Origin of the sequence: Pseudomonas graminis (assembly GCF_004364335.1) — a bacterium.
Taxonomy (GTDB): domain Bacteria; phylum Pseudomonadota; class Gammaproteobacteria; order Pseudomonadales; family Pseudomonadaceae; genus Aquipseudomonas; species Aquipseudomonas graminis_D.
This window is the reverse complement of sequence record NZ_SOCR01000009.1, coordinates 124,282-181,952: the sequence shown is the minus strand read 5'-3', so window position 1 is coordinate 181,952 and position 57,671 is coordinate 124,282. Positions and strand designations below refer to the sequence as shown.

The following is a 57,671-nucleotide window of genomic DNA, read 5'->3' as shown; positions in this document are numbered from 1 at the left end:
GGTTTCCGCCAGGCGCTCACACTCTTGGTCGCACAGGTGCACGCCATGGGCGAACACCGAGCGCTCGCCGAGCAGGTTGAAATGGTCGTACACGTCCAGGTAATTCTTGCGCTCCGGGAACAGCGCCTTGACCCATTCGACTTCCTTCAGGTTTTCACTGATGTGGGTCTGCATGTACAGGTCGGGGTATTCGGTCAGCAACTGGCCGGCGAGGGTCAATTGTTCAGGCGTGCTGGTCGGCGCGAAACGTGGGGTCACGGCGTAATGCAAACGGCCCTTGCCGTGCCAGCGCTCGATCAGCGCCTTGCTGTCGACGTAGCTGGATTCGGCGGTGTCCACCAGATAATCCGGCGCATTGCGGTCCATCATCACCTTGCCGGCGATCAGGCGCAGATTGAGCTTCTCGGCGGCACTGAACAGCGCTTCCACCGACTCCTTGTGCCGACTGCCGAACACCAGCGCGGAGGTGGTGCCGTTGCGCAGCAATTCCTTGAGAAAGATGTCAGCCACCTGCGCCGAATGCTCGGGGTCTTCAAACTGCTTCTCGCAGGGGAACACGTAAGTATTCAGCCAGTCGAGCAACTGCTCGCCGTAGGACCCGACCATCCCGGTCTGCGGCAAATGGATGTGGGTGTCGATGAAACCGGCGGTGATCAGCGCGTCTTGATAGCTGACGATTTCGACGTCGTCAGCAAGTGTGCCGAGCAGGTCTTCAGCGTTGCCGAGGGCGAGGATCTTGCCGTTTTCGACCAGCATCAGGCCGTCTTCGAAATACTCGTACGACGCTTCCACGGCCACTTGGGCAGGGTCGGCGATGCTGTGGATGATGGCGGCGCGGTAGGCTTTTCGGGTGGCGCTGATATCAGGGTTCATGTCAGTTGATCGTTCTTCCGGGATTCATTGGGCCTGGCTGCGGCGGGACACCGGCAGCAGCTTGGCGACAGGTTCGGCGGTGGTGCTTTGTTCGCCGAAATGAGCGTTGTAGGTGGCGATCACTTCGCCGGCGATGGACACGGCGATTTCCATGGGCAGTTTGCCTTTGACCTCGGTCAGGCCCATCGGGCAACGCATGCGCTGCAACAGTGCGGCGTCGAAGCCGCGGTCTCGCAGGCGATGCTCGAACTTCACGCGCTTGGTTTTCGAGCCGATCAGGCCGAAATAGCTGAAGTCGCCGCGTTTGAGAATGGCGGCGGCGAGTTCCAGGTCCAGCTGATGATTGTGGGTCATGACGATGCAATAGCTGCCGGCGGGGAGGTTGTCGACTTCCTCGATGACGTCCTCGCTGAGGATCTGCGTCACGCCTTCCGGCAAGTGCGCGGGAAATTCCGCTTCGCGGGAATCGATCCAGCGTACGCGGCAGGGCAGGCTGGCGAGCAACGGCACCAGCGCCCGACCGACGTGGCCGGCGCCGAAAACGGCAATGTGCGCCTGGGGCTGGCCCATGGGTTCGAACAGCAGCACGTTCACGCCGCCGCAGCACTGGCCCAGGCTGGCGCCGAGGCTGAAGCGCTCCAGACGGGTTTGCTGGCTGCCACTGGCGAGCATCTCCCGGGCAATTTCCATGGCTTTGTATTCCAAGTGACCGCCGCCGATGGTGTCGAAGATCCGCCCGGCGCTGACGACCATTTTCGAGCCGGCATTGCGCGGCGTCGAGCCACGCTCCTCGATGATGGTCACCAGCACGCAGGCCTCGCCCTGGTGCTGCAAATCGGCGAGTGCGCTGATCCAGTTATTCATGTGTGTCTCCTGATCGTTGTTGCGACGATCAAAATCTGTGGTGTCTGTGCTGGCCTCATCGCGGGCAAGCGCGCTCCTACAGAGAACCGCATTCCGACTGTAGGAGCGACCGGGGTGGCGCTCCACCTTGCCCGCGAAGGCGTCATCTGCGCCGACGAAAATCAAACCGAGGAAACCGTCAACTCATGGGCGACACCTTCCGCTTCCGGCCTCGCAGCCCGCAAAGCCCGCATCTGCTCACACCCCCACAACACCCGCTCCGGGGTGGCCGGCGCGTCGATCTTCGGTTGATGCTTGTAATCGCCCAGACTCGCCACGGCGTCCTTGATCGCGCACCACGCGGCGATGCCCAGCATGAACGGCGGCTCGCCCACGGCTTTGGAATGGAACACCGTGTCTTCCGGGTTCTTGCGGTTCTCCACCAGCTTCACTCGCAGGTCCGCCGGCATGTCGGCCACGGCGGGAATCTTGTAGCCGGCCGGGCCGTTGGTCATCAGCTTGCCCTTGTCGTTCCAGACCAGTTCCTCGGTCGTCAGCCAGCCCATCCCTTGAATGTAGCCGCCCTCGACCTGGCCGATGTCGATGGCCGGGTTCAGCGAGGCGCCGACGTCATGAAGGATGTCCGTGCGCAGCATTTTGTATTCACCGGTCAGGGTGTCGACCAGCACCTCGGTGCACGCCGCGCCGAAGGCAAAGTAATAGAACGGCCGGCCACGCGCCTGGCTGCGGTCGTAGAAAATCTTCGGCGTCTTGTAATAGCCGGTACTCGACAGCGACACCTGACCCATCCACGCCTGCTGCGCGAGGGTATCGAAGCTGATGACCTGTTCGCCGACGCGCACATGGCCGTTGCGAAACTCGACCCGCGACTCGTCGCACTGGTAATGCTTCGCCGCGAACTCCACCAGCCGCTGCTTGAGGATTTCCGCTGCATTCTGCGCAGCCTTACCGTTAAGGTCCGCGCCGCTGGAGGCCGCCGTCGGTGACGTGTTTGGCACCTTGTCAGTGTTGGTCGCGGTGATCTGCACGCGATCAATGTCGACCTGAAACACCTCGGCCACCACCTGCGCCACCTTGACGTTCAAACCCTGGCCCATCTCGGTGCCGCCGTGATTGAGATGAATGCTGCCGTCGGTGTAAATGTGGATCAGCGCGCCAGCCTGATTGAGGAAGCTGGCGGTGAAGGAAATGCCGAATTTCACCGGGGTCAGCGCCAGGCCTTTCTTCAGAATCGGGCTGTGGGCGTTGTAGGCCGTGATCGCCTTGCGCCGCTCGGCGTAATCACTGCTTGCTTCCAGTTCGGCAGTCATTTCTTCGAGCATGTTGTGCTCGACGGTCTGGTAGTAGTGCGTGACGTTGCGCTCGGTCTTGCCGTAGTAGTTGGCCTTGCGCACCGCCAGCGGGTCCTTGCCCAGATGCCGGGCGATGGCGTCCATCACTTCCTCGATGGCGACCATCCCTTGGGGGCCACCAAAGCCGCGATACGCCGTGTTCGACGCAGTGTTGGTCTTGCAGCGATGGCCATTGATCGTGGCGTCGCCCAGGTAATAGGAATTGTCGGCGTGAAACATCGCCCGGTCGACGATGGACGCCGACAGGTCAGGCGAATAACCACAGTTGCCCGCCAGCTCCAGCTGAATGCCGTGCAAGCGCCCGTCGTTGTCGAAGCCCAGGTCGTACTCGACGTAAAACGGGTGGCGCTTGCCGGTCATCATCATGTCTTCCATGCGCGGCAGGCGCATCTTGGTCGGCTGGCCGGTCAGGCGCGCCACCACCGCACACAGGCACGCGGGGCTCGCCGCCTGGGTTTCCTTGCCGCCGAAGCCGCCGCCCATGCGGCGCATGTCGACGACGATCTTGTTCATCGACACGTCCAGCACTTCGGCGACGAGCTTCTGCACCTCGGTCGGGTTCTGCGTCGAGCAATAGACGATCATGCCGCCGTCTTCGGTGGGCATCACCGACGAAATCTGCGTCTCCAGATAGAAGTGTTCCTGACCGCCAATGTGCAGCGTGCCTTGAATACGGTGGGTGGCGGACGCCAGCGCCGTCGCCGAATCACCGCGCTGGTGGGTGTGGCTGTCGAGCACGAAGTGTTTGTTGCGGTAGGCCTGGACGACGTCGAGCACGGGCTCAAGGTCTTCGTATTCGATGATCGCGGCCATCGCTGCCTTGCGCGCGGTTTCCAGATCCCGGGCGGCCACGGCAATCACCGGCTGACCGACGAACTCGACCTTGTTGATGGCCAGCAACGGGTCGCCGGGCAGCAGCGGGCCGATGTCCTTGAGGCCCGGAATGTCTTCGTGGGTGATGGCAATGCGCACGCCGTCGAAGGCGTAGCAGGGCGACACATCGACGCGGACGATGCGCGCGTGGGCACGGTCGGACAATCGTGCATACACGTGCAACTGATTGGGGAATTCAAGACGGTCGTCGATGTAGATCGCTTCGCCGGAGACGTGCTTGTCGGCGCTGTCGTGCTTGACGCTGCGGCCGACACCGGTGGTCAGGTCCTGTTGAAACAGGGCGACCATCTCTTCCTGGGACCTGGCTGAATGATGATTAGACATAAGCTGTCACCCGCGTCTGGATGTGAGGCGTTTGCACTTCAATGAAGTATTTGCGCAGCAGGTTCTGCGCGCTGAGCAGGCGGTATTCCTTGCTCGCGCGAAAGTCCGTCAGCGGCGTGAAATCTTCGGCCAGTGCGGCGCAGGCGCGCTCGATAGTGGCGGATGTCCACGGCTGGCCGATCAGCGCCTGCTCGCAATGGGCCGCACGTTTGGGGATCGCCGCCATGCCGCCGAAGGCTGCGCGGGCGTCGACGATGGCGCCGTTTTCGATGTGTACGCGGAACGCGGCGCACACCGCCGAGATGTCGTCGTCCAGCCGCTTTGAAACCTTGTAGGCGCGAAACGTCTGCCGGGCGTTGGCGCGGGGCACGATGATGCGCTCGATGAACTCGCTTTCCTGACGCACCGTCACCCGGTAATCAATGAAGTAATCCTCCAGCGCCAGGGTGCGGGTCTGCTCGCCCTTGCGCAGCACGATCTCCGCGCCCAGGGCGATCAGCAGGGGCGGGGAGTCGCCAATCGGCGAGGCGTTGCCGATGTTGCCGCCAAGGGTGCCCTGATTGCGGATCTGCAGCGATGCAAAACGGTGCAACAATTCACCGAAATCCGGGTACTCGCGGCTCAGTGCTTCGTAGCAATCGGTGAGGGCCGTGGCCGCGCCGATCTCGATGCGGTCTTCGAAATGCTCGATCTTCTTCATCGCCGCGACGTTGCCGACGTAGATCATCACCGGCAACGGGCGATGGAATTGCGTCACTTCAAGGGCCAGGTCAGTGCCGCCGGCCAGGAGTCGGGCTTGCGGATAGGCGTCGTAGAGATCAGCCAGATCGGCGACGGTCAGCGGCACCAGGCAGCGTTTGTCGCCGCTGTTCAGCTCGCCGGTCTGCGTCGGTGCGATGGCCTTGAGGCGGGCGATGGTCTGTGCTTTCAGGGCATCGAACTGGTCCGGTTGCGGCTGGGCGCAGCTTTGCTCGGCTGCCGCAAGAATCGGTCGATAACCGGTGCAGCGGCACAGATTGCCGGCCAGTGCTTCATGGGCCTGGGCATGTTTTGTTTCAGAGGAGGCGGATTCGGCGCTGTTCTTTTGCAGCGCGAACAACGACATCACAAAGCCCGGCGTGCAGAAACCGCACTGGGAACCATGGCAGTCGACCATTGCCTGCTGCACGCTGTGCAGGCGGCCCTGATGCTTGAGGTCTTCAACGCTGATCAATTGCTTGCCGTGCAGCGAGGCCACGAAGGTCAGGCAGGAATTGAGGCTGCGATAACTCAGCTGCTCCCGGCCCGCCGCGTCGGTGGTCAGCTCGCCAACGACCACGGTGCACGCGCCGCAATCGCCGCTGGCGCAGCCTTCTTTAGTGCCGGATTTGTGCAGGTGCTCGCGCAGGTAGTTGAGCACCGTCACATTGGGGTCCAGAGCCTGCTCGGTTTTCAGCTCTTGGTTCAGGAGAAACTGGATCACGGGTCGCGCCTCGTTCTTGTCGTTGAAAAGCACTGGTCACTGCTGCCGGCGGATGGGTCATCGAACATGTCGATGAATCTATCAGCTCTGACTATTGGGTCAATTAATATCTGACTCAAAGGTCAAGAAATTCATTATTTCCTGAAATTGCCGATAACCCGCCTGACCATGATGTTTAAAGACTGTGTGCGCGTGATCAGAACATGTCCGTATTTCTGCTTAATTCGTGCCAGTTTCCACAGTATGGCCCTGCGCCACAGACGTGCAGTGCGATACACTCCGCCGCTTGTATGCGACCCAAGAAGTTGAAGGTAAGAAATGACGTTCAAGGCACCTGACAGCCTCGCCGAGCAGATCGCTCACCACCTTGCCGAGCGCATCATCCGCGGCGAACTCAAGCCAGGGGAGCGGATTCAGGAGCAGAAAGTCACGGCCGCGCTGAACGTAAGCCGGGGCTCGGTGCGCGAGGCGTTGCTGATCCTCGAACGCCGCCACCTGATCGTGATCCTGCCCCGTCGCGGCGCGCAGGTGTCGGTCCTCACCCCGCACAACATCACCAGCCTCTGCGCTCTGATGAGCGAGATGTACATCTTGCTCGGCCTGGCCGTGGCGCGAAGCTGGAAGGAGCCGGTCGACCTGGCGGCATTCCAGCAGATTCAGCAGCGGCTCATCGCCAGTTGCGAACGCCAGGACGTCAAGGGCTTCGTCGAAGAGAGCTTCAACGTGATGCGCGCGGCCTATCCGTTCGCCAACAATCCGTACCTGGAAGAGACCGTCGAGAACCTGCAGCCCTCCATGAGCCGCTTCTACTTCCTCGCCCTGGATCAACGCCAAGCGGAAATGAGCGAATACCTGACCCTCTTCGGCCAATTGCTTGAAGCGGTGGTGGCGCGCGATCTGGCGCGCATCCGCGATGTGCTCACCCGCTACGCCGAGCGCAGTTGCCAATCGGTGCTGTCTGCCCTGGCGGCCAGCTGATTCATGCGCCTCAAATGCATCAGGCTGGCCGGGTTCAAATCGTTCGTCGACCCGACGACGGTGAACTTCCCCAGCAACATGGCGGCCGTGGTCGGCCCCAATGGATGCGGCAAGTCCAACATCATCGACGCGGTGCGCTGGGTCATGGGCGAAAGCTCGGCCAAGAACCTGCGCGGCGAGTCGATGACCGACGTCATCTTCAACGGCTCCACCAGCCGCAAGCCGGTGAGCCAGGCGAGCATCGAGCTGGTCTTCGATAATTCTGACGGCACCCTCGTCGGCGAATACGCCAGCTACGCAGAAATTTCCATTCGCCGTAAAGTCACCCGCGACAGCCAGAACAGCTATTACCTCAACGGCACCAAATGCCGTCGCCGCGACATCACCGACATCTTCCTCGGCACCGGCCTGGGCCCGCGCAGCTACTCGATCATCGAGCAGGGCATGATCTCCAAGCTGATCGAAGCCAAGCCCGAAGACCTGCGCAATTTCATCGAAGAAGCCGCCGGCATCTCCAAGTACAAGGAGCGTCGGCGCGACACCGAAAACCGCATTCGCCGTACCCACGAGAACCTCGCGCGCCTGACCGATTTGCGCGACGAACTGGGTCGTCAGCTGGAGCGTCTGCAGCGTCAGGCCCAGGCGGCCGAGAAATATCAGGAATACAAAGCCGAAGAGCGTCAGCTCAAGGCGCAACTGTCGGCGTTGCGCTGGCAGGCGCTGAACGAGCAAGTGGCTCAGCGCGAATCGGTGATCGGCAATCAGGAAGTCGGCTTCGAGTCGTTGGTCGCCGATCAGCGCAGCGCCGACGCCGCCATCGAGCGCCTGCGCGACGGTCATCACGACCTGTCCGAGCGATTCAATCTGGTGCAGGGGCGTTTCTATTCCGTGGGCGGCGACATCGCCCGGGTCGAGCAGAGCATCCAGCACGGCCAGCAGCGCTTGCGTCAGTTGCAGGATGACCTGCGCGAAGCCGAGCGTGCGCGCCTGGAAACCGAATCCCATTTGGGCCACGACCGCACGCTGCTGGCGACCCTTGGCGAAGAGCTGGAAATGCTTGAGCCGGAGCAGGAAATCACCCTCGCGGCCGCCGAAGAATCCGCCGCCGCGCTGGAAGACGCCGAAACCGCCATGCACGGCTGGCAGGAGCAGTGGGACGCCTTCAACCTCACGTCCGCCGAACCCCGGCGCCAGGCGGAAGTGCAGCAGTCGCGCATTCAGCAGCTGGAAACCAGCCTGGAGCGCCTGGCCGAGCGTCAGCGGCGTTTGGGCGAAGAGCGTCAATTGCTCGCGGCCGATCCTGAGGACGCCGCGATTCTTGAGCTGAGCGAAGACCTCGCCGCGCGGGAAATGGCCTTCGAAGAACTGACCGCTGAAGAAGAACAACTGATCGAGCGCCTTGAGCAACTGCGCGTCGATCTGCAACAGGCGACCCAGTCGCAGCAGCAGGCCCAGGGCGATCTGCAGCGGTTGAATGGCCGGCTCGCTTCCCTGGAAGCCCTGCAACAGGCGGCACTCGATCCCGGCACGGGCACCGCCGAATGGCTGCGCGATCATCAACTCAGTGAGCGTCCGCGTCTGGCAGAAGGGCTGCGGGTCGAGGCGGGCTGGGAAATGGCCGTGGAAACTGTGCTGGGCGCCGACCTGAATGCGGTGCTGGTGGATGATTTCGCCGGCCTTGATCTGGCCGGCTTCAGTCAGGGCGACCTGCGCCTGGTGAGTCCCGGCGCTGACCTCACGCGGATCCCCGGCAGCCTGCTGGACAAGGTCGATACCCAGGTCGATCTGAGCCACTGGCTCGGCCAAGTCAAACCCGTTGAAACCCTCGACGATGCGCTGGCGTTGCGCGGGCAACTGGGCGCCGGTGAGAGCCTGATCAGCCGCGACGGCTACTGGGTCGGGCGGGATTTTTTGCGGGTGCGCCGCGCCAGCGAGGCTGAAAGCGGCGTGCTGGCGCGGGGTCAAGAATTGCAGCGTCTGGAAGCCGAGCGCGAAGAGCGCGAAGCGACGTTGGCGGCGCTTGATGAGCAACTGTTAACTCAGCGCGAACAGCAACGCACCCAGGAAGACAACCGCGAGCAATTGCGCCGCCGCTTGCAGGACGAAGCCCGTCAGCAGAGCGAGCTCAAGGCGCAGTTGTCCGCTACCAAAGCCAAAGTCGAGCAGTTGACCCTGCGCCGCACCCGGCTCGATGAAGAATTGACCGAATTGGCCGAACAGCGGGCCATGGAGCAGGAAACCCTCGGCGAATCCCGCCTGCAATTGCAGGACGCCCTCGACAGCATGGCGCTGGACACCGAACAGCGCGAGCTGCTGCTGGCCCGGCGCGACAGCCTGCGCGAGCGTCTGGACCGGGTGCGCCAGGAAGCCCGCCAGCATAAGGATCACGCCAACCAGTTGGCGGTGCGCCTGGGTTCGTTGCGCGCGCAGCATGATTCCACGCGCCAGGCCCTGGAGCGTCTGGAGATGCAGTCCGAGCGCCTGACCGAGAAGCGCGAGCAACTGAGCCTGAACCTGGAGGAGGGCGCCGCGCCGCTGGAAGAACTGCGCATGAAGCTCGAAGAGCTGCTGGAAAAGCGCATGGTCGTCGACGAAGAGATGCGTACCGCCAAGAACGCCCTGGAAGACGCCGACCGCGAACTGCGCGAAGCCGAGAAACGTCGCAACCAGGCCGAGCAGCAATCGGCGCTGTTGCGTGGACAACTGGAGCAGCAGCGCCTGGAATGGCAATCGCTGACCGTGCGACGCAAGACGCTTCAGGAGCAACTGCACGAAGACGGCTACGACCTGGACGGCGTGTTGGCCACCCTGACCGCCGACGCCAACGAGAAGGCCGCCGAAGAAGAACTGGAACGTATCGCCGCGCGGATTCAGCGTCTGGGCGCCATCAACCTGGCCGCCATCGACGAGTATCAGCAGCAGTCCGAACGCAAACGCTATCTGGACGCCCAGGACGCCGATCTGGTCGAAGCGCTGGACACGCTGGAAAACGTGATCCGCAAGATCGACAAAGAAACCCGCAACCGTTTCAAAGAGACCTTTGATCAGATAAACAGCGGAATTCAGGCACTTTTTCCAAAAGTTTTCGGTGGTGGCAGCGCTTACTTGGAACTGACGGGCGAAGATTTACTCGATACAGGGGTGACGATCATGGCGCGTCCTCCCGGCAAGAAAAACAGCACGATCCATTTGCTGTCCGGGGGCGAGAAAGCCCTGACCGCGCTGGCGCTGGTTTTTGCCATCTTCAAACTCAACCCGGCGCCGTTCTGCATGCTCGACGAGGTCGATGCACCGCTGGACGACGCCAACGTGGGGCGCTATGCCCGGTTGGTCAAAGAGATGTCGCAGACGGTGCAGTTCATCTACATCACCCACAACAAGATCGCCATGGAAATGGCTGACCAGTTGATGGGCGTCACCATGCACGAACCGGGTTGTTCAAGGCTGGTGGCGGTGGACGTAGAGGAGGCGATGGCGCTGGTGGAGTCGTAGCAGGATGCGCAGTTGATCGCGTAGCGATCAGGCAGATTTGCAGGGAAAAGTGGCGCACGGACGTCCAGTACAGGAACCGCCGTTGCAGCGTGACAGATGCTTGTGACCTGCCAGATGTAACAGACGGTGTAAAGTTGCCTTTGGTCGTGCTAGCTTAATGTCCACTTTTCCATTTCGCGTGGGTAAAAGGCCATTCAGAACATAGAGTTGGCTCCACGTTTTAAAGGGGTTTGCGCCCTTAATTTTCAGAATTTCATTAGAGGCACGGGACTACATGGAAATCGGTCTGCGAGAGTGGCTGATCGTCATCGGCATTATTGTCATTGCCGGTATTCTGTTTGACGGCTGGCGCCGTATGCGCGGCGGCAAGGGCAAATTGAAATTCAGACTGGACCGCAGCTTATCCAACCTGCCGGACGACGACGAACCGACGTCCGCCGAAGTGTTGGGCCCTGCGCGCGTCCTGGACACCCATAAAGAACCGAAACTCGACGAGCACGACCTGCCGACGATGAGTGCAGCGCCCCGCGAGCGCGCCGAACGTGAACCGCGACGCGGCAAGCGCAAGGACGAGCCGCACCAGGGCGACCTGAACCTGAGCGCCAGTCCTGACCTGTTCAGCGCACGCGACGACGATTTCCCGGATGACAAGCCGAACCAGCGCATCACCGAAGACAAGGACCTGCCACCGGTTGAAGAAGTGCTGGTGATCAGCGTGATTTCCCGGGACGAAAGCGGCTTCAAGGGCCCGGCGCTGTTGCAGAACATTCTGGAAAGCGGTCTGCGCTTCGGCGAAATGGACATCTTTCACCGTCACGAAAGCATGGCCGGCAACGGCGAAGTGCTGTTCTCGATGGCCAATGCGGTCAAGCCGGGCGTGTTCGATCTGGACGACATCGACCACTTCAGCACACGCGCCGTGAGCTTCTTCCTGGGTCTGCCAGGGCCGCGTCATCCGAAGCAGGCCTTCGATGTGATGGTCGCCGCCGCTCGCAAGCTGGCCCACGAGCTGAATGGTGAATTGAAAGACGACCAGCGCAGCGTCATGACTGCGCAGACCATTGAGCATTACCGTCAGCGCATCGTCGAGTTCGAACGCCGCGCCCTGACCCAGCGTCGCTGAATTGTTGATTAGCGCGCCCCTGTAGGCGCGCGCTTGCCCGCGATTGCGGTGGGTCAGTCACCACCGCGTCGATTGTTCTGACACTTTCGCGTCCAACCGCGCTCCTACAGTGACAAGCATTACAAATTGAGCAGCTTCGGCTGCTCTTTTGCATTTCGAGACCACACTTATGAAAGCCGCCGAAACCCGCATCCTTGAACTGCGCGCTGAGCTGGATCAGCACAACTACCGCTATCACGTCCTCGACGAGCCGAGCATCCCGGACGTTGAGTACGACCGGCTGTTCCACGAGCTGAAAGCGCTGGAGGCGGAGAACCCGCATCTGGTGACCCCGGACTCGCCGACCCAGCGGGTGGGCAGTGCGGCGCTGTCGGCGTTCACTCAGGTGCGCCACGAAATTCCCATGCTGAGCCTGGGCAACGCCTTCGAAGAAACCGACATGCTCGAGTTCGATCGCAGGGTCAACGAAGGGCTGGACCTGCCCGCTGCTTCGAAGAAGGTGGAATACAGCTGCGAGCCGAAACTCGACGGCCTGGCGGTGAGCCTGCTGTACCAGAACGGCGCGCTGGTGCGTGGCGCCACCCGCGGCGACGGTACCACCGGCGAAGACATCAGCGTCAACGTGCGCACCGTGCGCAACATCCCGCTGAAGCTGCACGGCAAGGGCTGGCCGGACACCCTTGAAGTGCGCGGTGAAGTGTTTATGTCCAAGGCCGGTTTCGAGCGTCTGAATGCCAGTCAGCTGGAAGTGGGCGGCAAGACCTTCGCCAATCCGCGCAACGCGGCGGCCGGCAGCCTGCGCCAGCTGGATTCGAAAATCACCGCCAACCGTCCGCTGGAATTCTGCTGCTATGGCATCGGCCAGGTGTCCCACGACATCGCCGACACCCACACCGGCAACCTGCAGCAGCTGAAAGAGTGGGGCATGCCGATCAGCCGCGAGATGAAAATCGCCCACGGCATCGAGGACTGCCTGAAGTACTACCACGACATCGGCGAGAAACGTCTGTCGCTGCCGTACGAAATCGACGGTGTGGTGTTCAAGGTGAACAGCATTGCCGCCCAGCGCGAGCTGGGTTTCCGCGCCCGCGAACCGCGTTGGGCGATCGCCCATAAATTCCCTGCCATGGAAGAACTCACCGAGCTGCTCGACGTCGAGTTCCAGGTCGGCCGCACCGGCGCCGTCACGCCGGTCGCCCGTTTGAAGCCGGTGAAAGTCGCCGGTGTGACCGTCGCCAACGCGACGCTGCACAACATGGACGAAGTGGCGCGTCTGGGCCTGATGATCGGCGACACGGTGATCATCCGCCGCGCCGGCGACGTGATTCCCCAGGTGGTGCAGGTTGTTCAGGAGCGCCGCCCGAAAGACGCGCGTGCTGTTGAGATACCGCAGACCTGCCCGGTGTGTGGTTCGCAGGTCGAGCGTACGCAACTGATCAAACGCAGCAAGGGCAAGGAAACCATCAGCGAGGGCGCGGTGTATCGCTGCGTCGGCCGTCTGGCCTGCGGTGCACAGCTGAAACAGGCGATCATCCATTACGTCTCGCGCCGGGCGATGGACATCGAAGGGCTGGGCGACAAAACCATCGAGCAACTGGTGGACGAGAAGCTCATTGGTTCGCCCGCCGATCTGTACAAGCTGACGTACGAGCAGATCATCGACCTGGAGGGTTTTGCCGAGATCTCCAGCAAGAAGCTGCTCAAGGCCATCGATGACAGCAAACAGCCGACGCTGGCGCGCTTCATCTATGCGCTGGGCATTCCAGACGTGGGCGAGGAGACGGCGAAGGTGCTGGCGCGCTCGCTGGGTTCGCTGGATCGGGTGATTGTGGCGCTGCCGGAGGTGCTGACGTATTTGCCGGACGTGGGCCTGGAAGTCGCCCATGAGATCCACAGTTTCTTCGAGGACGAGCACAACCAGAAGGTGATCGGCGCCTTGCTCGGCGAATGCCAGATGCAGCTGCAGGACACGGGCGACCTGGGCGCGGAGTTCGCGGCGAGCGCGACCCTGGGCGGCATGCTGGACAAGCTGAATATTCCATCGGTGGGGCCGGGTGCGGCGCAGAAGCTGGCGGACAAGTTCGGCACCCTTGAGGCGGTCGTCAAGGCGGACTGGCTGGATATGCGCCAGACCCTGCCGGAGAAGCAGGCGCAGGCGGTGAGGGCGTTTTTCGATGTGCCGGAGCATGCGCAGCGGGCGTTGGCGATCGAGCAGCAGCTGAAGGATTTCGGCATGCACTGGCAGAGCGAGAAGAAGGTGGTCGAGGGCTTGCCGCTGGCAGGGCAGACGTGGGTCCTGACTGGTTCACTGGAGTTGATGAGCCGGGATGTGGCGAAGGAGAAGCTGGAGGGACTGGGGGCGAAGGTGTCCGGTTCGGTCTCGGCGAAGACCCACACGGTGGTGGCCGGGCCGGGGGCGGGCTCGAAGTTGACCAAGGCAAATGAGCTGGGCTTGAAGGTGCTCGACGAAGAAGCGTTTATGGGGTTTCTGAAGCAGCATGGCGTTGATTTAAGCTAGATCAAGATCAAGGGCGTCGGCCTAACGGCCTCGGTTTCGCCTTCGGCGAGTTACTTGGAAAAGCACCCCAAGTAACCAAGGGTGCCTGCTCCTGGTTTGGCTCCTCCTGCGTCGGAGTACCTTCACTCCGGTCTCGCTCCGTGGGCCCGCGCCGAACGGACATCCATGTCCTGACGGCGCTCTCGCCGCATCCATGCGGCTCGACCCACTGCGCAAGACCTGCGTTCAGCCTGCACCCAAGTCGCGATTGGCGGTGACTGAGCTTTTTGTGTACGAAGATCAAAAGCAGATCAAAAGCAGATCAAAAGCTTCCCGGCTGAAGCCGGGGGGTCCCACGGTCGAGGTCTGCCGCTAGTCTCGCGGAATGCACGCGTTGCCGTTACTGGGACCGGCTTCAGCCGGGAAGGTGGCAGTTCAGTCACCATCAGTTTCGCAGTTCGGCAACCGATCGTACCCACGCTCCGCGTGGGCACGCATCCCCAAGACGCTCCGCGTCATCCAGGGACGCGGAGCGTGGAAACGATTAGCAGAAACAACCCGCACCCCGTAGGACCGGCTTCAGCCGGGAAGCACTTGATCTGCTTTTGATCTTGATCTTCATACACAGCCAGCCCGGACACCGCCAATCGCGACTTGGGTGCAGGCCGAACGCAGACGACGCGGAGTGGGCCGAGCGGCATGGATGCCGCGAGAGCGCCGCTAGGACATGGATGTCCGTTCGGCGCGTGCCCTCGGAGCGTCGTCGAAGTGAGGGAACCCTGACGAAGTCGGGCCCAACCGAGAGCAAGCACCCTTGGTTACTTGGGGTGCTTTTCCAAGTAACTCGCCGAAGGCGAAACAGTCCCGCCGTTAGGCGGGACCAAGAGTAAGCACAGATCCCACGGAACCCCCGCCACCCTTGGCGATCTAGTGCTTGCAGCCCCATCAGGATATCGCCATGTTCCAGTTCTTCGAGCAACTCAGCACACGGATCGCGGCGCCGTTCGCCGGTGAGAGCAAACGCAACAGCAAAGTCTGGCAATGCCATTGCGGACAGTCGGTGTTTTTCCGCAACAGCCAGTGCCTGGCCTGCTCCGCAGCGTTGGGGTATCTCCCCGAGCAGAGCAAGATTGCCGCCCTGGAACCGGGACCCGAGCCACAGACCTGGCGTCTCAGCGACGAGCCCCAGGCCGGGCTCTACCGCCGTTGCGCCAACCTCGACACAGCGGCGGCCTGCAACTGGGTGTTCCCCGCGCTGAACGCCGGAGAATTCTGCATCGCCTGCAGCCTCAACAAAACCATCCCCGACCTGTCCGTGCCTGAAAACCCCGAGCGCTGGGGCAAGATCGAGACCGCCAAGCGCCGGTTGGTGGCGCAGTTGATCACCCTCGGCCTTCAGGTCATTCCCAAAAGCGTGGATGAAGAGCGCGGTCTGGCCTTCGAATTCCTCGGTGTCGACCTGGAAGGCAACCTGCCCACGACCGGCCACGCCAATGGCTTGATCACCCTCAACGTCGAAGAAGCCGACGACGCCATTCGTGAGAAGGTTCGGGTGCAGATGCACGAACCCTATCGCACGCTCCTTGGGCATTTCCGTCATGAAGTGGGCCATTACTACTGGGACCGCCTGATTGCCGACACCTACTGGCAGGACGGTTTCCGCAACCTGTTCGGCGACGACCGTGCCAGCTACGCCGACGCCCTGGATCATCACTACCAGAACGGCGCGCCGGCCGACTGGCAGCAGAGTTTCGTCAGCGCCTACGCCACCATGCACCCATGGGAAGACTGGGCCGAAACCTGGGCGCATTACCTGCACATGATGGACGCGGTCGACACCGCCCTGAGCCTGGGCATGAGCGCCCGGGACATGGACCTCGACTACCAGCCGTTCCCCCTGGAGACCTTGTACGACCCTCAGCATCCGGGCGGTCCGGCGTTCCTCTCGTTTGTCAACGCGTGGATCGAACTGGCGGGCATGCTCAATGAGTTGTCCCGCGCCATGGGGCAGGCGGATTTCTATCCGTTCGTGCTGCCCCCGGCTGTCATCACAAAGCTGCATTTCATCCATCTGGTCATACAGGGTGCTGGCGGCAAGGCTGATGAAGTGCTGCAAGTGCAGTAAAACCCTCAGGTGGGTGACTGCAAAAAATGCTTGGTACGAAGCGGTGAAAGGGAATTCACCGCTTGTCTGCGATGCCTGCATGGGAGAAAAAGCGGTGCTATTTTCCCTATACATATCGTTTTGATACTACTGGCGAAGCGATCTGCGAAGCGGTCTAAAAGGGATTTCAGCCATGGTCACCAGTGCTCCATTGCCCAAGAACGAGCGTTCCCGGCTTTCGCGCATCACCCACATGGGGCTCATCGATGCGACCGCGGACGATGTACTCGATCACGTCGTAACAATGGTGACCCATTACTTTCAGGTTCCCATTGCCCTCGTTTCCATCGTCAGTGAGCACCGCCAGTGGTTTCGGGCACGGGCAGGCCTTGAAGAGCGTGAGACGCCCCGCGAAATCGCCTTCTGCGCCTACACCATCCTTAGTCACGAGACGTTTCAGGTCCCTGATGCGATGCTCGACCCGCGCTTCAGGGACAATCCGCTGGTGACCGGCGAGCCGCACATTCGCTTCTATGCCGGCGTGCCGCTGGTGACCGCCGATGGCCTGGCCCTGGGCACGTTGTGCATCATCGACAGCACGCCTCGGCCGCCACTCGACCCGCGCGACCTGGCGATGCTGGAGATGTATGGCCAGTTGGTGATGAAGCGCCTCAACAACCTGCGCCACGCCAGCTATGTCGACCAGCCCACCGGTTTGTTCAACCGCCTGCGCCTGGAAGAAGACCTCGCCGCCCTGGCCGATCGGCGCAAATACGCGCTGGTTGCGCTGGACATGGTTGCGCCGGCGTTCCTCGACAGCATCGTCAAAGCGCTGGGCTACAGCTTTGCCCAGGAGCTGGTGCGCTGCATGATCGAGAACTGCCGCAGCCAGTTGCCTGCCGACACCGCGCTGTACAAAGTCAGCCCCACGCGCATCGCGCTGATCACCCGTCATGCCCGCCCGGAGCAGGCCGAGACCGTCTTCCGGCAACTGCTGGAGCATTTCCGGCGGCCGCTGATCTGCCGCAACATCCCCATTCAGATGGACGTCGGCATCGGCGTGCTGCCGTTGGGCCTGGACCGCTGCGACGAGCATGACTGGATTCGGCTGGTGGTCAGCGCGGCGGACGAGGCCCGCGGCAAGTCGACAGGTTGGCGCTGGTACGAGCCGCACCTGGACTTCGCCCAGCAACGGGCTTTTCTGCTGCTGGCTTCGCTGGCCGAAGCCGTGCGCAGCCCGGATCAGCTGTCGCTGGTCTACCAGCCGAGGCTGGAAGTGGCGACCGGCCGCATCGTGACTGTCGAAGCGCTGCTGCGTTGGCAACATCCCATGCTGGGCCCGATCAGCCCAATGGAATTCATTCCCTTGGCGGAAAAGACCGCGTTGATTCGCTCCCTCAGCCTGTGGGTGCTGAAAAAGGCCGTTGCGCAAGCGGCGATCTGGCAGGCGCAGGGCTATGCCTTCAAAGTGGCAATGAACGTGTCGGCAATCGATCTGGCCAACTCATCGTTCAGCGACGCGCTGTTCGAGCAATTGGCGGTCAGCGGCCTCGATCCAAGTGGCTTCGAGCTTGAATTCACCGAAAGCGCTCTGTGCGACAACCCTGAAGTCACCCGGCTTCAACTGGAGCGCCTGCGCGGATTGAACATCGACATTGCCATCGACGACTTCGGCACCGGCTACAGCAACTGGACCTACCTGCGGCAACTGCCGGCCAACACGGTCAAGCTCGACAAGTCGCTGGTGGAAAACATCGACAGCAATGACAAGGATCGCGGGCTGGTGGAAGCCATCGTTGATCTGACGAAGCGCCTTGGCTATCGCGTCGTCGCGGAAGGGGCGGAAACCGAAAGCGTCTATGAAATCCTCTGCGAACTGGGCTGTCACGAGGTGCAGGGTTTCCTTGTTGCCTGCCCCATGAGCGTCAGCGCGCTGGAACACTGGATGAACGTCGAGCGCCGCAGCAAGGTCCGGCAGTTGCGATCTTTGGCCCGTTGAGTCCTCACAGCGTGAGGAGCATCAACCGCTCAAAGCCGGGCTGATCCCCGTTGCGCTCTGGCAATTCCTGCCAACCCAACGCTAGGTACAGCTGGCGCGCCGAGTGATTGCCGGTCTCCACGGCCAGCATCAATTGCTCCGTGTCTGGCCATAATGCTTGCGTCAATTCTGGCAGCGCGCGCAGGCACTGTTTGCCCAACCCCAGGCCCTGAAACCGACGATCGATCATCAGCGCGTGCAGCGTGGTGGTGACGATCGCGTGGTCACGTGCCCAATCCGGCAACAGCGACCTGCGCTTGAGGACAAAAAAGCCCCGGGGGATGTCGTCCTTCAGCAGCGCGAAGCCCTGTCTGTCGGCGGCGGGACGCGCGGTCAGCGTGTGCAGACCACCATGAATGTCGCCGACGTGGCGGATCTGCTCGGGCAACAGCTCGATCTCCAGCAACTGGTGCTGTTGCGTAGGGGAGAGGGATTCATGGCGGGTGAACGCGAAAGGCATCGGTGATTCCTGGGTCTTGCGCCTTGGCGGTGCCGTGCAGGAGGCAAGCCACTTGCTGGCGGGCGGCGAAAATACAGGCGCCATTGTGCCGCATCCCGCGGCTTGACGGCTGCGTCGTGTACGTCGCAAGGGCTGGGATACGCTCAAAATCTTAATCTGAAACAAGAGGTTGTAACTTCGCGCGAGACCGGTACAATGGCGCGGCTCGCCACTGGCGAGCGTCGTTATGGTGACCCCATCGGTCCCCCCGCAACGATTACCCGTGAACCTGGTCAGAGCCGGAAGGCAGCAGCCACAGCGGGAACATTGTGTGCCGGGGTGTGGCTGGTGGGGTTGCCTCCATAACGCAAGCCGTTGAGTTCTCAACGCTTTCTCAGTCAAAAATCTCGAAGTGTGACCGCGTTCAGATACACCTAAGTGGTGCATCACGCTAGGCCTTCCAGCGTTAATCAAACGTCTCTCCCGCATTCAATGCACGTATCGCTCACCCTGTGACTCTCCGCGCGGCACGCGGTATCTACAAGTGAATTTCCTGCATCCAGGCAGACGCTGATCATTAAGCAATGAAGTGCCGGGCAGACGCTTACACGTTGATTCGTGAGCTGTCTGTTGACGCATGCGAGACATTAAGGGCCTCCAGCACTGCGCTGTCGCCTGATGCGAGATTGGCTGCGTAGTTATCGGGATACTGCGCTTTTTCTATCGGTGGAAGTTCATTGTAGTGAGCCAGCATCATGAACAGTGTTTGAGTGCTCTTTCCGGTCTCGTTGTACTCGTCGACATAGCGCCGGCAGATTGCTCTTTTCCAGACCTCCTCCTGATCGTACTTTTCCGAATAAGCCGCTTTTCGTTCGTTGAGGGTGTACGCGCCAGCTTCGTCATACACGATCAAGGTGAGCTGTTTTAGAGACATACCTGAAAACGGGTTCGTCCCTGATCCATTGGTAAACCGGGTGGCCTGTATGGCTCTTTCAAGCAGTTCGGGATCTTCAGTGTCAGGTGTTTCTGCATCATGCACGGCTTTGTCGCCGTAATAGCTACTGCCAGTCAATTTCTCGATGACGTCCTTCGCCAGTGAGGCGAGCTGTTTCGAATCGAGTCGATTGTCGCGGGACTCAGCGCGCGCGGCGCTATCGTTCAATTGCCGAGAAAACGTTGATAACGTCGCGCTATCAACGTCTCTCGTTGCAGGTGACACGTCTTTGGTATCAGCGCTAACGGCGGCCACGGAGGCAGTCTTGGCAACTGTCTTGATTGTATTAGTGGCCAGAACGCTGGAAATAGAATCGCTGGCAATCATGTTTGCGTCCTCGCAACGTAAGCCACGTCCATGGCAACTTGTATGGAGGAATGTCGGCGTGAAACGGAACAACTTGAGGTTCTCCTCTCCCGGCTAGGGCTCAACGGTCCCTGACGGTAAGCGTCCGCCCCATCACGTTGACTGGTCGGGCATCCACCGCACGCCAGCCCTCGGCTCAGGAGTAACAACAATGACAACCGACACCCCATCACCCCTCGCTCCAACACCCCCCATCAAACTCGTACTCTTCGACCTGCTCACCGCTTTGCTGGATTCCTGGACCCTGTGGAATTCAGTCGCCGGATCCGACGAGCTGGGCCGCGCCTGGCGCATGGCCTACCTGAAGGCGACCTACGGATGCGGCCGCTACCGCCCGTATGACACGCTGGTCGAGGAAGCGACTCTGGAAGTCGGCCTGGGCAAGCATGCAGCCGCAGAACTCGATCGGCGCTTCGGGGGGTTGCAGCCCTGGCCGGAAGCCAATGCAGTGCTCGACGCCCTCAAGCCCCATTACAAGCTCGGTATCGTCACCAACTGTTCCGAGCGCCTGGGCCACCTCGCGGCGGACGTGCTGGGTATCCCGTTTGACGTGGTGATTACCTCGGAGAAAGCCGGCTTTTATAAGCCGCACCCAGCGCCTTATCGTCTGGCGCTGGACACCTTGGGTGTCGATGCCAGCCATGCCGTGTTTGTCACGGGTTCGGCCTACGACCTGTTCGGCACGGCGAAGGTGGGGCTGCCGACGATCTGGCATAACCGCATCGGCCTGTCGGCGCCCGACGGCGCGCCGGCGCCTCTGATCACGCGGCCTACGCTGGAAACCCTGGCCGCAGACCTGGCGGAAAAGACGTCAGCAAAGTGAACCAATCGCCTCGGCACATTCAAATAAATCTGCCCTCCATTTGGATCAATACGATAGTCTTCGCACCATTGTCGATACGGACACCTGACTGGAACGCGATTGATGGCCCCTGATGACTATCTGGTAATGAGCAGCGCGGAGTGGGCGGGGCTGCGCGCCAGTACGCCATTGACGTTGTCCGAAGAAGACCTGGCCGCATTGCGAGGCGTGAACGAGGACATCTCGCTTGAGGATGTCGCCAACATCTACCTGCCGTTGTCGCGCTTGATCAATCTGCACGTCAGCGCGGCGCGCAATCTCGACAGCATCAAGGACACCTTTCTCGGACGCCCTGCCAAACGCCAGACCTATGTGGTCGCGGTGGCAGGCAGCGTCGCCGTCGGCAAGAGCACCTTCGCCCGGGTGCTGCAGGCGCTGATGGCGCGCTGGCCGGATCATCCCCGGGTTGACCTGATCACCACCGACGGTTTTCTGCACCCCAATGCCCGGCTCGTCGCCGACGGCATCATGCACCGCAAGGGCTTTCCGGAGAGCTACGATCGCAAGCGCATGGTCAAGTTTCTCTCCGACCTCAAGGCCGGCACGCCGGAAATCAGCGCCCCGGTCTATTCCCACATCAGTTACGACATCGTCCCCGACCAGTTTCTTAAGGTCAGCCAGCCCGACATTTTGATCTTCGAAGGGCTGAACGTGTTGCAGACCGAGGGCAACGACGGGCAGAAGCCGGGCAGCATCGTCTCGGACTTCTTCGATTTTTCAATCTATCTCGACGCCGAAGAGGGCGATATCGAGCGCTGGTACGTCGAGCGCTTCCTGATGCTGCAACGCACCGCGTTTCGCGCGCGAGGCGCCTATTTTCGTGAACTGGCCGACCTGCCGCCGGAGAAATCCCCTGACGCGGCGCGCAAGATCTGGCACGACATCAACCGGCCCAATCTGCTGGAAAACATCTTGCCGACCCGAGAGCGCGCCAGCCTTGTGGTGCGTAAGGCGTCGGATCATTCGGTGAAGGAATTGTGGCTACGCTGATGGGCAAATCGATTGCAGGCGTGTCGGCATTGTTCGCGCTGTGCGTCTGCACTGCCGCTCTGGCGGACGGCAACAAGTTGCTGCTCGAATGCCAGGATGGCATCAACAGCATGAGCGGCGGCGTGGCGCAGAACGGCGTGGGTGTCGGCCATTGCGTCGGGGTGTTGCAAGCGACGATGGACACCCTGGATCTGTTCCATGAAGCAGGCGGATTGCCCCGGCTGGTGTGCGTGCCCGAAGGCGGTATTCCAATGATTCAGTCGATGCGCATCATCGTACAGTCCTTACAGGCGCATCCCGAGAGTCTGCATCTGAATGAATCAGTGTTGGTTGTCGCGGCGTTGAAAAACGCCTTTCCCTGTCAGTAACCCTCACGTTTTACGCTAGCCTGTTGCTTGATCCTGACGTGATATCCAGGTCGATCTGTGCCGCCGCGTCTGCGACGGCCTCCAGCAAGGATGCCGACGATGCGTGTCAACTCACTGATTGTGCTGTTACTCACCGGGCTTGTGGCAGCCACTTACGGCTTCGGGATCTACCTCTTTGCCCAACTGGTGCCGGACATGCGCGCCAGCCTGGGCTTCGACATCGCTTACGTGGGCACCATCACCGCAACCGGACAGGCAGGCTTTCTTGCCAGCGCGCTGTTGGCGGCCTGGCTGACGCCTCGCGTTGGCGGCGGTTGGGTGATCTTAGGATCGGGCGCCGTGTGCGCGTTGGCCTTGCTGCTCATGCCCCTGGCGCATCACGTGGTGTTGATCGGTCTGCTGTTGACGATTCTGGCTGGCACGGCAGCGACCGTGTTTGTGCCGATGGTCGACGTGATCGCCCGCGCCGTGCCCTATCGATACCGCGGCATGGCCATGGGGCTGGTGTCGAGCGGCACCAGTTACGGCGTGTTCATCAACAGCCTGCTGGTGCCGCTTTATGCGCCCCGGGGCGAGTGGCGCACGGTGTGGTGGATCGTCGGGGTGATCACCGTTTTGCTGGTCGTCGGTGTGTTTCTGGCGTTCAAGCGTGCGCGGTTGTTTGTTCGCGAAGGCGAAGACGGCAGTGATGCAACACCGGGCGCAGGCGTGCTGCGTGACGCGCTGCAGGGCTGGGTTTACGCCGTCTGGTCGATGAATTTTCTGATCGGCTTTTCGACCTTTCCGTTTCAGAACTACCTGTCATCCTACCTGCGCACTGAGCTGCATTTCGGCGTCGAGTACACCGCGCAGATCTGGGCCAGCATCGGTTTCGTCGGCATGTTCAGCGGCCTGGCGCTTGGCGCATTGTCGGACCGCATCGGCCTGCGTGCGGCCATGCTGATGGTGTACGTCTGCGTGGCGACGGCAGCGTTGATTCTGGTCATCGCGCCGACCGGCTACTGGCCGCTGGTGGCAGGCGTGGTATTCGCCGTGGCGTTCTATCCGATCTTCGGACTGATCCCGGCGTACGTGTCGAAGATGGCGAAGGGCGCGGCGCTGGCCGTGACCATATTTGGCATCGCCAACATCATGCAGGGCGTCGGCGGCATGCTCGGCAATTATTGCGCCGGACTGCTGGCGAGCCTGAGCGGCTCGTTCGTTGCCGTGTATGGGGTCATTGCGGGGGTGGCCGTTGTGCTAGGTGTGCTGACAGTTTGCTTGCCGAACGAGCGTGGTAGCGCGGACATGAGGAGTGAACACGCCACGAATCCGTAGGAGCCGGCTCGCTGGCGAACGCAGTCTGTCTGGCAATACCTGCATGTCTGAACCACCGCATTCGCCAGCAAGCCGGCTCCTACAGAGTATTCGTGCGCCGAACATTTCAGATGTGACCGAGATCAACTGTAGGAGCGCGCTTGCCCGCGAAAACTATCAGCTCGCGACATCTATGTGCCTGACTGACCGCATTCGCGGGCAAGCGCGCTCCTGCAGGTTTTGGGCCCGCCGCCCATTGCGTGTTTGACGTAAATCCACCGTAGGAGCCGGCTTGCTGGCGAAAGCACTCTGACTGGCGATGCCTGCATGTCTGAACCACCGCGTTCGCCAGCAAGCCGGCTCCTACAGAGTATGCGTACGCCGAACATTGCAGATGTTGCCGAGATCAACTGTAGGAGCGCGCTTGCCCGCGAAAACTATCAGCTCGCGACATCTATGTGCCTGACTGACCGCATTCGCGGGCAAGCGCGCTCCTGCAGGTTTTGGGCCTGACGCCCACTGCGTGTTTGACGGAAATCCACCGTAGGAGCCGGCTCGCTGGCGAACGCAGTCTGTCTGGCAATACCTGCATGTCTGATCCACCGCATTCGCCAGCAAGCCGGCTCCTACAGAGTATTCGTGCGCCGAACATTGCAGATGTTGCCGAGATCAACTGTAGGAGCGCGCTTGCCCGCGAAAAATATCAGCCCGCGACATCTATGTGCCTGACTGACCGCATTCGCGGGCAAGCGCGCTCCTGCAGGTTCTGGGCCTGACGCCCACTGCGTGTTTGACGTAAATCCACCGTAGGAGCCGGCTCGCTGGCGAACGCAGTCTGTCTGGCAATACCTGCATGTCTGATCCACCGCGTTCGCCAGCAAGCCGGCTCCTACAGAGTAGGCGTACGCCGAACATTGCAGATGTTGCCGAGATCAACTGTAGGAGCGCGCTTGCCCGCGAAAACTATCAGCCCGCGACATCTATGTGCCTGACTGACCGCATTCGCGGACAAGCGCGCTCCTACAGGTTTTGGGCCTGACGCCCGCTGGATGTTTGACGTAAATCCACCGTAGGAGCCGGCTTGCTGGCGAACGCAGTCTGTCTGGCAATACCTGCATGTCTGAACCACCGCGTTCGCCAGCAAGCCGGCTCCTACAGAGTAGGCGTACGCCGAACATTGCAGATGTTGCCGAGATCAACTGTAGGAGCGCGCTTGCCCGCGAAAAATATCAGCCCGCGACATCTATGTGCCTGACTGACCGCATTCGCGGGCAAGCGCGCTCCTGCAGGTTTTGGGCCTGACGCCCACTGCGTGTTTGACGTAAATCCACTGAAACGGCCGTCAGCGGCTGCGCACCCACGCTACGCCGGAAACTGCAGCGCGTTGGTCAGATCCCCCATCGGCGTCTGACTGCGTGCGGCCATGGCGTTGTCGCGCTCGGTCAATCCGTCCAGTTTCTCCAGACCGTGCACCCGCGTAATCAGACGCAGGATTGAGGCGGTGTCGTACACCGTGTGGTCGACCGTGCCTTTGCGCGCGAACGGTGAGATGACGATCGCCGGCACCCGCGTGCCCGGTCCCCAGCGGTCGCCCTTCGGCGGCGCAACGTGGTCCCACCAGCCGCCGTTTTCATCGACAGTGATGACGATCACCATGTTCTTCCACTGCGGGCTGTTGCGCAGCACTTTGATGGCGCGATCGATGTGTCGGTCGCCGGCCGCAACGTCCGCATAACCGGCGTGCATGTTGAGGTTGCCCTGGGGTTTGTAGAAGGTCACGGCGGGCAGCTTCCCGGCCTCGGCGTCGGCCAGGAATTTATTGGTGGACGACTCGTCGCCCAGCCCGCCGTCGCGCAGGCGCTTCTTGCGCTCGGCCGGGTTGTCCGGGCCCTGCTGCTTGAAGTAGTTGAACGGCTGATGGTGGTACTGGAAGTTCGGGATCTTCGGGATGCCGGTCGAATCCTTGTACTCGTCCAGCGTCACCTGCCAGGCGCCGGCGTACCAGGCCCAGTCGACGTTCTTCTTCGAGAGCTTGTCACCGATGTGGTCGTGGGTCTGCGGCACCAGCACGTTGGCCAGCCCCGGTTGCGAATAGTCCGGTTTTTCCTTGTCACGCAGCCAGGTCGGCCAATAGGGCGGGGCCATGGTGTTGACGCCGTAACCGTCCGGCGTCAGCGCGCTCGGTCCGAATTGCGGCGGCCCGGTCATGGCGCTGGCCGGGGATTTCTCCAGCGGTTTGAGCCGATAGTCCAGCGGATCGCTGCTTTCCAGCACGGCGATTTGCGACTTGGCCGGGGAGTTCGCCGCGTCCGGGTAGAAGGGCGCTCGGGCCGAGATCAGGTATTGGTGGTTGAGGAACGATCCGCCGAAAGCGCCCTGGAAGAAGTTGTCGCAGAGCACGAACTCCCTGGCGACGTCCCACAAGCGCAGGGAATATTGGGTCTGGGCGTAGTAGCCCATGGTCAGACCGCCAGAGTCTGCCCACGCCACGAAAGCGTCGTTCTTGCCGCCGTTGATCTGCATCTGATTCTGGTAGAACACGTGCCACAGGTCGCGGGTGACGACGCTCAGTGGCAGGTCTTCGCCGCTCGGGCCTTTGAGGGGGAAGGGCGCATTCGGCAGGTTTTCCTGGTACTGCACGCCTGTGGCGTAGGTCACGCCGTCGACGCTTTGCGGGCCGATCTGGCAGACGCCACCCCAGCACTGCGGCAGGGTGTCGAGGACCTTGCCGTCGCGGTCGCGCTGGCGGTATTGATCGGCTTTAACCGCAGAAAGCGGGTGCTCGACGCCGGGGAAGTTGGCGAACAGGTTATTGAAGCTGCGGTTTTCGCCGTAGATGACCACGATGGTTTTGACGTTTTCCTGCAACGCCTTGTCCAGCGCCGGGCCGGTCAGCATTGCGTCTGTTGCAGACTTGCCTTCAACGCTTGCTTCGGCTGCCCCCACCACACCACTAAGGGTCGCACCAGCGCCCAGGACCGCGACGCCGCCGAGGAAGCGTCGGCGACTGCCATCCACCGGCGCCTGGGGGGCCGAAGCCTGTGCTGGATCTTCCGGTTTTTTGCTCATGGCGGGCGCTCGCATGTGGAGTTCTTACAACGTATGTCGCCGGAGCCTAGCGACGGAATATGACGGGATTGCTACAGCGGTGGGAGACATCAAATTTGCGCTGTGACCCATGACGCCTTCCCGGCTAAAGCCGGTCCCATCGAGTGCGCGCGATCTTTTAGTGGGACCGGCTTCAGCCGGGAAGAGGCCAGTGTGTACGCCATCATGCTTGCGGTGTGTCACATAACGCTTTCCCGGCTAAAGCCAGTCCCACAGCAGGAAACGGCGCAGGTTCAATACGGATCGACGGGATTACCCGAATGCACCTGGTACCGCTCGACAATCCGCTCGATTTCCCCTGACATCTTCATCCTCAGCAGCGTGCGCATGATTCGCTGCGCCGGCACGCTCGGGTCGTTGCGGGCGACGCAGCCCACCGGCTGTTCATCGATGACCCACACGGGCCTGAGTTTCTCGTCGGCTTTCTGGTCACGGTTGTACCAGTCCAGCGACCACTGAGTATCCACGGCGTATCGATAGCGGTGCGCCGAGAGCTTTTGCAGAACCTGCTCCTGGAGTCTGGCGTCTTCACGGATCAAATCCCGGGTGGCAAACATCGGGTCCAGCACCGGGTAGGCGTAGCCCAGCACGGTACCGATGTGGTCGCCCAGAATCGCGCTCAGCTGAAAGGGCGCGGTGTCGTAGGCGCTGCCGACCAGCACATTGCGCTGGGTCAGCAGCGGCAGGCTCCAGGTGTAGTCGCCCGACATGTCCGGCAACCAGGATTGCGCGGCGTAACACCGCACATCGACTTCACCGCGCTCGGTCGCCGCCTGTATGCGCAGCCGTGGATAAACGCGGTATTGAGCGGTCTGGCCGACCTGCCGGGCCAGACTTTCCATGATGTCGAAAAGAATGCCGGCCTCGGGCCCGTTGGGGCCCACCTGCATGAGTGGCATCGACCAACTGTCGGCCACGGCAAAGCGCAGCGGCGGGTCTTGCGCCGCAGCAGACGCGCTCAACACCTCCAAGGCGCTCAAAAGTCCCAAGCCACTCACCCACACTCGCATCCGGATCCCTCGAAGTAACAGCGCGACGCTCGGGCCTGCTGTCCCTTCGCGGAGTCCGGTTGTGAACCGTCTTGCGGAGCCAGGCCAGCCATAATAAAGCGATAAGCGTCGGACACCAGATGCAATTTTGCCCCTGCTCCGCTAGCATTGGCGGTCTTCCGCAACCCAGTCGCGACGGTTTTCAATGAGTTATCAGGTTCTTGCACGTAAATGGCGTCCGCGCTCGTTCCGCGAAATGGTCGGCCAGACCCATGTGCTCAAGGCCCTGATCAACGCGCTGGACAGCCAGCGCCTGCACCATGCGTATTTATTCACTGGCACTCGGGGGGTCGGCAAGACCACCATCGCGCGGATTATCGCCAAGTGCCTGAACTGTGAAACCGGTATCACTTCCACGCCCTGCGGCGAATGCTCGGTGTGCCGCGAGATCGACGAGGGCCGCTTTGTCGACCTGATCGAGATCGACGCCGCCAGCCGCACCAAGGTCGAAGACACCCGGGAGCTGCTCGACAACGTGCAATACGCGCCCAGCCGCGGCCGCTTCAAGGTCTACCTGATCGACGAAGTGCACATGCTCTCCAGTCACTCGTTCAACGCCTTGCTCAAAACGCTTGAAGAGCCGCCGCCTTACGTCAAGTTCATCCTCGCCACCACCGATCCGCAGAAGCTGCCGGCGACCATTCTGTCCCGCTGCCTGCAGTTCTCCCTGAAAAACATGACGCCTGAGCGGGTGGTCGAGCACCTGACCCACGTCCTTGGCGTGGAAAACGTTCCGTTCGAAGACGACGCGCTGTGGCTCCTGGGCCGCGCGGCCGACGGCTCGATGCGTGATGCCATGAGCCTCACCGATCAGGCGATTGCCTTCGGCGAAGGCAAAGTGCTCGCAGCCGACGTGCGCGCCATGCTTGGCACGCTGGATCACGGCCAGGTCTTCGACGTGCTCGCGGCGTTGATCGAGGGTGATGCCCGCTCGTTGCTTGAAGCCGTGCGTCATCTGGCCGAACAGGGTCCCGACTGGAGTGGGGTGCTCTCGGAGATTCTCAACGTATTGCACCGGGTCGCCATTGCCCAGGCACTGCCTGAGGGGGTCGATAACGGCCACGGCGATCGTGATCGCGTGCTGGCGCTGGCCCAGTCATTGCCCGCCGAAGACGTGCAGTTCTACTACCAGATGGGCTTGATCGGTCGCCGCGACCTGCCGCTGGCGCCGGACCCCCGTGGCGGTTTCGAGATGGTGCTGCTGCGTATGCTGGCGTTCCGACCGGCAGACGCCGACAACGCGCCGACGCAGCCGTTAAAGTCAGTGGGGATCAACCCGGCCACGGTTGATTCCCGGACAGCGGTGGCGAGTTCAGCATCCGCAGCATCCCGGCCTCAGACCGCTCCGGCACCTGTCATCGACACGCCGGCGCCTGTCAAGGTGCCCGAGCCTCAACCCGCAGCGGCGAAAGCTGAGGAAGAGATCGATCTACCGTGGAACGAGCCAAAGGTCGCGCCACCAGCCGTCGAGCCCGAGCATGAACCCGAGCCGTCCCCACAGCCCGCGTCCGTCGCCGAAATGCCCGAGCCCGTTCTCGACACCGTCGCCGAGCAGCCAGACCTGACGCCCATGCCAGCGCCAGCCCCGGCAAGCCCAGTGCCCGACGCGCCCGAAGTCGCCTCGCCGGAACAGCTGCAAGCAGCCGCCGACGCCGTGACGCCGCAAATGATCGAGCACGTGCCCGACGCGACGCCTTACGTGCCGGCGCCGATGGAGCGCGATGACGAGCCGCCGCCCGATGACGACTACATCGAGCCGGACATCGACATCGATCCGGCGTCGTTCGCTTATCTCGATGACTTGGCCCACGAAGCCGTCGAAGCGGTGGAGAAGGAGCCCGAGCTGCTTCCGGCGTCCAAGCCTGCCACCGGTCTTGCGGCGGACTGGCTTGAGCTGTTCCCGAAACTGCCAATCTCCGGCATGACCGGCAGCATCGCCGCCAACTGCACGCTGATTTCGGTGGAGGGCGACAATTGGCTGCTGCACCTTGATCCGGCCCACAGCGCACTGTTCAACTCGACCCAGCAGCGCCGCTTGAATGACGCGCTGAACCAATACCATGAACGCACCCTCAACCTGAGTATCGAACTGATCAAGCCCGAGCAGGAAACCCCCGCTCAGGCCGCGGCGCGTCGGCGTGCCGATCGGCAGAAACAGGCCGAGGCGGCGATTCACGGCGATCCGTTCATCCAGCAGATGATGCAGCAGTTCGGTGCGTCTATCCGCGAGGATACGATTGCGCCGGTGGATGCGCCGGCACAGGCGCAGGTCTAGGGACCGATTCAGACCCGATGATTCCCGGGGGCGCTAAGCTGATGGGGCGCCCTGTATGTTCAACGACTTTCTATCCAATGACTTCCGAGGAGTAACTCCCATGATGAAAGGTGGCATGGCAGGCCTGATGAAGCAGGCTCAGCAAGTGCAGGAAAAAATGGCCAAGATGCAGGAAGAGCTGGCCAACGCTGAAGTCACGGGCCAATCCGGCGCCGGTCTGGTCAGCGTGGTCATGACCGGGCGTCACGACGTCAAGCGCGTCAGCCTGGACGACAGCCTGATGCAAGAAGAGAAGGAAATCCTGGAAGACCTGATCGCTGCGGCCGTCAACGACGCGGTACGCAAGATCGAAGCGGCCAGCCAGGAAAAGACCGCCAGCATGACAGCGGGCATGCAGCTGCCGCCGGGCATGAAACTGCCGTTCTGATCGGACGGCTGCTGCCACACCCAAATGCCAGGCCCTCGTGCCTGGCATTTTTGTTTGAGGACGGCGCCAAGGCCGCCCGCATTACGGGTGTCATATGGAACCCCACATCCGACCGAACCCGTCCGGCTGCCCACGGTCTGCTTTCTATACCTTCGCAACCTTCATGGAGCTCCTTCCGATGACCCAAGAATTGATCCTCAACCAGCGTGTGGTCCTGGCCTCCCGCCCCCAGGGCGCACCGACCCCGGAAAACTTCCGACTCGAGCGCGAGGCGCTGCCTGATTTGCAGGACGGCCAGGTGCAGCTGCGCACGCTCTACCTGTCCCTCGATCCCTACATGCGCGGTCGCATGAGTGACGCCCCGTCCTACGCGGCGCCGGTGGAAATCGACGCGGTGATGGAAGGCGGCGCGGTCAGCGTGATCGAGCAGTCGCGCAACCCTAAATTCAAGGAAGGCGATCTGGTGGTCGGTCAGACCGGCTGGCAGACCCACAGCATTTCCGATGGCAGCAATCTGTTGATGGCGCCGAAAGACCTGCCCAGCCCGTCGATGGCAGTGGGCGTGCTCGGCATGCCGGGCATCACCGGTTACATGGGCTTGATGGACATCGGCAAGCCAAAAGCGGGCGAGACCCTGGTCGTCGCCGCAGCCTCCGGGGCGGTCGGTTCAGTGGTCGGCCAAGTGGCCAAGCTCAATGGCCTGCGCGTGGTGGGCGTCGCTGGTGGTGAAGACAAATGCCGTTATGTGGTCGACGAGCTGGGCTTCGACGCTTGCATCGATCACCGCAGCGACGACTTCGCCGAGCAGTTGAAAGCGGCCGTCCCGAACGGCATCGACATCTACTTCGAGCTGGTCGGCGGCAAGGTGCTGGAAGCGGTTATCCCGTTGCTCAACCAACGTGCGCGAGTGCCGTTGTGCGGCCTGATCGCCCACTACAACGCACAAACCCAGCCTGAAGGGCCGAATCAACTGCCACTGCTGATGCGCACGCTGCTGACCAAGCGCGCCAGGATTCAGGGCTTCATCGTCTACGAAGAGTATTACCACCGCCTGGAAGAATTCATGCAGGCCATGATTCCGCTGGTGAAGGACGGCAAGGTGAAATTCCGCGAAGACGTGGTGGAAGGTCTGGAGAACGCGCCGGATGCGTTCATTGGCCTGCTCGACGGCAAGAACTTCGGCAAGCTGGTGGTCAAGGTCTCATGACCCTGATTTGACGGTAATCGGAGGCGCGGGTATAAACCGCGTCTCGTGTTTTTGTCGGACGTTTCTCCAATGAGCTTCAGCCCCCTGATTCGCCAGTTGATCGACTCCCTGCGCATCCTGCCTGGCGTCGGTCAGAAAACCGCCCAGCGCATGGCGTTGCAGTTACTGGAGCGTGATCGCAGCGGTGGCTCGCGTCTGTCCCAGGCGCTGAGTCAGGCGATGGAAGGCGTCGGCCATTGCAAGCAGTGCCGCACCCTCACCGAAGAAGAGCTGTGCCCACAGTGCTCGGACGTACGGCGCGATGACACGCTGCTGTGCGTGGTCGAGGGACCTATGGACGTGTATGCGGTGGAGCAGACCGGTTACCGAGGGCGCTACTTCGTGCTCAAGGGCCATCTGTCGCCGCTGGACGGTCTGGGGCCCGAGGCCATCGGCATCCCGCAGTTGGTGGCTCGGATCGAAGAGCAGGGCTCGTTCACCGAAGTCATCCTCGCCACCAACCCGACGGTCGAAGGCGAAGCCACGGCGCATTACATCGCCCAGTTGCTCACCAACAAAGGTCTGGTCACCTCGCGCATTGCCCACGGCGTGCCGCTGGGTGGCGAGCTGGAACTGGTCGACGGCGGGACGCTGGCGCACTCGTTCGCAGGGCGCAAGCCGATTCAGTTGTAGGCTTGATCAATGCAAAACCGTAGGAGCCGGCTTGCTGGCGAACGCGGTATGTCATCCGAAGATAATGTTGATCAATCCGACGCCTTCGCGGGCAAGCGCGCTCCTACAAGGTCATGGGCCGCCTACCAATATTCAAAGAGACTGATGGCGGCTATCGGGGCAGGCGTTATTTATCCGTCAACGCAAACTCGGTCAGGCAGAACGTCGGGATTTCCATGTCGCGCAGGCGTTGTGAACCGCCGAGCTCCGGCAGATCGATGATCGCGGCGGCTTCGTGGACCTTGGCGCCCATGCGGCGGATCAGGTTGGCGGCGGCGACCAGGGTGCCGCCGGTGGCGATCAGGTCATCGAACATCACCACCGAATCCCCGTCGCACAAACTGTCGGCATGGACTTCCAGCAGCGCCTCGCCGTATTCGGTCTGATAGGCCTCGGCCAGCACGTCGGCCGGTAACTTCCCTTGCTTGCGAAACAGCACCAGCGGTTTATTCAGTTCGTAGGCGACGATCGAGCCGATGAGAAACCCGCGCGCGTCCATGGCGCCGACGTGGGTGAACTCGGCATCGATGTAACGCTGGATGAAACTGTCGATGACCAGGCGCAGGGCCTTGGGTGACTGGAACAGCGGGGTGATGTCACGGAAAATCACGCCGGGCTTGGGGAAGTCCACCACAGGGCGGATGAGGGATTTGATGCTGAATTCGTCGAAAATCATAAGGATCTCGGGCAGGACATGACTCAAAAGACGCCAGTCTAAGCCCGCCCGGACCATGATGCATCAGCTTTCCAGCGATCCCCCGGCCAGCGCGCAAAGCTGAATCGGGTCGAGGATGTGAATTTCCTTGCCCTCGGCGGCGATCAGCTCGTTCTGCTGAAAGCGCGTGAACACCCGCGACACGGTTTCCACCGCCAGGCCCAGGTAGTTGCCGATCTCGTTGCGCGACATGCTCAGGCGGAACTGGTTGGCGGAGAAACCCCGGGCGCGGAAGCGGGCGGAGAGATTGACCAGAAAGGTGGCGATGCGCTCGTCGGCGGTTTTCTTCGAGAGCAGTAGCATCATCTGTTGGTCATCGCGGATTTCCCGGCTCATCACCCGCATCAACTGGCGACGCAGTTGCGGCAGTTGCACCGACAATTCGTCCAGCCGCTCGAAGGGAATTTCGCACACCGACGTGGTTTCCAGCGCCTGCGCCGTCACGGGATACGCCTCGGCGTCCATCCCGGACAGCCCGACCAGTTCGCTGGGCAGGTGAAAGCCGGTGAGTTGCTCTTCGCCGCTGTCGCTGAGGCTGAAGGTTTTCAGCGCGCCGGAACGGACGGCGTAGACGGAAGCGAAGGTGTCGCCCTGACGAAACAGAACATCGCCTTTCTTCAACGGGCGGCCGCGTTTGACGATTTCGTCCAGTGCATCCATGTCTTCCATGTTCAATGAAAGCGGAAGGCACAACGGGGCCAGGCTGCAGTCCTTGCAGTGAGCCTGGGTGTGAGCGCGCAGTTTGACTGGCTCAGACATCGGGTAATTCCTTTTGCAGAAACACACATAAGTCGTAAGGGTAACCCACGGGTCGACACCCCGACTACCACGCGCCTTCCATGGCCAGAAATGATTCCTCCGCGCCAGGCGGAAACTTCCTACATCACACGGGCCTATATCACCTGGGAATAGCGCTGACGGTCTTGCGCGCCCAGATACGCGTCGAACACCATGCAGATCGAGCGCACCAGCAGTCGCCCCGCCGGCGTGACGGTGATGCCTGTCGGGCCCAGATGAATCAGGCCGTCCATGGCCATCGTCAGCAATTGCGGCCACTGCTCGCGGAAGTATTCCCGAAAGTGGATGGAAAATTCGTTCTCGACGGGACCAAAATCGAGACGGAAATGGCAGATCAGCTGGCTGATGATGGTGCGCCGCAGCTGATCGTCCTTATTGCAACGCAGACCCCGCTTGGTTGCCAGTTGGTCGCTGGCGAGCACGGTCTGGTACTCGGTGAGATCGCTGGTGTTCTGCGCGTACAGCTCGCCGATCTGGCTGATGGCCGAAACGCCGAGGCCGATCAGGTCGCAGTGACCGTGGGTGGTGTAGCCCTGAAAATTGCGACGTAACGTGCCTTCTTCCTGAGCGATGGCCAGGTCGTCATCGGGCAGGGCAAAGTGGTCCATGCCGATGTAGCGATAGCCTGCGCCGGTCAGTTGCTCAATGGTGCGCTGGAGCATCTCCAGCTTGTGCTCCGGGCTGGGCAACTGGGCCGTGTCGATTCGCCGCTGGGGTGGGAAACGCTCGGGCAGGTGGGCGTAGTTGAACACCGAAAGCCGGTCGGGCTGCAGGGCAATTACGTGCTCGACTGTGCGGGCAAAACCCTCGGGCGTCTGCAGCGGCAGGCCATAGATAAGGTCGATGTTCACCGAGCGAAACTGCAGGGTGCGTGCGGCTTCGACGATGGCGCGTGTCTCTTCCAGGCTCTGCAAACGGTTGATTGCCCGCTGCACCAGCGGATCAAGGTCCTGCACGCCGAGGCTGACGCGGTTGAAGCCCAGCTCGCGCAGCAGGCCCATGGTCGACCAGTCCGCCTCGCGCGGGTCGATCTCGATGCCGTAGTCGCCGGAGTGGTCATCCGGCAGGGTGAAATGCTGGCGCAAATGCGCCATGAGCTGGCGCAGTTCGAGGTGACTGAGGAAGGTCGGGGTGCCGCCGCCGAAGTGCAATTGCTCGACCACCTGGCGATCATCGACGTGGGCGGCGATCAGGCTGATCTCGCGTTCCAGGCGTTGCAGATAGGCATGGGCGCGACCGCGGTCCTTGGTGATCACTTTGTTGCAGGCGCAGTAGTAGCAAATGTTGGCGCAGAACGGGATGTGCACGTAAAGCGACAACGGCCGCGACGCGTTGCGGCTGTCACGCAGGGCCTGCAGCAGATCGAAAGCGCCAACCTGCGTATGAAATTGCACGGCGGTGGGGTAGGACGTGTAACGCGGCCCTGCCAGATCGTAGCGGCGGATGAGTTCAGAATCCCAACGAAGGTCGTCGAGCATGGGGGCGTTCCCGATAAGGATGGCGGTGCGGGAAGTGTAGGGCGCGCGGAGGTGAGGGCATTGATCTGGGTCAACGGATCGCGGCAGCGATTACTCGTGTGCCATGCCTGCGTGGTTCATCGCAGGATTCATCCCGTGATTCATCGTTTGAGGCGTGTGCCCCATCAACCACTGTTGATGGGGACCGGGGAGTGTCCACAGGCCGAACAGAATCACCAGCAACCCGCCGGCCACGCGCACGCTGCGCCGACGGAGCAGGGCGGTAATGCGCTCGGCGGCCAGCCCCGTGGCGAGCAGCACCGGCCAGGTGCCGACCCCGAACGCGAACATCAACAACGCGCTGTGCAGCGCATCGCCCTGGCTCGCCGACCACAGCAGCGTGCTGTAAACCAGCCCGCACGGCAGCCAGCCCCACACCGCGCCCAGCAGTAAGGCCCGGGGCATGGTCGACACCGGCATCAGGCGGCTGGCCAGCGGTTGCAGGTAACGCCAGACCCCGCGGCCCAGGCTTTCGAGGCGGGTCAGGCCACTCCACCACCCGGCCAGATACAACCCCATGGTGATCATCAGCAACCCCGCGATCACCCGCAACAGCATCGCCGCCGGGCTGTTGGCGACGGCCCAGCCGAGCATGCCGATCAGCAATCCCGCGCAGGCATAGCTGAAAACACGTCCGACGTTGTAGGCCATCAGCAGGCGCAGGCGTCGTCCGCGTTGTTCCTTTGGAATGGCAAAGGTGAGCGCGCCCATCAGACCGCCGCACATGCCCAGGCAATGGCCACCGCCAAGCAGGCCCAGCACGAGGGCGGAGAGGAGTTGGGGGAGGAGGTCAGACATCGGCGAGACCTGGAAGTCCTGCGCTGTTTGTGCCGGCCTCTTCGCGGGCAAGCGCGCTCCTACAGGGGATCGCATTCCAATGTAGGAGCGCGCTTGCCCGCGAAAGGGCCCTTAAATACCCCGCAAAAAACGACTGCCTCACTTGAAATCATCCCCCTGATCATCCGCTCTGCCTTTCCCCAGCGCCTCATCCACCCCGGCCTGATGGCCGGCGTCGTGATCGTCGAACAGAATGCTGTGTGCCGGGCCGTCCAGGTCGTCGTACTGACCGCTGTCCACCGCCCAGAAAAAGACATAAATCGCCACCGCCACAATCAGCAGCGCCACCGGAATCATGATGTAAAGCGCAGGCATCGGGCCTCCGGATGGGGTCGTGTGTTCATGGGGTCACCGTCTGATGGGCAGCCATGGATTCTGCAGAAGGCGGGTTCATCCGTGTAAGACGCAACGCATTCAACACCACCACCAGCGAACTCACCGACATCCCCGCTGCCGCCCACAACGGCGTCACCCAGCCCATCGCTGCGAAGGGCAGCACCAGGCCGTTGTACAACCCGGCCCACGCCAGGTTTTCCAGAATGATCCGCCGTGTGCGCCGGGCGAGGGCAAAAGCATCCACCAGCACGTGCAGACGGTTCGACAGCAGCACCGCATCGGCGCTGGTCTTGGCCAGATCGGTGGCCGAGCCCATGGCGATGCTGATGTCGGCCGCCGCCAGCATCGGTACATCATTGACCCCGTCGCCGATCACCAGAATCGTCCGGCCCTCGGCCCGCAGCCGCTGAAGAATGGCGAGCTTGTCATCCGGCCGCAGGCTGCCCCGGGCGTCATCGATCTGCAGCTGAGTCGCGACGCTGGACACCATGGGCGAACTGTCGCCGGACAATAACAGCGTCTGCCAGCCGCGCTGTTTGCACGCCTCGACCAGCGCCACCGCGTCGTCCCGCAACCGATCATCCAGCACCAGCCAGGCGAGGGCTTGGGTGTCATCCCCCAGCAGCAGCCACTGACCGGGCTCGTCCGGCATGGATGGCACGGCGACGCTACTCAAAGCGCAAACAAACGCAGGCTGACCGATGCGTAATGGGCGCTCATTGACGACGCCTTCCAGCCCCAACCCCGGCGTAGCGACGACCCCTTCAGCGGTCAGCGGCGTCTTGCCGAAGGCCCGGGCAATAGGGTGTTCGGAACGGCTTTCCAGCGCCGCCGCCAGGCTCAAACAGTCGTCACTGCTCAGCGCGCCAAGGCTGCGAATCGCCCTTAACGTCAGACGCCCTTCGGTCAGCGTGCCGGTCTTGTCGAAGATCACCGTGTCGATCCGGTTCAGCCCCTCCAGCACATGGCCACGGGTCAGCAACAATCCGAGTCTGTGCAGCGTGCCAGTGGCGGCGGTCAGCGCGGTCGGGGTCGCCAGCGACAAGGCGCACGGGCAGGTGGCGACGAGCATCGCCAGCACAATCCAGAACGCGCGATCGGCATCGAGCTGCCACCAGACCACGCCGACGCATGCTGCCAGCACCAGCGAAATCAGCACAAACCACTGCGCCGCGCGATCCGCCATTTGCGCCAGTGGCGGCTTCTCCGATTGCGCACGCTCCAGCAATCGGACGACGGCGGAAAGCCGCGTGTCAGCGCCGAGGGCGAGCACTTCCACCGTCAGCACGCTTTCAATATTGGCGGTGCCGGCGGTGACGGCGTCTCCCACCTGGCGCGGCTGCGGCAGGTACTCGCCGGTGAGCAGCGATTCGTCGATGCTCGACCGACCGGCGATTATTCGGCCGTCCGCCGGCAACATCGCGCCGGGGTGCACCAGCACGTGATCGTGCAGGCGCAGTTGATCAGTCAGGATGCGCTCGGTCTGGCCTTCCGCATTCAGGCGCAGGCAGGACGCCGGCAGCAGATTGACCAGTTGCGCCGTCGCGGCGCTGGTGCGTTCCCGGGCGCGGCGTTCGAGGTAGCGGCCGGTGAGCAGGAACAGCGCGAACATGCCGACCGCGTCGAAATACAATTCGCCAACCCCGGTGACCGCTGTCCAAAGGCCGGCGAGGTACGCCGCACCAATCGCCAGCGACACCGAAACGTCCATGGTCAAATGGCGCACGCGCAGGTCGCGCAACGCCCCGTTGAAGAACGGCGCACAGCTGTAAAAGACGATGGGCGTCGTCAAGAACATCGCCACCCAGCGCAGGATCGTGTGCATCTCGGGGCTGAGGTCGATGTTGAATTCCGGCCAGGTCGCCATGGTCGCCATCATCGTCTGAAACCACAGCAGCCCGGCAACGCCCAGTTGACGCAGGCTGCGACGGTTCTCCCGGGCCAGATGCTCGGTCGCTTTGTCCGCCTGATAAGGGTGGGCGGCATAACCGATGCTGCGCAGCTCGGACAGTACCTCGCTCAAGGGCAACCCCACGTCATGCCAGCGCAGGTGCAGACGATGGTTGGACAGGTTCAGCCGGGCCTCGACCACAGCGGGCAACGTGCGCAGATGCCGCTCGATCAACCAGCCGCATGCAGCGCAGGTGATGCCTTCGATCATCAGCGTGGTTTCGGCGACCGCGCCGTCATCGTCGTGACCATGACGGACAAAAGGCGCCTGCACATCGGGCTGATCAAACAGGGCCTGTTCATCGGCCAAGGGTGTCGGCAACACCTGCGGATTGACCGACGCTTCGCTGCGATGCAGGTAATAGCTTTCCAGGCCGCCGGCGACGATGGCGTGGGCCACGGCCTGACAACCGGGGCAGCAGAACTCCCGCGCCTCACCCAGCACCGAAGCAACGAAGCGCCCGCCCGCCGGGACGGGCAGCGTGCAGTGATAGCAAGAGCGCAGGGTTTGTCTCTCAGTAGCGTTCACATCAATGCCTGCCCGCGCCCTGAATCGGCTCGTCGCCCAGGGTCAGTGGCTGTCCGGGAACGATCCGTTCTTCTTCGAACAGGCGCCAGGTCTGGCCGTTGTCCACCCCGAGCAATTCGACGAAGCGCCGGCCTTCGACCCTGTCGCTCAACTGCCCGACGTACCGCCCCGGCTGCGAAGGCGTGCGCGCCATCACCACTTTGCGGTCCTTGTCCGGCTGGGTCGGGGAGATCAGGTTCAGCACCAGGGTTTCCGGCTGGCTGGCGCCGCTCAGTTGCACATCCACTTCGCCGGTCAGCTCGTCGAGGCCCACGCGGGCTTGCAGGTGGAGGGACTGACCCAGCAACTCGCGGTCGAGGGAGCGGTTGATGCTTTTCCCGGCTTCGTAATAGTTGTCGGTGACCAGGTTGTCCGGGTGGGTGACGGCGATGGTGACCATGGCCAGGGTCAATGCCACCGAGCAGGTCAGAATGGCAATGATGATCCACGGCCATAAATGCCGGTGCCAGGGACGTGCTGCGGTGAATGCGGTCATTTCCGACTTCTCTCAGCGAATGGACGGGCCGATGAAACGGCTCTTGGCGTGGACTTCAGTGTCGCTGTGCTCAATGTCGCTGTGTTTAATGTCCGTGAGGGTGAAACTGACGTCGTTGATGCTCGACGGCAGGTGCTCCGGCGCGACCGACAGCTCCACCGGCAGGCTGATGATCTCGCCAGCGGGCACCTTGATCTCGCGACGGCCTTGCAGCTTCAGGTCCGGCAGCCCGGTGGCGTCGAGCACATAGGTGTGGTCGATCTGGTCCTTGTTCATGACCTTCAGGCTGTAGACGTTTTCGATCCGGCCCTCGGCGTTTTCCCGGTACAGCACGCGGTCCTTGCTGACGTCGAAACCCACCAGCGAGCGGGTGAGAAACGCAGCGGTGAGCCCGCCGATCATCACCAGTAAGACCAGCCCATAGCCGATCAACCGGGGCCGCAGTGGATGGGTCACCTGCCCGGAAAGGTTGTGTTCAGTGGTGTAGCTGATCAGGCCGCGCGGGTAGTCCATCTTGTCCATGATCGAGTCGCAGGCGTCGATGCACGCCGCGCAACCGATGCATTCAATCTGCAAGCCGTCGCGGATGTCGATGCCGGTGGGGCAGACCTGCACGCACATCGTGCAATCGATGCAATCGCCGAGGCCTTCAGCCTTGTAATCCGTTTCCTTTTTGCGCGTACCCCGTGGCTCGCCACGTCGTGGGTTGTAGGAAACGATCAGGGTGTCCTTGTCGAACATCACGCTCTGAAAGCGCGCATAGGGACACATATAAATGCACACCTGTTCCCGCAGCCAGCCGGCGTTGACGTAAGTGGCGAGGGTGAAGAAGCCAACCCAGAAATACGCCCAGCCATCGGCCTGGCCGGTGAAGAAATCCACCAGCAGTTCGCGAATGGGCGAGAAGTAGCCGACGAAGGTCAGGCCGGTGATCAGGCCGATCAGCACCCAGAGGCTGTGCTTGGCACACTTGCGCGCAAGCTTGTTGGCGTCCATGGGCGCCTTGTCGAGCTTGATGCGCTGATGGCGGTCGCCCTCGGTGACCTTTTCGCACCACATGAACACCCACGTCCACACGCTTTGCGGGCAGGTATAACCGCACCACACGCGCCCGGCGAACACGGTAATAAAGAACAGCCCGAACGCGCTGACGATCAATATGCCCGACAGCAGGATGAAATCCTGCGGCCAGAACGTGGCGCCGAAGATGTAGAACTTGCGCTCCGGCAGGTTCCACCACACCGCCTGATGCGCGCCCCAGTTGAGCCAGACCGTGCCGAAATACAGCAGGAACAGCACAGCGCCGCCACCCATCCGCAGAGTGCGGAACACGCCGGTGAACGCGCGGGTGTAGATCTTCTCCCGCGAGGCATACAGGTCGACCGTGTCGCCGTCGTTATTCGTCGGCGGCGTGACGTTGTGCAACGGAATCTGGTTGCTCATGGCAGCGTCCTACGCCCTCCGGGCCGAATCATCAGCGTGTGCGACGGCGATAGCCTTCACGGCTGCTTTTCCGCCGGTTCGTCCCCATGGGACAGGCTATACACGTACGCCGCCAGCAGGTGCACCCGGTCGTTGCCCTGCAGCAACGCCTGGGCCGGCATTTGCCCCTGGCGGCCATACTGGATGGTCTGTTGCAACTGGGCAAAGCTGGAACCGTAGATGAACGCGCCGGGGTGAGTGAGGTCTGGCGCGCCCAGTGCGGCAACGCCTTTGCCCTGCGGACCGTGACAGGCGACGCAGGTGGTGGCGTAGATTTTCTGGCCCGCCGCTGGATCGGCTTTCGCGTCGGCGGGCAGGGTGCGGCCGTACAACTGGGTCAGCACGTAAGCCGACACGTCGTGCACGCCCTGATCGCCGATCACCGCACCCCAGGCCGGCATGACCGCGTGACGGCCATTCATGATGGAAGTTTTGATGCTCTGCCCATCGCCGCCCCAGCGCCAGTCGGCGTCGGTCAGGTTGGGGAAGCCATAGGCACCCTTGGCGTCGGAGCCGTGGCAGACCGAGCAATTAGACGCGAACAGCCGGCCGCCCATCTTCAACGCTTGAGGGTCCTTGGCCACTTCTTCGAGGGGCATCGCTGCGAACTTGGCGAAGATCGGCCCGAAGCGCGCTTCGGAGCGGGCCAGTTCCTTCTCCCATTCATGCACACCGGTCCAGCCGGTTGCGCCGTCGGAAAACGGGATTTTCTTGTCGTTGTCGGCGTAGTCGTAACCCGGCAGCAGGCCCTTCCAGTTGCCCAGGCCCGGGTAAAACGCGAGATAACCCAGGGCGAAAAGGATCGTGCCGATGAACAACCAGAACCACCACTTGGGCAGCGGGTTATCGTATTCCTCGATGCCATCGAAAGCATGGCCGACGGTTTCATCGGTGATGTCGGCGCGCTGGCCCTTGCGCGTGGCGATAAGGAGCCAGCCCATCGCGAAGAGCGTGCCCAGGGTCAGCACTGTGACGTAAATGCTCCAGAAGGTGCTCATGGTTTCGGGTTCCTTGCGCTGTTCTTCCGGGCGTTGGCTTGTGCCTGCCTGACCTGTGCGATCGCCTCGGGATCATCGGCAAACGGCAGCAGCGTTGCATCGTCGAATTCCGCCTTGCGCCGCGGGCTGTACACCCACAGCGCCAGACCAATGAAGGCCACCATTACCACGACGGTGCCCAGGCCTCGAATCGTTCCCATGTCCATGACGATCACCGTTTGCTCTTGATGAGGGTGCCCAGGCCCTGAAGGTAGGCCACCAGCGCATCCATTTCGGTCTTGCCCTTGACTGCGTCGCTCGCACCCGCGATGTCGGCATCGGTGTACGGCACGCCCAGGCTGCGCAGCACTTCCATCTTCTTGCCGGTCAGGGCGCCGTCGATCCTGGTGTCCGCCAGGAAGGGGTAGGCCGGCATGATCGACTCCGGCACCAGGTCGCGCGGATTATTCAAATGAGCGCGGTGCCAGTCATCCGAGTAGCGACCGCCGACCCGGGCCAGGTCAGGACCGGTGCGTTTGGAACCCCACAGAAACGGGTGATCCCAGACGCTTTCGCCGGCCACCGAGTAATGCCCGTAGCGTTCGGTTTCGGCGCGGAATGGCCGGATCATCTGCGAATGGCAACCCACGCAGCCGTTGGCGATGTAGACGTCGCGGCCTTCGAGCTCAAGCGCCGGGCGCGGCTTCATACCTTCGACGGGCAGGGTGGTGACGTCCTGAAAGAACAACGGGACGATCTGCGTCAGCCCTCCGATCGCCACGGCGATGACCATGAAGATCGACAGCAGGCCGATGTTCTTTTCCAGTGCTTCGTGCTTGATCATCAGCGGGCCCCCACGACAGCGATCTGCGCCGCGGCTTCGGCTTCTTCCGTGTCGGCTGCGCGAATGGTTCTGAACACGTTGTAGGCCATGAACAGCATGCCGCTGGCGAAAATCGCGCCGCCCAGCGCGCGGACGATGTACCCGGGACGGCTGGCCTGCAGGGCCTCGACAAACGAGTAGGTGAGAGTGCCGTCGTCGTTGATCGCCCGCCACATCAACCCTTGGGTGATGCCGTTGACCCACATCGCGGCGATGTAAAGGACGGTGCCGACAGTGGCGAGCCAGAAGTGCGTGTTGATCAGCGCGATGCTGTGCATCTGCGGGCGGCCATAGAGTTTCGGGATCATGTGGTAGACGGCGCCAATGGTAATCATCGCCACCCATCCCAGCGCGCCGGAGTGCACATGGCCGATGGTCCAGTCGGTGTAGTGAGAAAGCGCATTGACGGTCTTGATCGCCATCATCGGCCCCTCGAACGTCGACATCCCGTAGAACGCCAGCGACAGCACCAGGAAGCGCAGAATCGGGTCGGTACGCAACTTATGCCACGCGCCCGAGAGGGTCATCATGCCGTTGATCATGCCGCCCCAGCTCGGCACCAGCAGGATGATCGACATCACCATTCCCAGCGATTGCGCCCAGTCGGGCAGGGCGGTGTAGTGCAGATGGTGAGGGCCGGCCCAGATGTACAGGGTAATCAGCGCCCAGAAATGCACGATGGACAGACGATAGGAATAGATCGGGCGTTCGGCCTGTTTCGGCACGAAGTAATACATCATCCCGAGAAAGCCGGTGGTGAGGAAAAAGCCCACGGCGTTGTGCCCGTACCACCACTGGATCATCGCGTCGGTGGCGCCGGCATACGCCGAGTACGACTTGAACAGGCTCACCGGCAGCGAGATGTGGTTGACGATGTGCAGCATCGCCGTCACCACGATGAATGCACCGTAGAACCAGTTGGCGACATAGATATGTTTGGTTTTGCGTTTGACGATGGTGCCGAAGAACACCGCGCCATAGGCCAGCCAGACTACCGTCAGCAGGATCGCGATCGGCCATTCCAGCTCGGCGTATTCCTTGGTGGTGGTGTAGCCCATCGGCAGGCTGACGATGGCGCCGATGATAACCGCCTGCCAGCCCCAGAAATGGAAGGCCGCCAGGCCGTCGGAAATCAGCCGCGTCTGGCAGGTGCGCTGGACCACGTAATAAGAGGTGCCAAACAGCGCGCAGCCGCCGAACGCGAAAATCACCAGATTGGTATGCAGGGGGCGCAGGCGACCGAACGTGGTCCACGGCAAACCGAAATTCAGGTCAGGCCATACGAGCTGGGAGGCGATGAAGACGCCCAGGCCCATGCCGATGATGCCCCAGACCACCGTCATGATGGCGAACTGGCGGACGACCTTGTAGTTATAAGCAGTCGGGCTGGGTGCTGTGCTCATGTCAGGTTCCACGGTGTGTATTTTATTAGTGTGGTCACAGCCGCACCTTCGATCGCGCGTAACCCGTCACGCAGTGGCGTGCAGTGGGATCGACGGAGACGATAGACGCGGTGCACGCAGACGCCCGGTCGCCGAAGCGTGGGTGAGTTCTGGCTGAGTGGCCGGGGGGAAGGAAGACAGGTCGAGCTGGATCGCGCGCGTGAGTGGGAGGGATTGGATACAACCCTGCGGGTGAAAACAGCGCTGGGGCTGCTTGTCTGCAAGAGGGTTGCGTTGCCGGGCACAATCTTGATGCTGGGCCTGTGGCTAGCTGTCGCCGGTCCACTGTGCGGACACAGCTTAGACGCGAATGATCGCGGAGGGAAGGCTTTGGCGCAGCACCTGCGACACTTGGCCGCGCGTGATATGAAGTTGCCGCGCCCTTGGCGGGACGCGGCGATCAACCTTTTCCGGAGATGGCTGAAACGGTTCTCTGCCTGCTTGTCCTGTGCTTCGAGAGAGCGTTTCTACTGCAAATTTGTATACAAAAGGCCGCTGACATTGGCACTTTTATCTGCCCAAAAATATTTGGCCCGAGCTGGCAGAAAGGCCGGCGATCGTCACGGATGATCGTCCGGAGCGGACAAAAAGCATATACCGTCGATGAAACCGCCCGGTTGTGTGCAGGTTGGGGCGCTCAGGGTTCGGTGCTCGTTGCCGAAGTGCCAAACCAGACTAATGCCTGGGAGCTGAACCTGGGCTGTCGGGACAGGGCAATCGGCGGGCAGGGTCATGACACGCCGACGTGCTGCATACTGCAGGCCGTGGTGCTCGCCTCAATCGGCGGGTGGTCGATGTTTTGGTAGAAGAGACCTGCATGAGCAAACAACAGGCGGCGAAGCGAGCAGCCGATCACTGCGCGCAGCTGTCGCAAGAACAGGGCTGGGTCTGGAACCCGCCAATCGGCCCGACGGCGGACGAGCCCTCGACGCTGATTCTCGCCCACGGCGCGGGTGCCCCGATGGACAGCGACTTCATGAACGACATCGCCACGCGTCTGGCGACCTTGGGAATTGGCGTGCTGCGCTTTGAATTCCCCTACATGGCCCAGCGCCGAATCGATGGGCGCAGACGACCTCCCAATCCTCAGCCGAAGTTGCTGGAGTGCTGGCATGAGGTGTACGCCGCGGTGCGTGCGGGTGTGAGCGGGCGAGTGGCGATCGGTGGCAAATCCATGGGCGGACGCATGGCCAGCGTCATCGCTGACGACGTCGAAGCCGACGGATTGTTCTGCCTGGGCTATCCGTTCTACGCGGCGGGTAAACCCGAGAAGCCGCGGGTCGTGCATCTGGCGGAGCTGCGGACGCCGACGCTGATCGTTCAGGGCGAGCGGGATGCGCTGGGCAATCGGCAGGCGGTTGAAGGGTACGAGCTGTCGGAGAACATCGATGTGCACTGGGTGCCGACCGCCAACCATGACCTCAAGCCGTTGAAATCATCGGGCCTCAGTGTCGAAGCGTGCATGCAGGACATCGCCGGGCTTATGGCGCACCGGCTGATCGGATAGCGGGGTGTTCGTCGGCGTTCATGTCGCAAACCAGGTCGAACAGGCCCTCGGTTACGTGGAAGTTCTTGGTCGGGACGGCAAACTCGAAGTTGCCGTGCAGCGCTCCGGCTGCTGCATCGCAGCCCAGCAGCGTCAGGTTGCCTTGCTGCAGATCGCGTGAGTGATAAATCTTCGCCATTCGCGTGGGCGTGAGGTGATAGATGACGGTGATCTGTTCGTTGCGCAACAGGTTGTAGCTGCCGGGCTGCACCGTGTGGTCGATAAACAGGCCGATCATGGTGCGGTGTCGGCGAACCGTGCCGGTGGCGAGGATCTTCCAGATTCGGCACGTGAGCGGATCCGACCGGCCCGGGCGCAGGCACGCCATGGCGCTCAGGCTGTGGGTGATGAACGGGTGGCCGTTGACCGTGGCGCTGAAGGTGCCGAGTGCCGCCGGCGCCTGCGGGCGTTGAAGAGGTGGTTTCGCGAGCATTTTTACGGGGTTTCCGTGATCGGGTTTTAGGGGCGGTGTCGGCGCACTGCACTTATTAAGACGCCGCCGGGTAGCGACGACGTCTTTGAAAGGGGGTGCTGCTTACACGTGTGAGGCTTGCATCGCTGTGGGAGGGGCGGATCAGCGAATCGCGACGCCCAGGCTGGAATTGATGTGGAGCAGTTTGTAATCCTTGCCGGTGTTGAGGTTCTTCACGTAGTACCACTTCGCGCCGAGCAAGTTCTTGGCAACGGTGGAAGACCAGTAGTTAGCGTTGCCCATCGGCCAGCGGTTGCCGTAGGCGTTGTAGATCTCGATCAGCTCGTGGATGCTCGGGATACGCCCGCCGATGCGGTTGGCGGCGTTGGACATCTGCGTGTAATTGCCAGAGCCCACGCCGTGGCATTCGATGACGCCGGTGACGGAGACGGTGAAACTTTTGCTCTCGCCTGCAGCGTCGGTCGCCGTAATGATTGAGCCGCCCCTGCTGCGTACCGAGACCAGGCCTGTTGAGTCAACATGTGCCACGTTCGGCATGCTGGATGAGTAGGTATAAGGTGGTTTACCGCCGGCTGCTACCCGCTTGATCGTAGTTCCGGTCGGGAATGACGGAAGCAGTTCGGGATGTCCCGGAAGCAGATAAATCTTTCCGCCCAAAGTGGCCGGTGATGTGTCGAATTCCAGACCTTTGAGAACATTGAGTGACAGTTCTTCTGAGCGTCGAGGTACGCCGTTTCGTATGACTTCATAGCTCACTGTTGCCGTACTTCCTTCAGCTGCAGAGATCTGTGCTTTAGGCACATTGAAGACGAGAGCGCGTTGTTCTCCAACCGTTTGCGTGGCGGTATCAAATGTCGAGACGCTAGACCAGCGAGTGGTGACACGATCCTCAGGCGCCATGTTGCGGTAACTGACGCGAACAGTTGCGCCAGATTCCGGAATCAATGTAGGCCGCAAAATTCCGTCAGCGCCGACTGAATCCACGGCAGGTGCCGGCAGATCAAGCACTGAACTCATAATTTGCAGGCTCACGACCTCGGACTGTTGCAAGCCACCAGCGCGTTGCACGGTGTAAGAGACGTTAACTGTTTGACCATCGTTTGCACTCACCAATTGGCTAGCAAACACGACCGATAGTTCTCGATATGCCTCCTCGATCGTGATGACGTTGATCTTTGTCCCGCTGCCCTTTGGACCGCTCCAGCGAGTTTCAACGGTATCGCCAGCCTGCAGATTCGCATCGGAAGCAATCAAGACTGTCGCGCCGCTGGGTGCATCAGCAGGATCGAGCGTGTCGCCTTTGGCTTCTTTGACGGTGGGATCGGGCAACGGCGCGTAGACCATGCTACCGACACGGAATCGCAGTTGTGCGGAGACGAACTTTTGAGTGCCCCGGTCGACTTCGTACCAAGCGGTCACTTCGCTGTTTGTATTGGCCTCTACGACACGCTTGTTGACCCTGAAAATCACTTCTCTGCTGACGGTACCGCTATTAATTACGGTGAAATCAGTGTAACTACCGCTGGATCCTTGGCCGTCCCAATGCAGTGTGACCTGATCATTCACTGCCATGCCCGGATACCGTGCGATACGTACTGTCGCTTCCAGGGCAATGTTTGCGGGGTCCAGTACGCCACTGCTGTCCAGTTCATCGATTGAGGGCGCTGGAAAGGAAGCTCCAGTGTCATCGCCAACCAGCACATTCAGTACGGGCGACTTGAAGAACTCCCGCTCGAATGAAGTAACGGTGTAGTAAACCTCCAATGAGCCGCCAGCCAGTGCGTTGACCTTCATGTCGGGAATCGCGTACTGCAACGTATTGCCGATATCACCATAGCTGAGATTCTTACGCTCCTCGTACATGACGTTTCCGCCGCCGGCCGTTTTCCCCATCCACACAAGATTCACATCTTGGCCAGGAAGCATGAAGTAGTAAGGGGGGACCTCAACCAATACGTTATGAGCAGTGGGGTCCAGTACCCCTTCGTTTTGCTCGGCCAAGGGAATTCTCGGCGGATCCAGTTCCATCATCTTGCCGATGATTTTCAACGGTAGATTTTTTGATATCAGTGCCTGGCCGGTGGTTTTCATTACCCGATACTTGATTCGAGCGCGACCTTGGCTGATCGGTTGGAAAAGATCATTTGGGAGCGAAAAATCCAAAAATCCGAAGGGGTTCTGAACCACTTTCGTTGTTCGATAGGTGGGCAGAGGCATGCCCGAGCCCGTCTCACGTTCTACCGACAACATGACCTCATCGTCTTTAGCGATCTGCGGGTTAGACAGCACCAGAATCTGGACGGGCGAGCCGGCGAGTTTTTCAAGATCAAGCTCCATGTCAGGCGCCTGCGGTGCGACCGGTGCCGGTAAGGTATCTCGTCCAATTTCCACCTGCGCATAGGTCGGCAGTGACCAGCGCGACCAGTTATTCACGACGTCGCGAATTTCATAGCGGACTTCGATCATGTCCGAACTGCCCGCGAATTCGATGGCGCCTTTAGGTACCTGAATGATAATTGGCTTACCGATCTCAGCTTCACCCATGATGACCATTCGGACGAATTGCCCATGCCATGACAATTTGACGTCGTCGCCGACGGCCATGTTCTTGTATGGGGCGATTTCAACCGAAACCCCTTCAGGGGAGGTGATGATGCCGGGTGGGGATACAATCGGCTTTGCAAGCGATTCGTTTTCGTACGGCGTAGCGGGGTTTGGGTCCTTTCCTCCCGGAATATCAAGCTTGGCCAATACGTGAATTATATTGGACTGCTCAGGTATCGCCGAAGGAAACGGAGTGTAGATGTACCTAACGTCAGTCTGGCCGGGCTCTATCCAATGGGTATCAACGAACAGCGTAAAAATTCCGTCACTAATGGCCGAATCCGATGTATGTGTATAAGACGATACGGGTGCTTCGTTTGCTCCCCAGTACAGCTCGATCTTGTCCTTGGGGCTAAGCTTTAAAGGGCCTACCAGTACCTCCAATGGTTTCGCGGGGTCCGCTACATCGACGTCACCGATTCCGGCATGATCAAAGCTCAAAATCGTCGGGTTTGGTAGCGTGACGCCCTTATTGTTTTGCATATGGGATATTCCTTCTAAAAGATGGCGGGCCAATGGCCCGCCGATTTATTAAGCGGCGCAAACGCCCGCAACACGAAGGTCGACGTAAGCGTTCGCCCGTTTCGAATTGCCAGTGCCTTTGTCACTGATCACTTGGTATGTTGCTTCCGCGTGGCCGTAGCAGTGGCGCATTAGTTCGCTACGGGGGACGGAAAATCTGTATCCATCAATGACCTGCTGATAAGTAAGCGGTGCGGACGTATGAGTCCATGCGAAACTGAGCTCATCAGATACCAGATCGCTATACGCCTCATATGTGAAAACGATTGTTTGCCCCGCGCTGATGTTCAGAAATGGCTTGATGTACATCGGAGCTCCATTCACAGAATTCTCTCTGTTGATTGCTCCGTTAGAATTTAATTGCTCAAATTGAGGAGCATCCAAACCATCAGACCCACCCGGAAGCTCATCCTTGGATCGCACAATGATTCCGCGCTCTTCAGAGATTGACTGGTTGGGATTGCCTGGTTGTGAGATCGTGTAGTAGACGCGAATGTCGGTTCCGGTCCCAATAGGTTTAAATTTCGAATTTGGAATGGTTAACAGTAGTGGTCGTCCTGCCGCAGTGTCGGAATTGGTAATAGTGTATGGAGGAGTTAAAACCTCTTGTCCGCCCCAATTGATTTGAATGCTCTCTCCGGCGTTGAAGTTTTCGTTCCAGCTAAGGATAACTGTAGCATCAAGTTCGAAGTCGTTTTCGTCAATGACGTTGTCCTCAGCACTCGGAGTGCTACTGCCACCCTTGATGGTGGGCTTTTCTAGAGTGCCGGGTACAGGCAGTTCAATTTTGACATTTACATCGACTGTTTCCGAAACTCCTACCAAGTGTCCGTTGCGCATTACGTCGTAACGTAATTGACGTATCCCATCACCCGCCTGCGCAATGGTCGCGTACGCAACATCGAATATTAAGACAAATTCTTGGCTAAAATCTTCTTCGTCTACCGGGTATGGGCCAATTGGAATCGGGCCCCATCGCAAAAGTACCTCATCCCCGTCTTGCAGAATAGCGGTGGATGGAATATCCACCTTCACATTGGAAAGTGCGTCGGTGTAGTCGATCAAACCGTCATACTTCTCAACGACTGGAGGCGAAAGATCAGTGATGACCTCTGTCAGAAATAACGTGATAGTTACCTCTCTAGATGGGGCCGAGAGGTTACCAGCTCGGTCTTTGATCTTGTAATACGTTGCTCCAGGATTGTTTCCCAGTGACAACAAAAAAGCTTTGTCAAAAGGTACTTCGATAGGGTTATCGCCATTTTCGTTGCCGGTCAGAACAATTTCGGGGCCCGGGGTACTCCCCCAGTAAGTAAAAATGGTGTCGCCCCCGCTCAAACCGGTGTATCCGTAGATGCGACCTGTCAGCGTGTCACCCATGGCTTCGAGTTCTGCTGCGGTGAGACCGTCCTTCGCCTCTTCAGGGAAATCCATATACCCGAGCTGGTGTGCCCCAGGTGCGGTTCTGTCGACTTTAATGTCCACCACAGGCGATTCCGCCGTATTACCGCCAGGAAATGAGCTGGTCACATACCGCAGTCTGTAGACTCCATCGGTTGTCAATTCTGTATCCACAGGTATAGCGAGCTCGATAATTGCGCCCTCAACAGGGTTATCAAGTGTGTACAGTTGTCCAACTGTAAAACCGTTGAGGGTCAGATGCAGGGAATCGTTTGGCTTTGCTCCTTCCCAAACGGTGATCTCGACAGTCACATCATCGATAAGATCTTGAGTTTTAATAAGTCCATCGATGGGATCAGCCAAAGGAACGTGAGGGATCGGTAATTCCAGTTCCGCTGTTCGCATTTTATAAGGGCTTTTGGCCGTAGAGTGTGTTCTGGTCTTGCACATTTAAGTCACCGTTATTCGTTTCTCTGATTGCAAATGGAACCTTGTCTAAATATTTTTAGGGTCAGGTTCTCGTGTCTGAAAGATATTTACTGTCCTTCAGTCCTATCGAAGAAATAGATTTTATGGTGCGTTGTCAAGGGGGTTTTGTTATTTAAATCAGCCAATCCAGGGTTCTGCGAAACTTCCTACAGGCAAACTAGGATTGGTCTGTAAGAAAAAAACTCGTTGCGGTAGGAAGAGGACTATTTCCTGTGTATAACCAGTTTTCCCTGATAATTCCTAGGGCTCCTATGATCGCCGCTCATTAGAGGAGCGATTGAATTGAAACGGTTTTTTAAACCTCACGTGGTGACGTCTTTCGGCTTAAGTATTGCAGGTGTTCTCGTTTGTCTGCAGGCGGGCGCGTCAGAGTTTGAGCGGATTGATATCGGCAACAACTCAATTTATCTCGGCCCTGATGATCAGCCAGACTCTTATACGATTGGTGCATTCGGAAAGCTTGATGTATCTGGTGGAACGGTTGACAGAGTCATGGCATACGGTGGAACTATTATCATCCATGATGGCGGCTTGGTAAGACAGGGTATCGTTGCTGGCAAATGGCTGGATATCGTAGGTTCAGTTGTTCAAGGTGGTTCAAACGTCGCAGTCGTCGTCCAGGAGGGAGGTGTTGGTAATATCCTCGACAGCTCGATAGAGGGTGGCGGCCTTGCCGTTAGTTCGGTAGCGCTCAGCACCATAAATATATCGAATTCATCAGTGGCCGCATTGGAGTCCGACGCTTCTGGATACGGATGGGGGGTGGGCGTATTCGGGGGCACTCTGAGTATCGGAAAAGGAAGCAATGTGGTGGGGCTCCAGAACGGCGCATATCTTTCGTCTGGAAGAGTCGCTGGACAAACTGCAACCTTTAATACCGGCAGCCTAGTCATCGACCATTCAGCATTAAGATCAATTGAGGGAGCAGCCATCAAAGTTGAGAATGTTTCGGGTAGTGACGCCTTCACAGACATACATGTAAAAAATGGTGCCAGCATAACCGCAGGTAACGGTAACATTTTAGAGGTCGTCAAGGGCGGCCATGTGTCTTTCACAATCGACGAGAGTGAGCTGCTGGGTGATTTACATTCTGATCCGGGCAGCGTGTTGGACGTCGGGCTCACCAATGGGGCGACCCTTACAGGAAACGGATTTGGCATTAATTCAATGACCATTGGTTCCGACTCAAAATGGTTCATGAGCAGTTCCACCCAAATCGGTTTTATGTCTTTGGACGGCGGCAGCATTGACTTCACTGGAGACGGCTTCCATTCGCTTTCGTTGGGCAAGCTGTCCGGCTCCGGGCTGTTCGATATGCGCATCAACCTCGACAACGGCAACGGCGATTTGCTCAGCGTAAACGGGGAGGCCTCGGGCAGGCATCGCCTTCGTATCCAGAACACCGGCACCGAAGCCGTCCCCGCCGAGTTCGACCCGCTTCGGGTGGTTCACACCGAAGGCGGGGACGCGGAGTTCGGGCTGGTGGGCGGTCGGGCGGATCTTGGGGTGTACTCCTACGAGCTCGAACGCCAGGGGACGGACTGGTTCATCGTCGGGTCCGGCAAGGAGATCAGTCCTTCCACGAAAAGTGCGCTGGCGTTGTTCAACACGGCACCCACGGTGTGGAACAGTGAGTTGACGACGTTGCGCAGTCGCATGGGGGAAGTGCGTGGGCAGGAGCAGGGCGGCGGCTGGATGCGTACCTATGGCAGTCGCTTCAATGCGGCGCTGGATTCCGGGCTTGACTACAGACAGAAGCAGCAGGGGCTGTCGTTCGGGGCGGATGCGCCCGTGCCGGTGGACAACGGTCAGCTGTTGCTCGGATTGATGGGCGGTTACAGCAAGTCGGATCTGGACATCGGCCGAGGCACATCGGGTCAGGTCGACAGCTATTACGTCGGCGCGTATGGCACGTGGTTGTCTGAGGGCGGCTATTACCTGGACGGCGTGCTGAAACTCAACCAGTTCCACAACGAGTCCAAGGTGGCGATGAGCGATGGCACCAAGGCCAAGGGCAATTACAGCAGCAAGGCATTGGGCGGGTCGCTGGAAGTCGGCAAGCACATAAAGCTGGGCGATGAGTATTTCGTCGAGCCGTTCGCGCAGGTGTCCAGCGTCTGGATCGATGGCAGCAGCTATACGCTGGACAACGGCATGCAGGCCAGAACCAACCAGACTCAGTCGGTGCAGGGCAAGGTCGGCACTACCCTGGGACGCAGCTTTGCCATGAAGGACGGCGGCGTTGTTAAACCTTATGCACGGGTGGCGTTGGCCCACGAGTTCTCCCGCAGTAATGACGTCAGCGTGAACGGTCAGCGTTTCGACAACGATCTGTTCGGTTCCCGGGCCGAACTGGGTGCAGGTGTTTCGGTGTCGCTGTCCGAGCGACTTCAGGTACACGCTGATTTCGATTACATGAAGGGTGAGCATGTTGAGCAGCCTTGGGGTGCGAACGTGGGTGTGCGTCTGGCGTTCTGACATTCGCATCAATTGATTGAAACGCGGTTCCAAAGCCCCGGCTGCAGCGATGCAGTCGGGGCTTTTTACGTGGGCTTACGGTTTCGGCTGCATCCGGCGTCGTCGTGGCGGACGACCCGTGGTCGAGCCCTTGCCGCGTCGCTTCCTCAGGCGGGGCAGGTTGACGGTCAGCGTTTCCGAAATGCCGACGAGCCTGGCGCGCCGAACCACTTCATAGCGCACCTCGACGCATCCGCTTTCGTAGTCCGCCAGGGTTTCATTGTTGAGGTACTGGACCAGGCGAGGGCCTTTGCGGCCTTCTACCTTGCCGACGGTGGTGTAGAAGGTGTTGTGGCCCCAGCGCAGCTTCAGGTGATCCCCGAACCACAACTTCGACGAGCGCGGGATATTGATGTAGATGCCCACGTTCAGCTGGGCGTCGGTAGGGCCCTCGGGGTCGGCACCGGTGATGTAAGGCGCTTCGAATACAGGCGCCGGGTCCGGGTCCTTCATTTCGTGATGCCATGGAAATCCCGGGGCGTTCTGAAGCTGGCCGGCGTACACCATCGCCTGTTCAGCCGCACTCTTGCCCACGGGCGGCACTGCCTGCAGATCTTCGTAGAGCGGAATGGAGCTCTTGCCGGGTGATTTGCGTTTGTTCCTGCGGGTATTTTTCGGGATTGGCACTGGCGTTTTTTTATTGTTATTTGACTCGGTCGGTTGTGAGTGGGGTGACGGCTGGATATCCGTTTCATCTTCCATTGGAAACTCCTTGATCAGATCGCTAGTGCGAGGATTACAGGATTGGGTGTTGTGCGATTGCTTGTAGGACCGCGGCGCAGCACATGCCTATGATCGATTCGAAAATTATTACTGTCAAGCAAGCAAAGTGCATGGGATTGCTCGGCTTCTTCGCAAAACTTTCACTGTTGAATATATCCTTGATGTGTGAATGCGGCGGTTTTCGCGGCTTTTTTGGGCGATTCAAATAATTATCTATCGCGCGTAGTCTATAAAATTTTGATAGTCCATCAGACACTTCCTACGGTGATGTAGGTTCTGTGGAATGAATGCGCCAAAAAATAATTGAAAATATTTTTTCCGTGCGAATTTATTGACAAAACCTCCACGCATAAGCGTGGAGGCGGTTACTTTTGGTATTCAGTTGAATAGCCTGAATGCTGGTTACAATTTTACTGAAACCAGGGTTGCCAGGCTGGTGATGGATACGTTGCCCGCCCGGTCGGTGACGAAGTACTCGACGCACACCTTTTCCGCTGCGTGGGCTTGCAGGTGTTGACGGCTGAAAGCGATTTCAACGGGCCGGAGGGTGAGCTCTTCCGCCTGGACCTGATGGGCCGGGCCTTCGACGCCGTTGAGTAGTGTCTGGATGACATCGCCCGGCTCCATACCGGCGTAGCCAGGGAGGAGGCCAATGAGCTGATCGCCGAAGGTGGCAGTGGGGAAGATGAGGGGAGCGAGGAGGGTGGCGCCGGGTTTGGTGCGGTCGACTTTCAAGGTGAGTTCGGGCGAAGGAACGTGAGATTCTGAAAAGGGACTCGACGCCATGTAGCTCAGCAGGTAGATGCCATCAGCCCCCAGCAACTTTTCATCCAAAAAAACTTCGATAACATCGCCAGCTTTATCTGCCTCAGTAATAGTTCTAATATCGCCGACCAACTGACCGTCCAAAATCAGCTGAAAGTAATACTGCGGTTCCGCTGCTTCCCAGACTCTCACTCCCACAGGAATCGGATTTTCCAAGTCAGCTGTCTTCAGAAGGCCATCGCTCGCACACGCAATGCTCACCATCGGAGCCGTTAGGGGAATTGGCGCTCGCATATAGTTAGCGTTCATAAATTTTCTCCATCAAGCACACCCCTCCACTTCTATCCGCAGAAAGAGTGCACATTAAATTAATTATCAAGATCAACAAATACTCCACTCATGGTGGTAATTATTTATCGTCTTTCATCAATCAACTAATAGAGCTCTACAAATCTTGTCAACAGCAAAACCCTTGCTCCAAACCAAAAACTGCTTCCCCAAATGATTTTCAGAAACGTCCTACTTAAACCTCGATACAAAAAAGGCCCCGGCAAACGATCTGCCGGGGCCTTCGCATAATCCATCAATCTCTCAGCGGTTAAAGCGCTCCACCAATGAGTATTGCGTGTTGGCGGTGTGGGTCAGCTCCGCACTGAGCGTGGCCGAGCGGCGGGCTTCTTCGGAGGTCTGGTCAGCCAGGTGCGCGATGGTGCTGATGTTGCGGCTGACCTCTTCTGCCACCGAGCTTTGCTCTTCAGTGGCGGCGGCGATCTGGGTGGTCATGTCGGTGATGTTGGCCACCGCGTCGCTGATGCCCACCAGCGCCCTGTCAGCTTCCATGACCTGCTCGACGCCTTCTTCGGCCTGGCGACGGCCAGTGTTCATGGTCTGCACCGCGTTGGTCGCCGTCTGTTGCAGCTTGGCAATGAGGGCATGGATCTGGCCGGTGGATTCGGTGGTGCGTTGCGCCAGTTGGCGGACTTCATCGGCGACGACGGCAAAGCCACGGCCCATCTCGCCCGCGCGGGCGGCTTCGATGGCCGCGTTAAGGGCCAGCAGGTTGGTCTGGTCGGCGATGCCTTTGATGACGTCGACAACGCCGCCGATTTCATCGCTGTCCTTCGCCAGCTGGGTCACGGTCAGGCCGGTTTCGCCCACCGATGTGGACAAGCGCTGGATGGCTTCGCGGGTGTCGCTGGCGATCTCGCGGCCACGGCGGGTCAGCTCGTTGGCCTGCTGGGTGGCGTCAGCGGTGCGCTGCACGTGATTGGCGACTTCCTGGGTGGTCGCGGCCATCTGGTTGACAGCGGTGGCTACTTGTTCGGTTTCGACGCGCTGACGTTCTAGGCCGGTGGAACTGGCCTGCGCCAGGGTGTCGGACTGACGCGCCTGGGCGTTGAGGTGTTCGGCGGTGTCCTGCAGGCGGGTAAGGCAGGTCTTGAGGCGCGCTTCCTGACTGAGGATCGACATTTCCAGCCGTGCTTGTGCGCCGCGACTGTCGGTGTACATCTGCGCGATCAGCGGGTCGGACGTGGTTTGTTCGGCCAGGCGCAGCAGACGCTTGAGGCCACGCTGTTGCCAGCTCAACCCCAGCAGGCCCAGTGGCACGGACAACGCGGCGGCGAGCAGGAAACCCCAATGGGAGTTCAGCCACACGCCAATCAGAAAGCTCACCTGGCTCACCAGAATGAACGGCAGCCAGTCCTGCAGCATCGGCAGCCATTTGTCGCGGCTTGGCACTGCACTTTTGCCGCTGTTCAGGCGTTTGTAGAGTGCTTCGGCGCGACGCACCTGTTCGGCGGTCGGCTTGATGCGCACCGACTCGAAGCCCACGACTTGCTTATTCTCGAAGACCGGCGTGACGTAAGCGTTGACCCAATAATGGTCGCCATTCTTGCAACGGTTCTTGACGATGCCCATCCACGGCAAGCCCTGCTTGAGGGTGGCCCACATGTGTTCGAAAACCGCCGGTGGCACGTCTGGATGGCGCACCGTGTTGTGGGGCGACTTGATCAGTTCATCCTGGGAAAAACCGCTGATTTCAACGAAGGCGTCGTTGCAGTAGGTGATGACGCCGCGGGCATCGGTGGTAGAGATCAACCGTTGCTGCGCCGGGAAGGTCCGTTCGCGTTGAGTGATGGGCTGGTTATTTCGCATGAGCTATTCGATCCAGGAAGGCTGTGAACGGTTATCGGCCCGAAGCGAAAAAAATTAAGCTTTTGTGAACTGCGTCAAAGGTTGGGTGTCACGGGCTTTCTTCAGCGGTCGAACATCGGGTAGGTGAACAGGCTGAAATGCAGCAGGTTCAGGCCAAAGTGGGTGAGCACGGCAGCAGGCAGGCCGCCCAGTCGATAAGCCACCCCGTAACCTGTGCCTGCGATGCCCGCCAGAAGCGCCCATTCCCAGCCAGCGCCGAAGTGCGCCAGGCCGAACAGTGCCGACGCCAGCACGATTGCCAGTGCGTCGTGGTAGGGCAGAGGTTGCAACCACCGTTTGAGGCTGCCCTGCAGGTAACCCCGAAAAAGCAGTTCCTCGGTGAGCGCGACCAGCAGCAGGTTGTGCAACGCCCAGATGCCC

At 60.5% G+C, this 57,671-nt stretch carries 43 protein-coding genes and 1 other RNA gene (2 of these 44 only partly in view); 17 read left to right on the top strand and 27 right to left on the bottom strand.

Going from position 1 to position 57,671, the window contains the following annotated elements:
- The 4 genes from guaD to xdhA all read right to left on the bottom strand — a co-directional run.
- A protein-coding gene (guaD, locus tag EC919_RS18435; RefSeq protein WP_133775844.1) for a guanine deaminase crosses the window boundary here: on the bottom strand, window positions 1-873 show its 5' portion. The gene continues 444 nt to the left of window position 1, outside the view; only the first 873 of its 1,317 coding nucleotides appear in the window; its start codon is at window positions 871-873; its stop codon lies beyond the left edge, outside the window.
- A gap of 24 nt (window positions 874-897) precedes the next feature.
- The gene (gene xdhC, locus EC919_RS18430) at window positions 898-1,737 is read right to left on the bottom strand and encodes a xanthine dehydrogenase accessory protein XdhC (protein ID WP_133775843.1); all 840 of its coding nucleotides are present in this window, start codon (window positions 1,735-1,737) and stop codon (window positions 898-900) included.
- A gap of 161 nt (window positions 1,738-1,898) precedes the next feature.
- Window positions 1,899-4,307: a xanthine dehydrogenase molybdopterin binding subunit gene (gene xdhB / locus EC919_RS18425; protein ID WP_133775842.1), complete on the bottom strand. Its 2,409-nt coding sequence runs from the start codon at window positions 4,305-4,307 to the stop codon at window positions 1,899-1,901.
- Window positions 4,300-5,769: a xanthine dehydrogenase small subunit gene (gene xdhA / locus EC919_RS18420; protein WP_133775841.1), complete on the bottom strand. Its 1,470-nt coding sequence runs from the start codon at window positions 5,767-5,769 to the stop codon at window positions 4,300-4,302. Before xdhA ends, xdhB begins: the two co-directional genes overlap by 8 nt.
- 318 nt (window positions 5,770-6,087) lie before the next feature.
- On the opposite strand from xdhA, the gene EC919_RS18415 reads away from it, so the two are divergent.
- The 6 genes from EC919_RS18415 to EC919_RS18390 all read left to right on the top strand — a co-directional run bounded on the left by EC919_RS18415 (window position 6,088) and on the right by EC919_RS18390 (window position 17,962).
- Window positions 6,088-6,747 carry a GntR family transcriptional regulator gene (locus EC919_RS18415; RefSeq protein WP_133775840.1) on the top strand — a complete coding sequence of 220 codons (660 nt, stop codon included), beginning with the start codon at window positions 6,088-6,090 and terminating at the stop codon, window positions 6,745-6,747.
- A 3-nt stretch (window positions 6,748-6,750) separates the two neighbouring features.
- Window positions 6,751-10,239, top strand: coding sequence for a chromosome segregation protein SMC (smc, locus tag EC919_RS18410; RefSeq protein ID WP_133775839.1), 3,489 nt, complete (start codon window positions 6,751-6,753; stop codon window positions 10,237-10,239).
- Window positions 10,240-10,513: 274 nt separating this feature from the next.
- Window positions 10,514-11,362: a cell division protein ZipA gene (gene zipA / locus EC919_RS18405; RefSeq protein ID WP_133775838.1), complete on the top strand. Its 849-nt coding sequence runs from the start codon at window positions 10,514-10,516 to the stop codon at window positions 11,360-11,362.
- Between the two features lie 169 nt (window positions 11,363-11,531).
- Window positions 11,532-13,880 carry an NAD-dependent DNA ligase LigA gene (ligA, locus tag EC919_RS18400; protein WP_133775837.1) on the top strand — a complete coding sequence of 783 codons (2,349 nt, stop codon included), beginning with the start codon at window positions 11,532-11,534 and terminating at the stop codon, window positions 13,878-13,880.
- Window positions 13,881-14,817: 937 nt separating this feature from the next.
- Window positions 14,818-15,984, top strand: coding sequence for a zinc-binding metallopeptidase family protein (locus EC919_RS18395; RefSeq protein WP_133775836.1), 1,167 nt, complete (start codon window positions 14,818-14,820; stop codon window positions 15,982-15,984).
- 172 nt (window positions 15,985-16,156) lie between these two features.
- On the top strand, window positions 16,157-17,962 hold the full coding sequence (locus EC919_RS18390; protein WP_133775835.1) for a putative bifunctional diguanylate cyclase/phosphodiesterase: 1,806 nt from the start codon (window positions 16,157-16,159) through the stop codon (window positions 17,960-17,962).
- Between the two features lie 4 nt (window positions 17,963-17,966).
- Here EC919_RS18390 and EC919_RS18385 read toward each other — a convergent pair whose 3' ends face one another.
- Complete coding sequence (locus EC919_RS18385) at window positions 17,967-18,461, bottom strand: GNAT family N-acetyltransferase (protein ID WP_133775834.1); 495 nt, start codon at window positions 18,459-18,461, stop codon at window positions 17,967-17,969.
- Window positions 18,462-18,697: 236 nt separating this feature from the next.
- Between EC919_RS18385 and ffs the strand changes: the two genes are divergently transcribed.
- An RNA gene (ffs, locus tag EC919_RS18380) (signal recognition particle sRNA small type) lies at window positions 18,698-18,794 on the top strand.
- A 250-nt stretch (window positions 18,795-19,044) separates the two neighbouring features.
- Here ffs and EC919_RS18375 read toward each other — a convergent pair.
- The gene (locus EC919_RS18375) at window positions 19,045-19,761 is read right to left on the bottom strand and encodes a hypothetical protein (protein ID WP_133775833.1); all 717 of its coding nucleotides are present in this window, start codon (window positions 19,759-19,761) and stop codon (window positions 19,045-19,047) included.
- 190 nt (window positions 19,762-19,951) lie between these two features.
- On the opposite strand from EC919_RS18375, the gene EC919_RS18370 reads away from it, so the two are divergent.
- The 4 genes from EC919_RS18370 (at window position 19,952) to EC919_RS18355 (ending at window position 23,337) form a co-directional block, all read left to right on the top strand.
- Complete coding sequence (locus tag EC919_RS18370) at window positions 19,952-20,623, top strand: HAD-IA family hydrolase (RefSeq protein WP_133775832.1); 672 nt, start codon at window positions 19,952-19,954, stop codon at window positions 20,621-20,623.
- Between the two features lie 102 nt (window positions 20,624-20,725).
- Window positions 20,726-21,652: a type I pantothenate kinase gene (coaA, locus tag EC919_RS18365; RefSeq protein WP_122537290.1), complete on the top strand. Its 927-nt coding sequence runs from the start codon at window positions 20,726-20,728 to the stop codon at window positions 21,650-21,652.
- Window positions 21,652-22,020: a Rap1a/Tai family immunity protein gene (locus EC919_RS18360; RefSeq protein WP_133775831.1), complete on the top strand. Its 369-nt coding sequence runs from the start codon at window positions 21,652-21,654 to the stop codon at window positions 22,018-22,020. Before coaA ends, EC919_RS18360 begins: the two co-directional genes overlap by 1 nt.
- Before the next feature lie 99 nt (window positions 22,021-22,119).
- A complete protein-coding gene (locus EC919_RS18355) occupies window positions 22,120-23,337 on the top strand; it encodes an MFS transporter (RefSeq protein WP_166650583.1) in 1,218 nt (405 codons plus the stop codon).
- Window positions 23,338-24,678: 1,341 nt separating this feature from the next.
- On the opposite strand, the gene EC919_RS18350 is transcribed toward EC919_RS18355, so the two are convergent.
- Together EC919_RS18350 and EC919_RS18345 are read right to left on the bottom strand one after the other, a co-directional pair.
- A complete protein-coding gene (locus EC919_RS18350; protein WP_133775829.1) occupies window positions 24,679-26,385 on the bottom strand; it encodes an acid phosphatase in 1,707 nt (568 codons plus the stop codon).
- Window positions 26,386-26,657: 272 nt separating this feature from the next.
- On the bottom strand, window positions 26,658-27,434 hold the full coding sequence (locus EC919_RS18345) for a substrate-binding periplasmic protein (protein WP_133775828.1): 777 nt from the start codon (window positions 27,432-27,434) through the stop codon (window positions 26,658-26,660).
- 184 nt (window positions 27,435-27,618) lie between these two features.
- Between EC919_RS18345 and dnaX the strand changes: the two genes are divergently transcribed.
- The 4 genes from dnaX to recR all read left to right on the top strand — a co-directional run bounded on the left by dnaX (window position 27,619) and on the right by recR (window position 32,054).
- Complete coding sequence (dnaX, locus tag EC919_RS18340; RefSeq protein WP_133775827.1) at window positions 27,619-29,748, top strand: DNA polymerase III subunit gamma/tau; 2,130 nt, start codon at window positions 27,619-27,621, stop codon at window positions 29,746-29,748.
- 100 nt (window positions 29,749-29,848) lie between these two features.
- Entirely contained in the window at window positions 29,849-30,175 is a 327-nt protein-coding gene (locus tag EC919_RS18335; RefSeq protein ID WP_133775826.1) for a YbaB/EbfC family nucleoid-associated protein, read from the top strand.
- Window positions 30,176-30,353: 178 nt separating this feature from the next.
- On the top strand, window positions 30,354-31,382 hold the full coding sequence (locus tag EC919_RS18330) for an NADP-dependent oxidoreductase (protein WP_133775825.1): 1,029 nt from the start codon (window positions 30,354-30,356) through the stop codon (window positions 31,380-31,382).
- Between the two features lie 69 nt (window positions 31,383-31,451).
- The gene (gene recR / locus EC919_RS18325; protein WP_065988697.1) at window positions 31,452-32,054 is read left to right on the top strand and encodes a recombination mediator RecR; all 603 of its coding nucleotides are present in this window, start codon (window positions 31,452-31,454) and stop codon (window positions 32,052-32,054) included.
- A 166-nt stretch (window positions 32,055-32,220) separates the two neighbouring features.
- Here the strand turns inward: recR and EC919_RS18320 are convergent, their stop codons facing one another.
- The 12 genes from EC919_RS18320 to ccoN form a co-directional block, all read right to left on the bottom strand.
- A complete protein-coding gene (locus tag EC919_RS18320; RefSeq protein ID WP_133775824.1) occupies window positions 32,221-32,769 on the bottom strand; it encodes an adenine phosphoribosyltransferase in 549 nt (182 codons plus the stop codon).
- A 63-nt stretch (window positions 32,770-32,832) separates the two neighbouring features.
- Window positions 32,833-33,567: a fumarate/nitrate reduction transcriptional regulator Fnr gene (gene fnr, locus EC919_RS18315; RefSeq protein WP_065988695.1), complete on the bottom strand. Its 735-nt coding sequence runs from the start codon at window positions 33,565-33,567 to the stop codon at window positions 32,833-32,835.
- 134 nt (window positions 33,568-33,701) lie between these two features.
- Window positions 33,702-35,084 carry an oxygen-independent coproporphyrinogen III oxidase gene (gene hemN / locus EC919_RS18310; protein WP_133775823.1) on the bottom strand — a complete coding sequence of 461 codons (1,383 nt, stop codon included), beginning with the start codon at window positions 35,082-35,084 and terminating at the stop codon, window positions 33,702-33,704.
- 90 nt (window positions 35,085-35,174) lie between these two features.
- Window positions 35,175-35,921 carry a sulfite exporter TauE/SafE family protein gene (locus EC919_RS18305; RefSeq protein ID WP_133775822.1) on the bottom strand — a complete coding sequence of 249 codons (747 nt, stop codon included), beginning with the start codon at window positions 35,919-35,921 and terminating at the stop codon, window positions 35,175-35,177.
- A gap of 138 nt (window positions 35,922-36,059) precedes the next feature.
- Window positions 36,060-36,275 (bottom strand): cbb3-type cytochrome oxidase assembly protein CcoS, encoded by a 216-nt coding sequence (gene ccoS / locus EC919_RS18300; protein ID WP_133775821.1) that lies wholly within the window; start codon window positions 36,273-36,275, stop codon window positions 36,060-36,062.
- A gap of 25 nt (window positions 36,276-36,300) precedes the next feature.
- Window positions 36,301-38,751 (bottom strand): heavy metal translocating P-type ATPase, encoded by a 2,451-nt coding sequence (locus EC919_RS18295; RefSeq protein WP_133775976.1) that lies wholly within the window; start codon window positions 38,749-38,751, stop codon window positions 36,301-36,303.
- A gap of 25 nt (window positions 38,752-38,776) precedes the next feature.
- Window positions 38,777-39,310: a FixH family protein gene (locus EC919_RS18290; RefSeq protein WP_133775820.1), complete on the bottom strand. Its 534-nt coding sequence runs from the start codon at window positions 39,308-39,310 to the stop codon at window positions 38,777-38,779.
- A gap of 12 nt (window positions 39,311-39,322) precedes the next feature.
- The gene (ccoG, locus tag EC919_RS18285) at window positions 39,323-40,753 is read right to left on the bottom strand and encodes a cytochrome c oxidase accessory protein CcoG (RefSeq protein WP_133775819.1); all 1,431 of its coding nucleotides are present in this window, start codon (window positions 40,751-40,753) and stop codon (window positions 39,323-39,325) included.
- Between the two features lie 56 nt (window positions 40,754-40,809).
- Window positions 40,810-41,790 (bottom strand): cytochrome-c oxidase, cbb3-type subunit III, encoded by a 981-nt coding sequence (gene ccoP, locus EC919_RS18280; protein WP_133775818.1) that lies wholly within the window; start codon window positions 41,788-41,790, stop codon window positions 40,810-40,812.
- Window positions 41,787-41,996, bottom strand: coding sequence for a cbb3-type cytochrome oxidase subunit 3 (locus tag EC919_RS18275; RefSeq protein ID WP_133775975.1), 210 nt, complete (start codon window positions 41,994-41,996; stop codon window positions 41,787-41,789). The genes ccoP and EC919_RS18275 overlap by 4 nt, the downstream gene beginning before the upstream one ends.
- Window positions 41,997-42,001: 5 nt before the next feature.
- Entirely contained in the window at window positions 42,002-42,613 is a 612-nt protein-coding gene (gene ccoO, locus EC919_RS18270) for a cytochrome-c oxidase, cbb3-type subunit II (RefSeq protein WP_208294994.1), read from the bottom strand.
- Complete coding sequence (gene ccoN / locus EC919_RS18265; RefSeq protein WP_133775817.1) at window positions 42,613-44,055, bottom strand: cytochrome-c oxidase, cbb3-type subunit I; 1,443 nt, start codon at window positions 44,053-44,055, stop codon at window positions 42,613-42,615. The genes ccoO and ccoN overlap by 1 nt, the downstream gene beginning before the upstream one ends.
- A gap of 856 nt (window positions 44,056-44,911) precedes the next feature.
- Between ccoN and EC919_RS18260 the strand changes: the two genes are divergently transcribed.
- Window positions 44,912-45,601, top strand: coding sequence for an alpha/beta family hydrolase (locus tag EC919_RS18260; RefSeq protein WP_133775816.1), 690 nt, complete (start codon window positions 44,912-44,914; stop codon window positions 45,599-45,601).
- On the opposite strand, the gene EC919_RS18255 is transcribed toward EC919_RS18260, so the two are convergent.
- From EC919_RS18255 to EC919_RS18245, 3 genes are all read right to left on the bottom strand, one after another.
- Window positions 45,576-46,073, bottom strand: coding sequence for a hypothetical protein (locus EC919_RS18255; protein WP_133775815.1), 498 nt, complete (start codon window positions 46,071-46,073; stop codon window positions 45,576-45,578). The two genes, EC919_RS18260 and EC919_RS18255, sit on opposite strands and share 26 nt — an antisense overlap.
- Before the next feature lie 141 nt (window positions 46,074-46,214).
- Window positions 46,215-49,160 carry a hypothetical protein gene (locus EC919_RS18250; RefSeq protein ID WP_133775814.1) on the bottom strand — a complete coding sequence of 982 codons (2,946 nt, stop codon included), beginning with the start codon at window positions 49,158-49,160 and terminating at the stop codon, window positions 46,215-46,217.
- A 48-nt stretch (window positions 49,161-49,208) separates the two neighbouring features.
- The gene (locus tag EC919_RS18245) at window positions 49,209-51,050 is read right to left on the bottom strand and encodes a hypothetical protein (RefSeq protein ID WP_243842285.1); all 1,842 of its coding nucleotides are present in this window, start codon (window positions 51,048-51,050) and stop codon (window positions 49,209-49,211) included.
- A gap of 321 nt (window positions 51,051-51,371) precedes the next feature.
- Between EC919_RS18245 and EC919_RS18240 the strand changes: the two genes are divergently transcribed.
- Window positions 51,372-53,567: an autotransporter outer membrane beta-barrel domain-containing protein gene (locus tag EC919_RS18240; RefSeq protein WP_243842284.1), complete on the top strand. Its 2,196-nt coding sequence runs from the start codon at window positions 51,372-51,374 to the stop codon at window positions 53,565-53,567.
- A gap of 75 nt (window positions 53,568-53,642) precedes the next feature.
- Here the strand turns inward: EC919_RS18240 and EC919_RS27200 are convergent, their stop codons facing one another.
- From EC919_RS27200 to EC919_RS18220, 4 genes are all read right to left on the bottom strand, one after another.
- Window positions 53,643-54,308, bottom strand: a complete 666-nt coding sequence (locus EC919_RS27200) for a hypothetical protein (protein WP_166650582.1) — start codon at window positions 54,306-54,308, stop codon at window positions 53,643-53,645.
- Window positions 54,309-54,731: 423 nt separating this feature from the next.
- The gene (locus EC919_RS18230; RefSeq protein WP_133775813.1) at window positions 54,732-55,403 is read right to left on the bottom strand and encodes a hypothetical protein; all 672 of its coding nucleotides are present in this window, start codon (window positions 55,401-55,403) and stop codon (window positions 54,732-54,734) included.
- Window positions 55,404-55,685: 282 nt separating this feature from the next.
- On the bottom strand, window positions 55,686-57,251 hold the full coding sequence (locus EC919_RS18225; protein ID WP_133775812.1) for a methyl-accepting chemotaxis protein: 1,566 nt from the start codon (window positions 57,249-57,251) through the stop codon (window positions 55,686-55,688).
- 101 nt (window positions 57,252-57,352) lie between these two features.
- Window positions 57,353-57,671 carry the 3' end of a CPBP family intramembrane glutamic endopeptidase gene (locus EC919_RS18220; RefSeq protein ID WP_133775811.1) on the bottom strand. The gene runs 473 nt beyond the window's last position, so only the last 319 of its 792 coding nucleotides appear in the window; its start codon lies beyond the right edge, outside the window; its stop codon occupies window positions 57,353-57,355.

Coding starts and splice junctions, on each gene's coding strand:
- xdhC (WP_133775843.1), bottom strand. CDS start 1,737: ATGAATAACTGGATCAGCGCACTCGCCGATTTGCAGCACCAGGGCGAG.
- xdhB (WP_133775842.1), bottom strand. CDS start 4,307: ATGTCTAATCATCATTCAGCCAGGTCCCAGGAAGAGATGGTCGCCCTG.
- EC919_RS18415 (WP_133775840.1), top strand. CDS start 6,088: ATGACGTTCAAGGCACCTGACAGCCTCGCCGAGCAGATCGCTCACCAC.
- smc (WP_133775839.1), top strand. CDS start 6,751: ATGCGCCTCAAATGCATCAGGCTGGCCGGGTTCAAATCGTTCGTCGAC.
- zipA (WP_133775838.1), top strand. CDS start 10,514: ATGGAAATCGGTCTGCGAGAGTGGCTGATCGTCATCGGCATTATTGTC.
- ligA (WP_133775837.1), top strand. CDS start 11,532: ATGAAAGCCGCCGAAACCCGCATCCTTGAACTGCGCGCTGAGCTGGAT.
- EC919_RS18395 (WP_133775836.1), top strand. CDS start 14,818: ATGTTCCAGTTCTTCGAGCAACTCAGCACACGGATCGCGGCGCCGTTC.
- EC919_RS18390 (WP_133775835.1), top strand. CDS start 16,157: ATGGTCACCAGTGCTCCATTGCCCAAGAACGAGCGTTCCCGGCTTTCG.
- EC919_RS18385 (WP_133775834.1), bottom strand. CDS start 18,461: ATGCCTTTCGCGTTCACCCGCCATGAATCCCTCTCCCCTACGCAACAG.
- EC919_RS18375 (WP_133775833.1), bottom strand. CDS start 19,761: ATGATTGCCAGCGATTCTATTTCCAGCGTTCTGGCCACTAATACAATC.
- EC919_RS18370 (WP_133775832.1), top strand. CDS start 19,952: ATGACAACCGACACCCCATCACCCCTCGCTCCAACACCCCCCATCAAA.
- coaA (WP_122537290.1), top strand. CDS start 20,726: ATGGCCCCTGATGACTATCTGGTAATGAGCAGCGCGGAGTGGGCGGGG.
- EC919_RS18360 (WP_133775831.1), top strand. CDS start 21,652: ATGGGCAAATCGATTGCAGGCGTGTCGGCATTGTTCGCGCTGTGCGTC.
- EC919_RS18355 (WP_166650583.1), top strand. CDS start 22,120: ATGCGTGTCAACTCACTGATTGTGCTGTTACTCACCGGGCTTGTGGCA.
- EC919_RS18350 (WP_133775829.1), bottom strand. CDS start 26,385: ATGAGCAAAAAACCGGAAGATCCAGCACAGGCTTCGGCCCCCCAGGCG.
- EC919_RS18345 (WP_133775828.1), bottom strand. CDS start 27,434: ATGCGAGTGTGGGTGAGTGGCTTGGGACTTTTGAGCGCCTTGGAGGTG.
- dnaX (WP_133775827.1), top strand. CDS start 27,619: ATGAGTTATCAGGTTCTTGCACGTAAATGGCGTCCGCGCTCGTTCCGC.
- EC919_RS18335 (WP_133775826.1), top strand. CDS start 29,849: ATGATGAAAGGTGGCATGGCAGGCCTGATGAAGCAGGCTCAGCAAGTG.
- EC919_RS18330 (WP_133775825.1), top strand. CDS start 30,354: ATGACCCAAGAATTGATCCTCAACCAGCGTGTGGTCCTGGCCTCCCGC.
- recR (WP_065988697.1), top strand. CDS start 31,452: ATGAGCTTCAGCCCCCTGATTCGCCAGTTGATCGACTCCCTGCGCATC.
- EC919_RS18320 (WP_133775824.1), bottom strand. CDS start 32,769: ATGATTTTCGACGAATTCAGCATCAAATCCCTCATCCGCCCTGTGGTG.
- fnr (WP_065988695.1), bottom strand. CDS start 33,567: ATGTCTGAGCCAGTCAAACTGCGCGCTCACACCCAGGCTCACTGCAAG.
- hemN (WP_133775823.1), bottom strand. CDS start 35,084: ATGCTCGACGACCTTCGTTGGGATTCTGAACTCATCCGCCGCTACGAT.
- EC919_RS18305 (WP_133775822.1), bottom strand. CDS start 35,921: ATGTCTGACCTCCTCCCCCAACTCCTCTCCGCCCTCGTGCTGGGCCTG.
- ccoS (WP_133775821.1), bottom strand. CDS start 36,275: ATGCCTGCGCTTTACATCATGATTCCGGTGGCGCTGCTGATTGTGGCG.
- EC919_RS18290 (WP_133775820.1), bottom strand. CDS start 39,310: ATGACCGCATTCACCGCAGCACGTCCCTGGCACCGGCATTTATGGCCG.
- ccoG (WP_133775819.1), bottom strand. CDS start 40,753: ATGAGCAACCAGATTCCGTTGCACAACGTCACGCCGCCGACGAATAAC.
- ccoP (WP_133775818.1), bottom strand. CDS start 41,790: ATGAGCACCTTCTGGAGCATTTACGTCACAGTGCTGACCCTGGGCACG.
- EC919_RS18275 (WP_133775975.1), bottom strand. CDS start 41,996: ATGGACATGGGAACGATTCGAGGCCTGGGCACCGTCGTGGTAATGGTG.
- ccoO (WP_208294994.1), bottom strand. CDS start 42,613: ATGATCAAGCACGAAGCACTGGAAAAGAACATCGGCCTGCTGTCGATC.
- ccoN (WP_133775817.1), bottom strand. CDS start 44,055: ATGAGCACAGCACCCAGCCCGACTGCTTATAACTACAAGGTCGTCCGC.
- EC919_RS18260 (WP_133775816.1), top strand. CDS start 44,912: ATGAGCAAACAACAGGCGGCGAAGCGAGCAGCCGATCACTGCGCGCAG.
- EC919_RS18255 (WP_133775815.1), bottom strand. CDS start 46,073: ATGCTCGCGAAACCACCTCTTCAACGCCCGCAGGCGCCGGCGGCACTC.
- EC919_RS18250 (WP_133775814.1), bottom strand. CDS start 49,160: ATGCAAAACAATAAGGGCGTCACGCTACCAAACCCGACGATTTTGAGC.
- EC919_RS18245 (WP_243842285.1), bottom strand. CDS start 51,050: ATGTGCAAGACCAGAACACACTCTACGGCCAAAAGCCCTTATAAAATG.
- EC919_RS27200 (WP_166650582.1), bottom strand. CDS start 54,308: ATGGAAGATGAAACGGATATCCAGCCGTCACCCCACTCACAACCGACC.
- EC919_RS18230 (WP_133775813.1), bottom strand. CDS start 55,403: ATGAACGCTAACTATATGCGAGCGCCAATTCCCCTAACGGCTCCGATG.
- EC919_RS18225 (WP_133775812.1), bottom strand. CDS start 57,251: ATGCGAAATAACCAGCCCATCACTCAACGCGAACGGACCTTCCCGGCG.